This is a genomic window from Streptomyces sp. CCM_MD2014, assembly GCF_000772045.1.
GTDB lineage: Bacteria > Actinomycetota > Actinomycetes > Streptomycetales > Streptomycetaceae > Streptomyces > Streptomyces salinarius.
Map to the genome: position 1 here is coordinate 4730368 of NZ_CP009754.1, position 56826 is coordinate 4787193.

At 70.4% G+C, this 56826-nt stretch carries 50 protein-coding genes and 3 rRNA genes (1 of these 53 only partly in view); 25 read left to right on the forward strand and 28 right to left on the reverse strand.

Translation table 11 applies throughout. From position 1 onward, the window contains the following. Positions 1–103 precede the first annotated feature (103 nt). The 4 genes from NI25_RS21060 (at position 104) to rrf (ending at position 6453) form a co-directional block, all read left to right on the forward strand. Positions 104–652, forward strand: coding sequence for a MarR family winged helix-turn-helix transcriptional regulator (locus NI25_RS21060; protein WP_061443938.1), 549 nt, complete (start codon positions 104–106; stop codon positions 650–652). Positions 653–1286: 634 nt separating this feature from the next. After that, positions 1287–2813, forward strand: a 16S ribosomal RNA gene (locus NI25_RS21065). 315 nt (positions 2814–3128) lie between these two features. Then, positions 3129–6251: ribosomal RNA gene (locus tag NI25_RS21070) — 23S ribosomal RNA — on the forward strand. A gap of 85 nt (positions 6252–6336) precedes the next feature. After that, positions 6337–6453 (forward strand): 5S ribosomal RNA (gene rrf / locus NI25_RS21075). Together the 16S, 23S and 5S rRNA genes form the textbook arrangement of a ribosomal RNA operon. Before the next feature lie 78 nt (positions 6454–6531). Here the strand turns inward: rrf and NI25_RS21080 are convergent. Continuing rightward, positions 6532–7212: a response regulator gene (locus NI25_RS21080; protein WP_061443939.1), complete on the reverse strand. Its 681-nt coding sequence runs from the start codon at positions 7210–7212 to the stop codon at positions 6532–6534. Then, positions 7209–8498 carry a sensor histidine kinase gene (locus NI25_RS21085; protein ID WP_061443940.1) on the reverse strand — a complete coding sequence of 430 codons (1290 nt, stop codon included), beginning with the start codon at positions 8496–8498 and terminating at the stop codon, positions 7209–7211. The genes NI25_RS21080 and NI25_RS21085 overlap by 4 nt, the downstream gene beginning before the upstream one ends. Before the next feature lie 94 nt (positions 8499–8592). Here NI25_RS21085 and NI25_RS21090 point away from each other — a divergent pair, with 94 nt between their 5' ends. Beyond that, positions 8593–9153 (forward strand): GNAT family N-acetyltransferase, encoded by a 561-nt coding sequence (locus tag NI25_RS21090; protein WP_199560981.1) that lies wholly within the window; start codon positions 8593–8595, stop codon positions 9151–9153. Positions 9154–9170: 17 nt separating this feature from the next. Here NI25_RS21090 and NI25_RS21095 read toward each other — a convergent pair whose 3' ends face one another. From NI25_RS21095 to NI25_RS21125, 7 genes are all read right to left on the reverse strand, one after another. After that, positions 9171–10703 carry a type IV secretory system conjugative DNA transfer family protein gene (locus NI25_RS21095; RefSeq protein ID WP_061443941.1) on the reverse strand — a complete coding sequence of 511 codons (1533 nt, stop codon included), beginning with the start codon at positions 10701–10703 and terminating at the stop codon, positions 9171–9173. A 43-nt stretch (positions 10704–10746) separates the two neighbouring features. Continuing rightward, positions 10747–12162 carry an ATP-binding protein gene (locus NI25_RS21100; protein WP_061443942.1) on the reverse strand — a complete coding sequence of 472 codons (1416 nt, stop codon included), beginning with the start codon at positions 12160–12162 and terminating at the stop codon, positions 10747–10749. Positions 12163–12174: 12 nt separating this feature from the next. Next, the gene (locus NI25_RS21105; protein WP_107072082.1) at positions 12175–13716 is read right to left on the reverse strand and encodes an SCO6880 family protein; all 1542 of its coding nucleotides are present in this window, start codon (positions 13714–13716) and stop codon (positions 12175–12177) included. Positions 13717–13730: 14 nt separating this feature from the next. Further along, positions 13731–15062: a hypothetical protein gene (locus tag NI25_RS21110; protein WP_199560983.1), complete on the reverse strand. Its 1332-nt coding sequence runs from the start codon at positions 15060–15062 to the stop codon at positions 13731–13733. Next, positions 15052–15852: a hypothetical protein gene (locus NI25_RS21115; RefSeq protein WP_061443944.1), complete on the reverse strand. Its 801-nt coding sequence runs from the start codon at positions 15850–15852 to the stop codon at positions 15052–15054. The genes NI25_RS21110 and NI25_RS21115 overlap by 11 nt, the downstream gene beginning before the upstream one ends. A 166-nt stretch (positions 15853–16018) precedes the next feature. Then, the gene (locus NI25_RS21120) at positions 16019–16327 is read right to left on the reverse strand and encodes a hypothetical protein (protein WP_019526682.1); all 309 of its coding nucleotides are present in this window, start codon (positions 16325–16327) and stop codon (positions 16019–16021) included. Between the two features lie 299 nt (positions 16328–16626). Beyond that, on the reverse strand, positions 16627–17409 hold the full coding sequence (locus NI25_RS21125; protein ID WP_061443945.1) for a formylglycine-generating enzyme family protein: 783 nt from the start codon (positions 17407–17409) through the stop codon (positions 16627–16629). Between the two features lie 217 nt (positions 17410–17626). Between NI25_RS21125 and NI25_RS21130 the strand changes: the two genes are divergently transcribed. Further along, the gene (locus NI25_RS21130) at positions 17627–18646 is read left to right on the forward strand and encodes an NlpC/P60 family protein (RefSeq protein WP_107071784.1); all 1020 of its coding nucleotides are present in this window, start codon (positions 17627–17629) and stop codon (positions 18644–18646) included. A 205-nt stretch (positions 18647–18851) separates the two neighbouring features. Then, positions 18852–19568 (forward strand): phosphatase PAP2 family protein, encoded by a 717-nt coding sequence (locus tag NI25_RS21135; protein WP_061443947.1) that lies wholly within the window; start codon positions 18852–18854, stop codon positions 19566–19568. Positions 19569–19585: 17 nt separating this feature from the next. Here NI25_RS21135 and NI25_RS21140 read toward each other — a convergent pair whose 3' ends face one another. Next, entirely contained in the window at positions 19586–21175 is a 1590-nt protein-coding gene (locus NI25_RS21140; RefSeq protein WP_061443948.1) for an FAD-binding oxidoreductase, read from the reverse strand. A gap of 532 nt (positions 21176–21707) precedes the next feature. Here NI25_RS21140 and NI25_RS21145 point away from each other — a divergent pair. Next, on the forward strand, positions 21708–22607 hold the full coding sequence (locus NI25_RS21145; RefSeq protein ID WP_061443949.1) for a hypothetical protein: 900 nt from the start codon (positions 21708–21710) through the stop codon (positions 22605–22607). 77 nt (positions 22608–22684) lie between these two features. Continuing rightward, on the forward strand, positions 22685–22849 hold the full coding sequence (locus NI25_RS39740; RefSeq protein WP_164419508.1) for a hypothetical protein: 165 nt from the start codon (positions 22685–22687) through the stop codon (positions 22847–22849). On the opposite strand, the gene NI25_RS21150 is transcribed toward NI25_RS39740, so the two are convergent. Next, positions 22835–23224 carry a metal-sensitive transcriptional regulator gene (locus tag NI25_RS21150; RefSeq protein WP_061443950.1) on the reverse strand — a complete coding sequence of 130 codons (390 nt, stop codon included), beginning with the start codon at positions 23222–23224 and terminating at the stop codon, positions 22835–22837. The two genes, NI25_RS39740 and NI25_RS21150, sit on opposite strands and share 15 nt — an antisense overlap. Positions 23225–23430: 206 nt before the next feature. Here NI25_RS21150 and NI25_RS21155 point away from each other — a divergent pair, with 206 nt between their 5' ends. Together NI25_RS21155 and pitH are read left to right on the forward strand one after the other, a co-directional pair. Beyond that, complete coding sequence (locus NI25_RS21155; protein ID WP_030403626.1) at positions 23431–24051, forward strand: DUF47 domain-containing protein; 621 nt, start codon at positions 23431–23433, stop codon at positions 24049–24051. A 7-nt stretch (positions 24052–24058) separates the two neighbouring features. Next, complete coding sequence (pitH, locus tag NI25_RS21160) at positions 24059–25057, forward strand: low-affinity phosphate transporter PitH (RefSeq protein ID WP_061443951.1); 999 nt, start codon at positions 24059–24061, stop codon at positions 25055–25057. Positions 25058–25171: 114 nt separating this feature from the next. Here pitH and pstB read toward each other — a convergent pair whose 3' ends face one another. The 7 genes from pstB to NI25_RS21195 all read right to left on the reverse strand — a co-directional run bounded on the left by pstB (position 25172) and on the right by NI25_RS21195 (position 33959). Continuing rightward, positions 25172–25948: a phosphate ABC transporter ATP-binding protein PstB gene (gene pstB / locus NI25_RS21165; protein WP_007451062.1), complete on the reverse strand. Its 777-nt coding sequence runs from the start codon at positions 25946–25948 to the stop codon at positions 25172–25174. Positions 25949–26002: 54 nt separating this feature from the next. After that, a complete protein-coding gene (gene pstA, locus NI25_RS21170; protein WP_061443952.1) occupies positions 26003–27067 on the reverse strand; it encodes a phosphate ABC transporter permease PstA in 1065 nt (354 codons plus the stop codon). Further along, positions 27064–28074: a phosphate ABC transporter permease subunit PstC gene (pstC, locus tag NI25_RS21175; protein WP_061443953.1), complete on the reverse strand. Its 1011-nt coding sequence runs from the start codon at positions 28072–28074 to the stop codon at positions 27064–27066. Before pstC ends, pstA begins: the two co-directional genes overlap by 4 nt. A 152-nt stretch (positions 28075–28226) precedes the next feature. Next, positions 28227–29357: a phosphate ABC transporter substrate-binding protein PstS gene (gene pstS, locus NI25_RS21180; RefSeq protein WP_199560985.1), complete on the reverse strand. Its 1131-nt coding sequence runs from the start codon at positions 29355–29357 to the stop codon at positions 28227–28229. A 212-nt stretch (positions 29358–29569) separates the two neighbouring features. Further along, positions 29570–30010, reverse strand: coding sequence for an NUDIX hydrolase (locus NI25_RS21185; RefSeq protein ID WP_061447011.1), 441 nt, complete (start codon positions 30008–30010; stop codon positions 29570–29572). Between the two features lie 54 nt (positions 30011–30064). Continuing rightward, a complete protein-coding gene (locus NI25_RS21190) occupies positions 30065–31174 on the reverse strand; it encodes a CHAD domain-containing protein (RefSeq protein WP_061447012.1) in 1110 nt (369 codons plus the stop codon). A gap of 508 nt (positions 31175–31682) precedes the next feature. Continuing rightward, positions 31683–33959: an RNA degradosome polyphosphate kinase gene (locus NI25_RS21195; protein ID WP_061443954.1), complete on the reverse strand. Its 2277-nt coding sequence runs from the start codon at positions 33957–33959 to the stop codon at positions 31683–31685. Positions 33960–34296: 337 nt separating this feature from the next. On the opposite strand from NI25_RS21195, the gene NI25_RS21200 reads away from it, so the two are divergent. The 5 genes from NI25_RS21200 to NI25_RS21220 are packed head-to-tail and all read left to right on the forward strand — an operon-like array spanning position 34297 to position 38806. Then, positions 34297–34839, forward strand: a complete 543-nt coding sequence (locus NI25_RS21200) for an RNA polymerase sigma factor (protein WP_061443955.1) — start codon at positions 34297–34299, stop codon at positions 34837–34839. Then, positions 34836–35699: a hypothetical protein gene (locus NI25_RS21205; protein WP_061443956.1), complete on the forward strand. Its 864-nt coding sequence runs from the start codon at positions 34836–34838 to the stop codon at positions 35697–35699. The genes NI25_RS21200 and NI25_RS21205 overlap by 4 nt, the downstream gene beginning before the upstream one ends. 55 nt (positions 35700–35754) lie before the next feature. Continuing rightward, positions 35755–36615 carry an ABC transporter ATP-binding protein gene (locus tag NI25_RS21210; RefSeq protein WP_061443957.1) on the forward strand — a complete coding sequence of 287 codons (861 nt, stop codon included), beginning with the start codon at positions 35755–35757 and terminating at the stop codon, positions 36613–36615. Then, on the forward strand, positions 36612–38132 hold the full coding sequence (locus tag NI25_RS21215) for a hypothetical protein (protein WP_061443958.1): 1521 nt from the start codon (positions 36612–36614) through the stop codon (positions 38130–38132). The genes NI25_RS21210 and NI25_RS21215 overlap by 4 nt, the downstream gene beginning before the upstream one ends. Beyond that, entirely contained in the window at positions 38120–38806 is a 687-nt protein-coding gene (locus tag NI25_RS21220; protein ID WP_061443959.1) for a hypothetical protein, read from the forward strand. Before NI25_RS21215 ends, NI25_RS21220 begins: the two co-directional genes overlap by 13 nt. A gap of 116 nt (positions 38807–38922) precedes the next feature. On the opposite strand, the gene mshD is transcribed toward NI25_RS21220, so the two are convergent. Beyond that, positions 38923–39852 carry a mycothiol synthase gene (gene mshD / locus NI25_RS21225; protein ID WP_061443960.1) on the reverse strand — a complete coding sequence of 310 codons (930 nt, stop codon included), beginning with the start codon at positions 39850–39852 and terminating at the stop codon, positions 38923–38925. Positions 39853–40036: 184 nt separating this feature from the next. Here mshD and NI25_RS21230 point away from each other — a divergent pair, with 184 nt between their 5' ends. Next, on the forward strand, positions 40037–41875 hold the full coding sequence (locus NI25_RS21230) for a bifunctional metallophosphatase/5'-nucleotidase (RefSeq protein WP_061443961.1): 1839 nt from the start codon (positions 40037–40039) through the stop codon (positions 41873–41875). 183 nt (positions 41876–42058) lie between these two features. On the opposite strand, the gene NI25_RS21235 is transcribed toward NI25_RS21230, so the two are convergent. Beyond that, positions 42059–42442: a winged helix-turn-helix transcriptional regulator gene (locus tag NI25_RS21235; RefSeq protein ID WP_061443962.1), complete on the reverse strand. Its 384-nt coding sequence runs from the start codon at positions 42440–42442 to the stop codon at positions 42059–42061. A gap of 102 nt (positions 42443–42544) precedes the next feature. On the opposite strand from NI25_RS21235, the gene NI25_RS21240 reads away from it, so the two are divergent. Continuing rightward, positions 42545–42946, forward strand: a complete 402-nt coding sequence (locus NI25_RS21240) for a RidA family protein (RefSeq protein WP_061443963.1) — start codon at positions 42545–42547, stop codon at positions 42944–42946. Here NI25_RS21240 and NI25_RS21245 read toward each other — a convergent pair. From NI25_RS21245 to NI25_RS21265, 5 genes are all read right to left on the reverse strand, one after another. Continuing rightward, the gene (locus NI25_RS21245; protein WP_061443964.1) at positions 42921–44366 is read right to left on the reverse strand and encodes a sensor histidine kinase; all 1446 of its coding nucleotides are present in this window, start codon (positions 44364–44366) and stop codon (positions 42921–42923) included. The two genes, NI25_RS21240 and NI25_RS21245, sit on opposite strands and share 26 nt — an antisense overlap. After that, positions 44363–45103 carry a response regulator transcription factor gene (locus tag NI25_RS21250; protein WP_061443965.1) on the reverse strand — a complete coding sequence of 247 codons (741 nt, stop codon included), beginning with the start codon at positions 45101–45103 and terminating at the stop codon, positions 44363–44365. Before NI25_RS21250 ends, NI25_RS21245 begins: the two co-directional genes overlap by 4 nt. A gap of 73 nt (positions 45104–45176) precedes the next feature. Next, positions 45177–46214: a S1C family serine protease gene (locus NI25_RS21255; RefSeq protein ID WP_199560987.1), complete on the reverse strand. Its 1038-nt coding sequence runs from the start codon at positions 46212–46214 to the stop codon at positions 45177–45179. 122 nt (positions 46215–46336) lie between these two features. Then, a complete protein-coding gene (locus NI25_RS21260) occupies positions 46337–47359 on the reverse strand; it encodes a LacI family DNA-binding transcriptional regulator (RefSeq protein WP_107071787.1) in 1023 nt (340 codons plus the stop codon). A gap of 42 nt (positions 47360–47401) precedes the next feature. Next, positions 47402–48205, reverse strand: coding sequence for a winged helix-turn-helix transcriptional regulator (locus NI25_RS21265; RefSeq protein WP_061443968.1), 804 nt, complete (start codon positions 48203–48205; stop codon positions 47402–47404). Positions 48206–48434: 229 nt separating this feature from the next. On the opposite strand from NI25_RS21265, the gene NI25_RS21270 reads away from it, so the two are divergent. From NI25_RS21270 to NI25_RS21300, 7 genes are all read left to right on the forward strand, one after another. After that, positions 48435–49295 (forward strand): alpha/beta hydrolase, encoded by an 861-nt coding sequence (locus NI25_RS21270; RefSeq protein ID WP_199560989.1) that lies wholly within the window; start codon positions 48435–48437, stop codon positions 49293–49295. A gap of 36 nt (positions 49296–49331) precedes the next feature. Then, on the forward strand, positions 49332–49586 hold the full coding sequence (locus NI25_RS21275) for a MoaD/ThiS family protein (protein ID WP_030403605.1): 255 nt from the start codon (positions 49332–49334) through the stop codon (positions 49584–49586). 3 nt (positions 49587–49589) lie between these two features. Then, positions 49590–50810 (forward strand): hypothetical protein, encoded by a 1221-nt coding sequence (locus tag NI25_RS21280; RefSeq protein WP_061443970.1) that lies wholly within the window; start codon positions 49590–49592, stop codon positions 50808–50810. Positions 50811–50963: 153 nt separating this feature from the next. Beyond that, complete coding sequence (locus NI25_RS21285) at positions 50964–51701, forward strand: DUF2993 domain-containing protein (RefSeq protein WP_061443971.1); 738 nt, start codon at positions 50964–50966, stop codon at positions 51699–51701. A gap of 452 nt (positions 51702–52153) precedes the next feature. Beyond that, the gene (locus tag NI25_RS21290) at positions 52154–52999 is read left to right on the forward strand and encodes a sulfurtransferase (RefSeq protein ID WP_061443972.1); all 846 of its coding nucleotides are present in this window, start codon (positions 52154–52156) and stop codon (positions 52997–52999) included. Between the two features lie 55 nt (positions 53000–53054). After that, a complete protein-coding gene (locus NI25_RS21295; RefSeq protein WP_030187974.1) occupies positions 53055–53342 on the forward strand; it encodes a DUF1416 domain-containing protein in 288 nt (95 codons plus the stop codon). Between the two features lie 132 nt (positions 53343–53474). Further along, on the forward strand, positions 53475–53732 hold the full coding sequence (locus tag NI25_RS21300) for a DUF3099 domain-containing protein (protein WP_061443973.1): 258 nt from the start codon (positions 53475–53477) through the stop codon (positions 53730–53732). A 40-nt stretch (positions 53733–53772) separates the two neighbouring features. Here the strand turns inward: NI25_RS21300 and uppS are convergent, their stop codons facing one another. The 3 genes in view from uppS to NI25_RS21315 are tightly spaced (at most 14 nt apart) and all read right to left on the reverse strand, a layout consistent with a single transcriptional unit that may run on beyond the window. Then, on the reverse strand, positions 53773–55641 hold the full coding sequence (uppS, locus tag NI25_RS21305) for a polyprenyl diphosphate synthase (RefSeq protein WP_061443974.1): 1869 nt from the start codon (positions 55639–55641) through the stop codon (positions 53773–53775). A gap of 14 nt (positions 55642–55655) precedes the next feature. Beyond that, positions 55656–56522 (reverse strand): ABC transporter permease, encoded by an 867-nt coding sequence (locus NI25_RS21310; protein ID WP_061443975.1) that lies wholly within the window; start codon positions 56520–56522, stop codon positions 55656–55658. Then, positions 56519–56826 carry the 3' portion of an ATP-binding cassette domain-containing protein gene (locus NI25_RS21315; protein WP_061447013.1) on the reverse strand. It continues 298 nt past the right edge of the window, so 308 of the gene's 606 nt are visible here — the last part of the coding sequence; its start codon lies off the right edge, out of view; it ends in the stop codon at positions 56519–56521. The genes NI25_RS21310 and NI25_RS21315 overlap by 4 nt, the downstream gene beginning before the upstream one ends.

Consider the following 56826-nt stretch of genomic DNA (forward strand, 5'->3'; position numbering starts at 1 on the left):
GCCGTCAGAGCTGAAGGCTGAAGACTTAGAAGCTAAAGTTCGAAGCTAAAGAGTACATAGCGAAGGACTTCAAAGCAAAGGAGTCGCGTGCCATACTGCGGCCATGGGCGACACCTCCGGCGCCGGCGAGCCGACACTCGAAGAGCAGATCGCCGCCTACCAGCGCGAGTTCCAGGACCTCGACCCCCAGGTCGAGAAGATCGTCTCGGCGCTCTCCCGCCTCAACCGCCGTATGAACGTCGCGTACGGCCGGCAGACCGCCGAGCTGGGCATCAGCAACACGGACTGGGAGGTGCTGAAGGCCCTGGTGCTCTCCGGCGCTCCCTACCGCCTGGGACCCGGCGACCTCGCCAAGCGCCTCGGCCTGACACCCGCCGCGATGACCCACCGCATCGACCGCATGGTCGCGGAGGGACTGGTCACCCGAGAACGCGACGAGAACAACCGGGTCCGGGTGATCGTGGCGATCACCGCGGAGGGGCGCGAGAAGTGGCTGGCCGCCATGCGCCTCGCCACGGTCTTCGAGGAGGAGCTGCTCCAGGACCTCTCCGCCGACGACCGCGCCGCGCTCGGCGAGGTGCTCACCCGCCTCCTGCGCAGGGTGGAACACGCCCAGCCGGACGCAGGCGGCCGGCTCAGCGACCTCGATTAAAGATCTTGACAGCGATGCTTGACAGCCCCCTGCCGGATCCGTAAGGTTCTTCGAGTTGCCACGGCACCGTAACGGTTCTGCGGCAGCACCTCCCGCCGCAGCAGCGGCACTCAAACCACCAGCACGATCCCCAACGGGAATGACTTCGGCGCGCCCGAATTCAATTCCGACGGGTAGGCGTCGGCCCGGTCGAGCCCGATTGGGAAACGCCGAGAAGGTCCGCTAAGGTTTGAGACGTCGGAACGGCCCAACGGCCGGGACGGCAACCCCTTCTGACGGGGAATCAGAGCCCGAAAGGATCTGATAGAGTCGGACTCGCCGGAAAGGGAAACGCGAAAGCGGAAACCTGGAAAGCACCGAGGAAATCGGATCGGAAAGATCTGATAGAGTCGGAAACGCAAGACCGAAGGGAAGCGCCCGGAGGAAAGCCCGAGAGGGTGAGTACAAAGGAAGCGTCCGTTCCTTGAGAACTCAACAGCGTGCCAAAAGTCAACGCCAGATATGTTGATACCCCGACCTGATCGGTTCGATCGGGTTGAGGTTCCTTTGAGACACACAGCGAGGACGCTGTGAACGTCGGGATTATTCCTCCCGATGTTCCGCTCTCGTGGTGTCACCCGATTACGGGTAAACATTCACGGAGAGTTTGATCCTGGCTCAGGACGAACGCTGGCGGCGTGCTTAACACATGCAAGTCGAACGATGAACCACCTTCGGGTGGGGATTAGTGGCGAACGGGTGAGTAACACGTGGGCAATCTGCCCTGCACTCTGGGACAAGCCCTGGAAACGGGGTCTAATACCGGATACTGACCTGCCAAGGCATCTTGGCGGGTCGAAAGCTCCGGCGGTGCAGGATGAGCCCGCGGCCTATCAGCTTGTTGGTGAGGTAATGGCTCACCAAGGCGACGACGGGTAGCCGGCCTGAGAGGGCGACCGGCCACACTGGGACTGAGACACGGCCCAGACTCCTACGGGAGGCAGCAGTGGGGAATATTGCACAATGGGCGCAAGCCTGATGCAGCGACGCCGCGTGAGGGATGACGGCCTTCGGGTTGTAAACCTCTTTCAGCAGGGAAGAAGCGAAAGTGACGGTACCTGCAGAAGAAGCGCCGGCTAACTACGTGCCAGCAGCCGCGGTAATACGTAGGGCGCAAGCGTTGTCCGGAATTATTGGGCGTAAAGAGCTCGTAGGCGGCTTGTCGCGTCGGTTGTGAAAGCCCGGGGCTTAACCCCGGGTCTGCAGTCGATACGGGCAGGCTAGAGTTCGGTAGGGGAGATCGGAATTCCTGGTGTAGCGGTGAAATGCGCAGATATCAGGAGGAACACCGGTGGCGAAGGCGGATCTCTGGGCCGATACTGACGCTGAGGAGCGAAAGCGTGGGGAGCGAACAGGATTAGATACCCTGGTAGTCCACGCCGTAAACGGTGGGCACTAGGTGTGGGCAACATTCCACGTTGTCCGTGCCGCAGCTAACGCATTAAGTGCCCCGCCTGGGGAGTACGGCCGCAAGGCTAAAACTCAAAGGAATTGACGGGGGCCCGCACAAGCGGCGGAGCATGTGGCTTAATTCGACGCAACGCGAAGAACCTTACCAAGGCTTGACATACACCGGAAAGCATCAGAGATGGTGCCCCCCTTGTGGTCGGTGTACAGGTGGTGCATGGCTGTCGTCAGCTCGTGTCGTGAGATGTTGGGTTAAGTCCCGCAACGAGCGCAACCCTTGTCCCGTGTTGCCAGCAACTCTTCGGAGGTTGGGGACTCACGGGAGACCGCCGGGGTCAACTCGGAGGAAGGTGGGGACGACGTCAAGTCATCATGCCCCTTATGTCTTGGGCTGCACACGTGCTACAATGGCCGGTACAATGAGCTGCGATACCGCAAGGTGGAGCGAATCTCAAAAAGCCGGTCTCAGTTCGGATTGGGGTCTGCAACTCGACCCCATGAAGTCGGAGTCGCTAGTAATCGCAGATCAGCATTGCTGCGGTGAATACGTTCCCGGGCCTTGTACACACCGCCCGTCACGTCACGAAAGTCGGTAACACCCGAAGCCGGTGGCCCAACCCCTTGTGGGAGGGAGCTGTCGAAGGTGGGACTGGCGATTGGGACGAAGTCGTAACAAGGTAGCCGTACCGGAAGGTGCGGCTGGATCACCTCCTTTCTAAGGAGCACTTCTTACCGGTCTTCGGACTGGTCAGAGGCCAGCATGCGAGCGAACGTCTCGCACTGGTTGCTCATGGGTGGAACGTTGACTACTCGGTCGGGACCACGGGTCGGTGGCTGCTAGTACTGCTCTTCGGAGCGTGGAACGCACGATCACCGGACGGGTTCCGGTCGGGCACGCTGTTGGGTGTCTGAGGGCACGGCCGTGAGGCTGGGTCTTCGGTTGCCGGCCCCAGTGCACTCGGGAGTTTTTCCCGGGGTGATGGGTGGTTGGTCGTTGTTTGAGAACTGCACAGTGGACGCGAGCATCTGTGGCCAAGTTTTTAAGGGCGCACGGTGGATGCCTTGGCACCAGGAACCGATGAAGGACGTGGGAGGCCACGATAGGCCCCGGGGAGTCGTCAACCAGGCTTTGATCCGGGGGTGTCCGAATGGGGAAACCCGGCAGTCGTCATGGGCTGTCACCCGCTGCTGAACACATAGGCAGTGTGGAGGGAACGCGGGGAAGTGAAACATCTCAGTACCCGCAGGAAGAGAAAACAACCGTGATTCCGGGAGTAGTGGCGAGCGAAACCGGATGAGGCTAAACCGTTCACGTGTGAGACCCGGCAGGGGTTGCGTGTGCGGGGTTGTGGGATCTCACTTCTGTTGTCTGCCGGCAACAGGGCGAGTCAGAAACCGTTGATGTAGGCGAAGGACATGCGAAAGGTCCGGCGTAGAGGGTAAGACCCCCGTAGTCGAAATGTCAGCGGCTTGCTTGTGAGACACCCAAGTAGCACGGGGCCCGAGAAATCCCGTGTGAATCTGGCGGGACCACCCGCTAAGCCTAAATATTCCCTGGTGACCGATAGCGGATAGTACCGTGAGGGAATGGTGAAAAGTACCGCGGGAGCGGAGTGAAATAGTACCTGAAACCGTGTGCCTACAAGCCGTGGGAGCGTCGGAACAAGGCTTGCCTTGTTCTCGTGACTGCGTGCCTTTTGAAGAATGAGCCTGCGAGTTTGCGGTGTGTTGCGAGGTTAACCCGGGTGGGGAAGCCGTAGCGAAAGCGAGTCCGAATAGGGCGTTTCAGTAGCACGCTCAAGACCCGAAGCGGAGTGATCTAGCCATGGGCAGGTTGAAGCGGCTGTAAGAGGTCGTGGAGGACCGAACCCACCAGGGTTGAAAACCTGGGGGATGACCTGTGGTTAGGGGTGAAAGGCCAATCAAACTCCGTGATAGCTGGTTCTCCCCGAAATGCATTTAGGTGCAGCGTCGTGTGTTTCTTGCCGGAGGTAGAGCACTGGATAGGCGATGGGCCCTACCGGGTTACTGACCTTAGCCAAACTCCGAATGCCGGTAAGTGAGAGCGCGGCAGTGAGACTGTGGGGGATAAGCTCCATGGTCGAGAGGGAAACAGCCCAGAGCATCGACTAAGGCCCCTAAGCGTACGCTAAGTGGGAAAGGATGTGGAGTCGCACAGACAACCAGGAGGTTGGCTTAGAAGCAGCCACCCTTGAAAGAGTGCGTAATAGCTCACTGGTCTAGTGATTCCGCGCCGACAATGTAGCGGGGCTCAAGCGTACCGCCGAAGTCGTGTCATTCATACAATAGGGCCAACGCCTGTATGGATGGGTAGGGGAGCGTCGTCTGCCGGGTGAAGCAGCACCGGAAGGTAGTTGTGGACGGTTGACGAGTGAGAATGCAGGCATGAGTAGCGATACAAACGTGAGAAACGTTTGCGCCGATTGACTAAGGGTTCCTGGGTCAAGCTGATCTGCCCAGGGTAAGTCGGGACCTAAGGCGAGGCCGACAGGCGTAGTCGATGGATAACCGGTTGATATTCCGGTACCCGCTGTGAAGCGTCAAACATCGAGCATCGTGATGCTAAGGCCGTGAAACCGTCCGCTGCCGGCTTTGCCGTCAGTGGGAGTGGTGGAGCCGCCGACCCAAGCGGTTAGTAGGTGAGTGATGGGGTGACGCAGGAAGGTAGTCCATCCCGGGCGGTGGTTGTCCCGGGGTAAGGGTGTAGGCCGCAAGGTAGGTAAATCCGCCTTGCATACGGCTGAGACCTGATGCCGAGCCGATTGTGGTGAAGTGGATGATCCTATGCTGTCGAGAAAAGCCTCTAGCGAGTTTCATGGCGGCCCGTACCCTAAACCGACTCGGGTGGTCAGGTAGAGAATACCGAGGCGTTCGGGTGAACTATGGTTAAGGAACTCGGCAAAATGCCCCCGTAACTTCGGGAGAAGGGGGGCCACGCCTGGTGATGAGTCTTGCACTCTGAGCTGGGGGTGGCCGCAGAGACCAGCGAGAAGCGACTGTTTACTAAAAACACAGGTCCGTGCGAAGCCGTAAGGCGATGTATACGGACTGACGCCTGCCCGGTGCTGGAACGTTAAGGGGACCGGTTAGCTCAGATTCGTCTGGGCGAAGCTGAGAACTTAAGCGCCAGTAAACGGCGGTGGTAACTATAACCATCCTAAGGTAGCGAAATTCCTTGTCGGGTAAGTTCCGACCTGCACGAATGGCGTAACGACTTCTCGACTGTCTCAACCATAGGCCCGGTGAAATTGCACTACGAGTAAAGATGCTCGTTTCGCGCAGCAGGACGGAAAGACCCCGGGACCTTTACTACAGTTTGATATTGGTGTTCGGTTCGGCTTGTGTAGGATAGCTGGGAGACTGTGAAGCTCGCACGCCAGTGTGGGTGGAGTCGTCGTTGAAATACCAGTCTGGTCGTGCTGGATGTCTAACCTGGGTCCGTGATCCGGATCAGGGACAGTGTCTGATGGGTAGTTTAACTGGGGCGGTTGCCTCCTAAAGAGTAACGGAGGCGCCCAAAGGTTCCCTCAGCCTGGTTGGCAATCAGGTGTTGAGTGTAAGTGCACAAGGGAGCTTGACTGTGAGACCGACGGGTCGAGCAGGGACGAAAGTCGGGACTAGTGATCCGGCGGTGGCTTGTGGAAGCGCCGTCGCTCAACGGATAAAAGGTACCCCGGGGATAACAGGCTGATCTTCCCCAAGAGTCCATATCGACGGGATGGTTTGGCACCTCGATGTCGGCTCGTCGCATCCTGGGGCTGGAGTCGGTCCCAAGGGTTGGGCTGTTCGCCCATTAAAGCGGTACGCGAGCTGGGTTTAGAACGTCGTGAGACAGTTCGGTCCCTATCCGCTGTGCGCGTAGGAGTCTTGAGAAGGGCTGTCCCTAGTACGAGAGGACCGGGACGGACGAACCTCTGGTGTGCCAGTTGTTCTGCCAAGGGCATGGCTGGTTGGCTACGTTCGGGAGGGATAACCGCTGAAAGCATCTAAGCGGGAAGCCTGCTTCGAGATGAGGACTCCCACCCACTTGATGGGGTAAGGCTCCCAGTAGACGACTGGGTTGATAGGCCGGATCTGGAAGCACCGTGAGGTGTGGAGGTGACCGGTACTAATAGGCCGAGGGCTTGTCCTCAGTTGCTCGCGTCCACTGTGTTGGTTCTGAAACCACGAACAATCAGACCGTGTTGGTTACCGGTTGGTTGTCTGTTTCATAGTGTTTCGGTGGTCATAGCGTAGGGGAAACGCCCGGTTACATTCCGAACCCGGAAGCTAAGCCTTACAGCGCCGATGGTACTGCAGGGGGGACCCTGTGGGAGAGTAGGACGCCGCCGAACAATTATTGCGAGGAAGCCCTGCACCGGGAACGGTGCGGGGCTTTCTGCGTTTAGGGTCGGTTGTTCCCCTCGCGGGTTCTAGCCCACCAGCTTCGTTTCGTAGGCCAGGATGACGGCCTGGACGCGGTCTCTCGAACCCGTCTTGGCCAGGATGCGACCCACATGGGTCTTCACCGTCGACTCGGCCAGGTGGAAGCGCTCGGCTATCTCTGTGTTGGTCCAGCCCTGGCCCATGACGCGCAGGATCTCTGTCTCGCGTTCCGTGAGCGTGGTCAGGCGGGGATCGCGGGAGTCGCCGGGAGTCCTGGGGGAGTCGGCCGGGGCTGTGGCGGCCGGCAGATGGTGGACGTAGGCGTCGAGCAGGCGGCGGGTGAGGCTCGGGGCGACCACCGCGTCGCCCGTGGCCACCGCGCGGATGCCGGAGAGGAGCTCCTCCGGCTGGGCGTCCTTGACGAGGAAACCCGACGCACCGGCGCGCAGCCCGGAGTAGGCGTACTCGTCGAGGTCGAAGGTCGTGAGGATGAGGACACGGGAGCGGCCCCCGCCGGCGACGATACGTCGGGTCGCCTCGATGCCGTCCAAGCCGGGCATGCGGACGTCCATCAGGACGACGTCCGGGTGGAGTCCGGCCGTAAGCCGGGCGGCTTCGGCGCCGTCGGCCGCCTCCCCGACGACCGTCATGTCGTCCTGGCTCTCCAGGAGCATCCGGAAGCCGAAGCGCTGGAGGGGCTGGTCGTCGGCTATGAGGACGGTGGTCACTGCGGGGATTCCTCCGGTAGGTGCAGATGGACGCGCCAGCCCCGTTCGGGGGCCGGGCGTGGGCCGGCCTCAAGTGTGCCGCCGTACAGGGACGTCCGTTCGCGCATCCCGGGCAGACCGCGGCCGCCGGTGAGGGTTGGGGACGGGGGCGGGGCCGCCCGGCCCGTGTCGGTGACGGTGAGGGTGACGGCGCCGCCTGCCCCGTAGGACAGCTCGATGTCGGCGGTGGCGTCGGGGCCGGCGTGTTTGAGGGTGTTGGTGAGGGCTTCCTGGATGACGCGGTAGAGGGTGAGCTGGCGGCCCTCGGGGAGCGCGGGCTCGCCCTGAACGGTCATCCGGACGGGGAGGCCGGCCCGGCGGACGCCGTCGAGGAGCCGGTCGAGGTCGGTGAGGGCGGGCTGCGGAGCCAGTTCGGGCGCCGTGGGGGTGCCGTCCTGGGCGTCGTCGCGCAGGACGTCCAGGAGGCGGCGGAGTTCGCCGAGGGCCTGGCGGCTGGTGGTGCTGATGGCGTCGAGGGCCTGGGCGGCGCGGTCGGGGGACTTGGCGGCGGCGTAGCGGCCGCCGTCGGCCAGGCCCGTGATGACGGAGAGGTTGTGGCCGATGATGTCGTGCATCTCCCGCGCTATGCGGGCGCGTTCGGCCGCGGCGGCGAGCCGGACCTGCTGGTGGCGTTCCGTCTCCAGGCGGTGGGCGCGGTCCTCCAGGGCGTCGGTGTAGTTGCGGCGGGTGCGGACCGTGATGCCGATGAGCGCCGCCACCGCGACGGACATCAGCTGGGCCCCGATCTGCTGCTCCCAGGTGGGCTGGTCGCCGTAACGGATGCCCGAGACGGCGACCGGGGTGAGGACGAGGACGGAGGCCCAGGAGAGGGTGCGCAGGGAGAGGCGCAGGGCGATGTGGAAGACGACGAGCAGCTGGAGCATGGCGGCCTGGAGGATGGCGCCGGTCCAGGCGTTGAGGAGGGCGACCGGGGCCATGGTGAGCAGCACCGCCGCCGGGTGGGAGCGGCGCCACAGGAGAGGAAGCGTGAAGCCCAGGGTCAGAGCGAGCAGCAGCCCACTGGGAACGTCCAGGTCGTGGGCGACGTAGCGCCGGCCGCCGTTGAGGTAGGCGCTGAGGTCGATGAGGGCGGCCGTCAGCCAGAATCCGGTCAGGTGCAGGTCCCACACGAGTGGACGGCGGCGGTCGAAGCCACGGACGCGCCGGGTAAAGCGCTGGATGTACTCGGTGAGGGGTTCGGCGACTCGGTCCTCCGGTGCGGGCCGGGCGGCGTCCACGTGGTCCATCCGACCATGGTCGGGGGTATGGGGGAGGGATGCGTCGTTCCGTGGGCCGTATATGAGATGAGGGGCGTAGTACCCGGGTATTACGGTGGCCCGCATGAGTGCCTCGGTCCCCGGTGACTACGTGATCCGCTCCATACGCGCCGACGAGTGGCCCGCGGTGAAGGAGCTGCGGCTGCGCGCGCTGCGGGATCCTGTCGCGGACCTCGCGTACCTGGAGACGTACGAGGACGCGGCCGCGCAGCCGGACGCCTTCTGGCAGGAGCGGGCCGCCATGGGCGGCGAGGGGGCTGCCGGGGCGCAGCAGCTCGTCGCCGTCGGGCCAGGCGGGCTGTGGCTCGGGACGCTGACCGTGATCGTGGAGGAGGCCGGGACTACGGACTGGGCCGGGTTTCCGGTGGACCGGCGGCAGGGGCACGTCGTCGGGGTGTTCGTACGGCCCGAGTGGCGCGGGAGCGGGCTGACGAAGGCGCTGTTCGACGCCGGTCTCGAGTGGGCCTGGGCGAGTGGTCTGGAGCGGGTGCGGCTCATCGTGCACCCGGACAACGGGCGGGCGCGGGGCGCCTACCGCAAGGCCGGGTTCGTGCCGAGCGGGCGGACGGTGCCGTTGGCGGGCGGGCCCGGCGACCACGAGTTGGAGTACGTGCTGGAGCGCTGACCCGTCCCGTGCCGCGGTCAGACGGGGAGTTCGTCGTGGGGCCAGCGGGCGCGGCCCTGTTCGCGGGAGCGGAGCAGGGCCAGAGTCGGCATGCCGAGGTCCGTGCCGGTGGCGAGCAGCTCCGGGAGCCGGGGGAGCGGGGCCACGGCCGCGACGTCGTCCAGGACGAGCGTCAGTGGTGGGTCGAGGCGACCGGAGGATGACCGTTCGGCCATGCGCCGGCCGCGCTCGACCACGCTGGAGACGAGCGCCGTCAGCAGCGGCATCGCGCCCGGGCTCGTACGGGGGTCCTCGATGGATTCACCCACCACGTAAAGGGTTCCCTGTTCGTGGATGAAGGAATCCAAGGCGAGGGCATCATTTCGGTTGGGAGTGCAGGCCTCGCGGATATTGACCGTGGAGAGCGTGGCCAGGGTCCGGGCGGTCAGCTGCTGGGCCATGTCCCGGCGTTCGGGATGGGCGGTGAGGGACCCTTCGAGTTCTCCCGCGGAACCGGGGGCGGCCTTGGGGTGGGTGCGCAGGATGCGGACGGCGTCCTGCACCTGGAGACCCTGGGACCAGCGGTGAACGTGGCGGATGGTGCGGCCGTCGATGGCGGCGGCGTGCAGGTAGCTGCGCAGCAGCAGTTCGGCCGTGTCGCCGACCGCCTGGTCGAGGCGGGCGGTGGGACGGACCGGGGTGAGCAGGGCGGCGGCTCTGGCGGTGGCCGTCTCCCTGTCCTCGCAGCCCGCGGTGGGGGACCAGTGGAGGCGGGCGGGGGTGTCGCAGAGGTGGTTCGGGTCGTAGAGGTGGGTGGGGCCGAGTTTCGCGCGGGCGTCCTTGGTGTCCGACCAGAGGGCGGGGTTGGAGGTGATGACGAGGGCGGCGCCTTCTGCGTCCCGCAGGGCGTCCGTTGCGGTTCCGTGGCGGCTGTCCCGGGGGCCGTAGTGCACCGCGCCTTCGGCGCGGTTCGTTTCCCACCCACTCGCCCGTCTGCTGGTGGCCACGGAGGCCGAGGGGGCGTCCTGCCCGGCCGGGGCCTGCGGCGCGGGCGTGGTGGGCGGGGCCTGTTGCGGGGCCCTCGGGGTGGGTACCTCGTGCACCGGATCGTCCTGGACCAAAGTCTCCCGGACCGGTGTCTCCCGGACCGGCGCCTCCTGCGCCGGCGACGCCGCTGTCGGCACTGCGACCGGCTCCTCGCGCCTCCGCTGCCGTACCGCGCGCCACCGGGCCACCGTGCCCATCACGAACACCGTGAGCACCACCAGCACCATCAGTTGGCCGATGAACAGGCCCCAGAACAGCCCGTACCCGGAGAGGGCCGTGCGAGGGGCGTCCGGCCAGGCGCCGGGGATGTCATGGGGTTCGGCGATCAGGTTGCGCATGGCCTGCGGGGTGCCGGTGAAGCTGACGCCGTCGGGCCAGGAGCCGTGGGCGAACAGGGCCGACAGGCCCGTCGCCGTCCACACCAGCAGGGTCATGCCGAGGAGGAAGGCCAGTACGCCGATCAGCAGGCCGTCGGGGATGCCGCCCTGGGCCGGCCGCTGATCGCGGCGGTCGTCCGGTCTCATGCGTCCGGTGCCTCTCCGTCTCTCGTCCTACGCCACCGTCGTCCTACGCCACCGTCGATTCCGACGAGTCGCCGATGTGCTGCTCCATGAACGCCGCAGCCCGCTCCTCCGCCTCCAGTTCCGCGGCGCGCAGGGCGTCGTCGGTCAGGTGGTCGGTGGAGGACTCGGTCATCGCGCGGTCGGTGAAGACCAGGGGGCGTTCCGTCTCGGTGATCAGGTGTTTGACCACCTGGACGTTGCCGTTGACGTCCCACACCGCGATACCGGGGGTGAGGGAGGGGATGATCTCCACCGCCCACCGGGGCAGGCCGAGGACGCGCCCGGTGGCCCGTGCCTCGTCGGCCTTCTGGGCGTAGATGGTGCGGGTGGAGGCCATCTTGAGGATGGCCGCGGCCTCTCTGGCCGCCGCCCCGTCCACGACGTCGGACAGATGGTGCACCACCGCCACGAACGACAGACCCAGCCGGCGCCCGAACTTCAGCAGCCGCTGGAAAAGCTGTGCCACGAACGGGCTGTTGATGATGTGCCAGGCCTCCTCGACCAGGAAGATGCGCTTCTTCCGGTCGGGGCGGATCCAGGTGTGCTCCAGCCAGACGCCCACGATGGCCATGAGGATCGGCATGGCGATGGAGTTGCGGTCGATGTGGGAGAGGTCGAAGACGATGAGCGGGGCGTCGAGGTCGATGCCGACCGTCGTCGGGCCGTCGAACATGCCGCGCAGGTCACCGTCGACGAGACGGTCCAGGACCAGCGCCACGTCCAGGCCCCAGGCCCGCACGTCGTCTATGGCCACGTTCATCGCCTCGGCGGACTCCGGCTCGGGGTGGCGGAGCCGCTCGACGATGTCGGAGAGGACCGGCTGGCGTTCGACGATCGTCTCGTTGACGTAGGCGTGCGCGACCTTGAGCGCGAAGCCGGAGCGCTCGTCGAGGCCGTGGCCCATCGCCACCTCGATGATCGTCCGGAGCAGCGCGAGCTGGCCGGTCGTCGTGATCGCCGGGTCGAGGGGGTTGAGGCGGATGCCGTGGTCCAGGGCGGCCATCGGGTCGAGGCGGATGGGAGTTATGCCCAGCTCCTCGGCGATGAGGTTCCACTCGCCGACGCCGTCCTCGCCCTGGGCGTCCAGCACGACGACCTGCCGGTCGCGGAAACGCAGCTGGCGCAGGACGTACGTCTTCTCGAGGGCCGACTTGCCGTTGCCCGACTCCCCGAGCACCAGCCAGTGCGGGGCGGGGAGCTGCTGGCCGTAGAGCTGGAAAGGGTCGTAGATGTAGCCCTTGCCGGAGTAGACCTCACGGCCGATGATCACGCCGGAGTCGCCGAGGCCGGGCGCGGCCGTCGGCAGGTAGACGGCCTGGGCCTGGCCGGTGGACGTGCGGACGGGGAGGCGGGTCGTCTCCACCTTCCCGAAGAGGAAGGATGTGAAGGCGTCGGTGAGGACGGTCAGCGGGTCCCGCATCAGGCTCAGCCCCTACCTTCGGATGCCGGTGGCGAACGGAAGAGTGTTCACGAAGGCGCGATGGTGCTCACGGTCGCACCACTCCAGTTTCAGGTACGACTTTCCGGCCGACGCCCTTATCGTCCGCTTGTCGCGGGCCAGGGCCTCGGGGGTGCGGGAGGAGACGGTGATGTAGCCGACCAGGTTGACGCCGGCCGCGCCGCTGGCGAGGTCCTCGCCGCGCTGGTCGAGGCGGCCGTGGGCGGCGATGTCGCGCGGGTCCACGGTCCGGTTCATCTTGGCGGCGCGGGACGCCTCGGCGTCGTCGTTCGTCTTCTCGGTCAGCATGCGTTCGATGGCGACCTCGGTGGGTTCGAGGTCCATCGTGACGGCGACGGTACGGATCACGTCCGGGGTGTGGACGAGGAGCGGCGCCAGGAAGTTGACGCCCACCGGGGTCATCGGCCACTCCTTGATCCAGGCGGTGGCGTGGCACCAGGGCGCGCGGGTGGCCGACTCGCGGGTCTTGGCCTGGAGGTAGGTGGGCTCCATGGCGTCCAGCTCGGCCGGCCAGGCGTTGCGCTTGGTCATCGCCTGGATGTGGTCGATGGGGTGGTCCGGGTCGTACATGGCGTGGATCAGTGAGGCGAGCCGGCCCTGGCCGAGCGGCTGGCGCACCCGGATGTCGGCCTCCTGGAGGCGGGAGCAGATGTCGGTCAGCTCGCGCGCCATCACGACGGCGAGGCCGGCGTCCCGGTCCAGCTTGCGCCCGGTGTGCGGGCGGGCGGCGCGGGCCATGGTGTGCGCCTCGGCGGCCAGTTCGCGGTTGTAGTGCATGCAGGCGATCAGGTACGCGCGGTGCTGCTCGCTGCTGGTGGACACCATCGACTGGAGCTGGTCGTACGACTGCTGCAGCCATGCCGGTGACCTTTCGTCACCGCGCTGGGCGACGTCCTTGGCGTGCGCGTCGGGGTCGGCCGGGAGGGTGCGGGCGAGCATCTGAATGCGGGTGACGAAGCCGTCGCCGTTGGCCACGTGCTTGAGCAGGGTGCCGAAGCGGTCGACGAGGGCTTCCTGGTCCTCGGAGTCGCGCAGGCCGACGCCGGGTCCCTCGATCTCGATCGCGGCCGTCACCGTCTTGCGGTCGGCGTGCAGCAGTACGGCGATCTCGTCCGGGCCGAAGGGGGCCGCCAGCCAGGAGATGCGGCCGATACCGGGCGGCGGCCCGACCTCGACCTCCCGGCCGTCGATCCTCGTACCGGCCTCGATGGCGCCGGAACGGTACGTCGTACCCTTGCGGAGCGTCCGCTTGTAGCTGCGGTTGATCTCGAACCACCGGTAGAACGTGCGGTGGTTGTACGGCACGTAGACCGCCGCCAGCGCGAGCATCGGGAAGCCGACGAGCAGCACGATGCGCAGGGACAGGACGGGGACGAGCAGCCCGCACATCATGCCGAGGAACGCGCCCGCGATGATCAGCGCGATCTCACCGGTCTCGCGGTTGCGGCCGACGATCGCGTTCGGCCGGGCGCGGCCGATCAGATACGTACGGCGGGGCGTGACCGTATGGGACATGTGGGACTCGGTCGTCAACGCCCGTCACCTCCTGTGCTCTTGCTGTTGCGGGTGTTGCTTGCGTGCGGTGTGTTCACCGGGCTGCCGGAGCGCGGTGCGGGTGCGGCGGAGGGGACATTTCCGCCGCCGCCGTTCGAGGGGCGCGAGCTGTGCGCGGCGACTCCGCCGGAGGCGGGGTTCGAGGGGCGGGCGGCCGCGGAGGACGAGGACTGTCCGCCGCCGTCGCCGTTGTTGCGGCTGCTGTGCGTTCTGATGCCCTGGGCGACGAGGTTCGCCGGGGAGCTGATCACGGCGGCGGCCTTGCCCTCGGCGCCCTGCATGATGCGGTTGTTGCGGCCGTTGGCGATCTCGTCGCCGAAGCCGGGGACGAAGCGGTAGATCATCGCCGAGGCGAAGATCGCGAGCAGGATGATGGCGAGGCCGGACACGATGGCGGCGACGGAGTCGGGGCCCTCCTCCGTGGTCAGCGCGCCGGCGAGGCCGAGCACGATGACGATCACGGGCTTCACCATGATCACGGCGATCATGATGCCCGCCCAGCGGCGGACGTGTCCCCACAGGTTCTTGTCGACCAGGCCGGCGTAGACGACGACGCCGAGCAGGGCGCCGACGTAGAGCAGGACGGCGCGCAGGTACAGCTCCAGGTAGAGCACGCCGGCGGCGATGATCGACACGAACGACACCAGGATCAGCATGATCGGGCCGCCGCCGATGTCGTTGCCCTGCTTCAGCGCCTCGCTGAACGTGCCGAAGAACGTGTCCGTCTGGTCGCCGGTGCCCTTGGCCAGGACGTCGGTGACGGCGTCGGTGGCGGATACGACCGTGTACAGGATCAACGGCGTGAAGGCCGACGCCAGGACGGTGAGCCAGAGGAACCCGACGGCCTCGGAGAGCGCGGTGGTGAAGGGGACGCCGCGCACGGCCCGCTTGGCGACCGCGAGCAGCCAGAGGACCAGGGTGAGGATGGTCGACGCGGCGAAGACGATGCCGTACTGCTTGAGGAACGTGCCGTTCGTGAAGTCGACGTCGGCGGTGTTCTTCACGGCGTTGCTGAGCGTGTCGACGGTCCAGGCGGCGGCGTCGGCACAGCCCTTGGCGAGGGAGGAGAGGGGGTCGAGGGAGGAGGGGAGGGTGTCGGGGGCCGACCCGCCACCTCCCCCGGATCCGCCGCCTTCGCCTCGTTCGCAGTATTTCTTGGCCGGGCCCGCGATGAGCGAGCAGGGATCGTCCTTCGTCGGGGTCGGGCTGGGCTCGGCGAAGGCGCGCGTGGAGAACAGAACGGCTGCTGCCTGAGCAGCGGCCACTACAGCGGTCAGCTTGAGCGCGCGGTGCTGGCTACCGAGCATAGGTAAAGCCTCCGAACTCCTGGACCGCCTTGCTCATCTCATCGGCACCAGAAACAGGGTTGTCCCCCGGCACAGGGGTCGGCCCGTTCTTCTGGCTGGTCTCCGTGACCTTCCAGTCACTGCCGTCCCAGCTCAGGTGCATGGTCACCGTGAACCAACTGCTTGTGACCGGATTGGTCGTCTTCTCACCAGTGAGTCCGAAGAGCCCGTTGCACCACACTTCGACGATGGCAGCAGCGCTGCTGAAGGACGTCACCTTGGTGCCCGCCGGCAACGTCCGGTTGACGAAGGTGACTCCCGCAGGAGCCTTGCCGTTCTTGTCGAGACCGATCTTCTTCAGAAACGCTTCCGAGTAGTCGGCGTCGAAGCCGGACTGGAGGCGATCGACCCAACCTGGGTCGGCGAGGGACTGTACGATCTCGTGGCGTCTGGCCGGGTCGAACATCCCGTCAGAACCCAGCGCCACCGCATAGTTCGCCGCCGCGCTCTGCGCCCCCTGCTCGTCATGGGCGAAGCCCGACTGCACCGGGCGGGTCCCCGTGGGCGCCGTCGCCGACGTCTTCGGCTTGTCCCCGGTGTCACCCTCCGCGGATGCGGAATCGTCTCCTCCGCGGTTCGCGAAGGCGATCGCCGCGATGAGCAGGACGACGACGCCGACCACGGTGACCAGGCTCCGGGAGGAGGAGCGGCCGCCGCGTCGGGGGGCGCCGTCCTCCTCCGGGAGCCGGAGCCGGGTCTGGCCGGTGCCGCCGTAATCGCCGGACGACTGGTGATCGTCTCCGAGACTCATGCCGCGTACGCCCCCTCGACGTCGGGTCGGCCGTGTACGTACGACGGTAGCCGTGCTGGGTCCCGCTCGGGCGCGGTGTTATGACTCGACATCAGGGAAACGCAACCTCAGCCGGTTGGCACGACGGGCGGGTGGGATGGACGGGGAGGGACGGATGGGTGCCGGGCTATACGGCCATTCCGTACACGATGGTGAACAGCGTGCCGAGTGAGCCGATGATGAACACACCCGTCAGCCCCGCGATGATCAGGCCCTTGCCCTGCTCCGCGCTGAAGGTGTCCCGGAGCGCGGTGGCCCCGATGCGCTGCTTGGCGGCGCCCCAGATGGCGATGCCGAGGCAGAGCAGGATGGCGACGGCCATCACCACCTCGATCATCACCTTGGCCTCGTTGCCCAGGCTGCCGAAGGGGCCCCAGTCCGGAGCGATCCCCCCGATGATGGTGTTGATGTCTCCCTCGTCGGCCGCAAAGAGCATGTAAGTCACCGCCCCTGTTGGGTAGTTCCGCACCCTCTGCGGGCATGCAGAGGTCAAGCCTCATTGTCGCCGACGATGACGCCCTGGCATGTCGCCTTGGCGTCATTGTTTGGCGGGTTTTATGCGAACAGCTTGCCACCGTCCGGCGCCGGCTGGTCAGTCGGCGCCGAGACGGCTTCTGGTGGTCGTATCGTCACTCTGTGTATCACGGCGGGGCATGGCTGGCAACGATGTGTAAGCGAAACCTGGGATGCGGTTCGATCGTTAGGCCCTGATTCGATGTCAGAGGCGGGTGAGCGTCACCGGTTTCGGTGCTGCGGGGCCGGTGCCGCCAGGCGGAAGCCCACGCCGATCGCTGCGAGGTCCGGTTCGTAGGCGCCGTGGCGGCGGGCGCACCGGGCCAGGTCCCGGTCGTGGCGGAACGCGCCGCCCCGGGTGATGTGCCGGTCGAAGGCCCAGTCCTCGGTGCGCGGCACCTCCTCGGGTGCGCCGGGGTAGGGGGCGTAGAGGGTGGACGTCCATTCGTCGGCGTTGCCCGCCATGTCCAGCACCCCGAAGGGGCTGGCTCCGTCGGGGAACGAGCCGACCGGCGTCGTGGTGCCGATGCCGAGGTCCACCAGATTGGCCAGACCGGTGCGGTACTCCTCGCCCCACGGGAACTCCCGGCCGTCGTCGCCCCGGGCGGCCCGTTCCCACTCGTCCTCCGTGGGCAGCCGTACGTCCAGGCCGCCGAGCCGCTCCCCGATCCACCGGCAGTAGTCCGTCGCCGCCTCCCAGGTGACGCCGATGACCGGGTGGTCCGACGGCGACGGCCTGGGGAGCGGTCGGTCGGTCGCCGTCGCGTAGCGGGTCCACTGGCCGACCGTGACCGGCGTGCGGGCGATCCGGAAGGCGGGGACGTGGATCTCCGCGCGCGGTGTCTCCTTCAGGTACCACTCCGGCGGCACGCCGGTGTCCGCGTAGTGGTGGGCGACGGCCCGCACCTCGCTCACCGGTGTGCCCCGACGCAGTAACCCGGCCGGGACGTCGACCCAGTCCACCTGCTCCACCTGCTCCGCCTGTTCCGTCTGCTCCGCCTGCATGGCCCCTCCTCGGCTCGAGTGAACGAACCACATGATCACGCCGGTGGGTGCGGACTCGCCTCGGCCCGCGGACCCATCTCGGGAGCGACCTTGGGACCAGGGCCGCGTGCGCTCGGGCCGACGGCGCCCACGAGGCGAGTGGTCGAACTCCTCCGCGCACACGTGGACGGTGCCGCCGGGACGACATGGCCGGGAAACGACACTGAACGGCGTGCGCATGGGGGATGGTTGGACCATGCGCAAGTTCTGGGTCGGTGCCGGTGCCGCGGTTGCCCTGGGGATGGGCTTCGTGATGCTGCTCGTCGTGGGGGTCTACCTGGTCGCCGGGAATCTGGCCGGCGGGGCGGGCGGCGGGGCCAAGAAGCTCGCCAAGGGGAGTGTGCCCGCGGCCTACCAGCCGATCGTGCAGAAGTGGGGGAACCTCTGCCCCGCCATCAACCCGGCGCTGCTCGCGGCGCAGTTGTACCAGGAGAGCGGGTTCAACCCGAAGGCGCAGAGCGCGGCGGCGGCGCAGGGGATAGCGCAGTTCATCCCCGGGACGTGGGCCACCCACGGCATCGACGGGGACGGCGACGGGGACCGGGACGTGTGGGACCCGGCGGACGCGATCCCGTCGGCGGCGTCGTACGACTGCTCCCTCGCCTCGTACGTGAAGGACGTGCCCGGCGATCCGACCGAGAACATGCTGGCCTCCTACAACGCGGGGGCCTACGCGGTGATCAAGTACCAGGGCGTGCCGCCGTACAAGGAGACGCAGAACTACGTCAAGGTCATCACGACGCTCGAGAAGAGCTTCGCCGAGCCCACCGGTCGCGTCGACCCGTCCGAGCAGGCCGCCGGGGCGATCGCCTTCGCCCAGAAGAAGCTCGGGACGCCGTATCTGTGGGGCGGGAACGGGACGGCCGATCAGGGTGGGCGGTTCGACTGCTCGGGGCTGACCAAGGCCGCGTACGAGAGTGTGGGGATCGAGCTGCCGCGGGTCGCCAACGACCAGTACAACGCGGGGCCGCATCCCCGGCGGGAGGAGTTGCTCCCCGGGGACCTGGTCTTCTTCTCGGACGACCTCACCAACTCGCGGGCCATCCGGCACGTCGGCATCTACGTGGGCGGTGGATACATGATCGACGCCCCGCGGACGGGGGCCGTGATCCGGTTCGACCCGATCGACACGCCCGACTACTTCGGGGCCACCCGGGTCACCGAAGATGGCGCGAAAGCATTGCCCACCACGGTGTGAATGGGAGGGTTTGAACCCAGCGTGAAACCCTGCCCTGAGCTGCGGAGACGTGTCTCTCTTCGATAACGTCTGCGTGATCATTCAGTGGAGTGTGGAACGTATCAACGGGGACCGTGCGTTCCTGTTGACGTGAGCTGACCACGGGGGTGGCAGAAGAGGCGTGCGCTCGGTGCGTCTCAGGACATGACGAAGGGGCCGCAGCACCATGGCTGGACTCGCCGAATCCGGGTCGAACCCCGACGTCGAGCTGCTCTACGACATCAACGGCCTGGCCAAGGACGCGCCGCACTGGTTCGACCGGGTCATGGAGTTCGTCGGCGAGTACGGACTGCTGTTCGCGATCGTGCTGCTGGTGCTGTGGTGCTGGTGGGGCGTGCGCCGACGGGGCGGTGAGGACGCGGCGTCGAACGTGGCCGCTCTGGTCTGGGCACCGCTCGCGGCCGGAGTCGCCGTACTCGTCAACGTGCCGATACGGGGCTTCGTCGAGCGACCCCGGCCCTTCAAGTCCCATGACGGACTCGAGGTGTTGGTGGAGGGGAAGAACGACTTCTCCTTCGTGAGCGACCACGCCACGCTCTGCATGGCCCTGGCGGTCGGACTGTTCGTCGCCAACCGCAAGTTCGGGATCGCCGCCATCGTGCTGGCGCTCTTCGGCGGCTTCGCCCGCGTCTACATGGGCGTGCACTACCCGACGGACGTCGTGGGCGGGTTCGCCCTCGGTACGGCGGTCGCGCTGCTGCTGTCGCCGGTGGCCATGGCGCTGCTGACGCCGCTGACCCGGGCCGTCGAGCGCTCGCCCCGGGTGGGGTGGCTGGTCAGCGCGCGAGGACGGTCGGGTGCCGCCGGACGCGGTGCCGTGATTCCGGGGGCGCGCAAGGAGAGCGGCGCCGAGACGTCGGGCGAGCGGGATCTCGCCGCCTGACGCTCGCCGCCCGACGTTCACAGTGCCTGCGGGCAGGTGAAGACGCGGTCCGGGTCGTACTGGTGCTTCAGGCGTGCCAGGCGCGGGGCCGCGTCTCCGTAGTAGGCCTTCCGCCAGTCCGTCAGATCCGGGTCCGTGTAGTTCTGGTAGGCGGCGCCCGAGGCGTACGGCCGCATCGCGTCGTAGGCGGAATCCAGCCAGGACCGCGGCGCCCTTCCGCTCGTGCCCGGCCGCCACGAGACGAGGTACTGGGCCAGCATCCGGGAGCGCCGGTGCACGAACGCGGTGGACGTCGGGGAGACGCGGTTCACCGCCCCGCCGAGCGCCGTGAACGCGATGCTGCCGGCGCCGCCGCGCACCTGGGGGAGCTGCGCGAGCAGGGCCTTGATGCCGGCGGGCGGGATCGAGCGGTCGTAGAAGTCCGAACGGGCCACGTACGTCTCGCGGTCCAGTGAGCCTTCGGGCGATCGACCGGGCGCCGAGCCCGGGAGGTGGCAGCGGGCGTCGGTCGAGAAGGACGAGCAGCCCGCGTACATCTCCATCGACTCCTCGTACGTACGGCGCTTGAGGGAGACGTGGGTCGCGGACGAGCCGATGCGGTCGGCGAGGCGGTCGACGGCGTTCTGGAGTTCTCCGTAGGTGCCGAGGGAGAAGGCCGACACCGACAGGGTGGGGGTGTGGCCGGGGGCGGCGGCCAGGTGGAGGGAGGACCAGGTCTCGTCGGGCTGGCCGGGACCCCACTCCTGCCAGGCGCGGACGGCCGCCGCCGCCTTCCGCCAGGGCCAGGTCATGTACGCCGATACGGCCCTGGGAGCCGGATGGGTGCGGAAGCGGAACTCCGTGACGATGCCGAAGTTCCCGTTGCCCGCGCCGCGCAGGGCCCAGAAGAGGTCCTGGTGGTCGCCCGTCGCGTCGGCGGTGATCTCCTTGCCGTCCGCCGTGATCAGGGTGGCCCGGGTGAGGCTGTCGCAGGTCAGGCCGTACGCGCGGGAGACGACTCCGTGGCCGCCGCCGAGGGTGAGGCCGGAGATGCCTACGGTGGGGCAGGAGCCGGCCGGGACGGTCACGCCCTTCGCGGCGAGGGCGCGGTAGACGTCGATCAGCTTGGCGCCGGCGCCGACGACCGCCTCGCCCGCGGAGGCGCGGACGCGGTTCAGTTTCGAGACGTCGATGATCAGGCGGCCGTTGCCGGAGGACCAACCCGCGTAGGAATGACCGCCGTTGCGGATCGCCACGGGGATGTGGTGGGCGCGGGCGTAGGAGAGGGCGGTGCGGATGTCGTCGGGGTGGGCGGCGTAGGCGACGGCGGTGGGCTTCAGGGTGTCGAAGCGGGTGTTGTAGAGCTGGTGGGCCGATTCCCAGGCGGGGTCGCCCGGGCGGACGAGTGGGCCGTCGAGGGACTTGGCGAGGGCGGTCCAGGTGGTGGGGGAGGGGCTCTTCGCGGTGTGGGTCGTGGTGGTTGCGGTGGTGGTTCTGGCGGTGGTCGCGGTCCTGGTCGTCGTGCCTTTGGGATCCGTGCCGGTGGTGCGGGTCGTGCCTGTGCAGGCGGATGTGGTCGCCGCGAGCGTTGCGGCTGTGGTGGTGGTCAGGAATGTGCGCCGGTGCATGTCGCCTCCGCGTCCCGTGGGGGGTCTTGGGAGGAGACGGGGGTGTGGGGGGTGGGGTTCCCTGGGCGTCGGCTGTACAGGTGTACGGCGTGGGTGCCGGGCGGGCTGGGGGGGGGGCGCGGGCCGGCGCTGGCCGGGTGCCTCCCCCAGTGCCTGAACGGCCGGGGAGGTACCCCCAGGGCCCACTCGTGCCGCCCCAGCGGCACGACTGCCCGCGGCGAGGGCGGCACGGCGGCTGCCCGCAGCTAGGGCCGCATGGCGGCTGCCCGCAGCTACGCGGCTGTGTGGGATTCGGCGTCTGTGCGGGCCTGGCTTCTGGCTCTTCTGGCCGGGCCGCGCCAGCCGCAGGTGCAGCGGGCCAGGCAGAAGCGGCCTTGTTCGACCGTTGTCGTGAGGTGTTCCGGGGCGTCCCCGGGGGCTTCGAGACCGTCCTGCTGCGCCACGCCCACAACGTTACCGGGGTCGCCTGCCCCTCGTTAAGCGGGACGGCAGGGGGTCCACAACGGGCGTGAGGCTGGGACAGCAGGTGGCGATGGTCGGGCGGGAGCGGGAGCGGGAGCTGCGGAGTTGGCGGACGGGCGGCGGCCTCGCCCTCGCGGGGGGCGCGGTCTGCGTCGGTCTGGCCGCCGCCGGGTGTTCCGGCGCCACTGAGGGGGCCTCCGTCCAGGGTGCCGGCGGGGGTGATCCGGTCGCCGTGCTGCACCGGGCCGCCGACCGTCTGGTGGCCGCCGGGAGCGCGAAGGCGCGTACCGCGATGCAGATGGCCAGCGGCGGGACGCGGGTGACCATCCGCGGCGAGGGCGTGTACGACTTCGAGGAGCGGCTCGGGCAGCTGAAGGTGCGGCTGCCGCAGGACCCGGCGGGGTCGAGCGAGCACCGGCCGATCACCGAGTTGCTCGCGCCGGGGGCGTTGTTCATGAAGAACCGGGGGGCCGGTGTCCCCGACGACAAGTGGGTGCGGGTGGACACCGACTCGCTGTCCGACGGGAACCTGGTGACCGGCGGGGCGACGGACCCGTTCGCCGCCGCCGAGGTGCTGCGCGGGACGCGGACGGCCACGTACGTGGGGCGCACCGAGCTGGCCGGGACCGAGGTGCGGCACTACCGGGGGACCGCCGATCTCGCGCGGGCGGCGCGCGGTGCCTCGGAGGGCAACAAGAAGGCGCTGGCGGCGGCCGCCGAGGGGTTCGCCACCGCCGAGGTGCCGTTCGACGCCTACCTCGACGACGAGGGCCGGATCCGCAAGGTCCGGCACCGCTTCAGCTTCTCCAACGGGCGCCAGGACGGCTCCGGCACCGTGGACGTCGCCTCGACGACGCTGCTCTACGACTTCGGCGCCGCCGTCCGCGTTCGGCTGCCCGAGGACCGGGACATCTACGCCGGCAAGATCGCGGCTGGACCGGGCGACCCGGGGGCCGACGGCAAGAACTAGCCCTTCCGTGCCATGCGCGGTGTGTAGGCCGCTCCCTACTCTAGGAAGTCGGTGACGGCAGAGACGAGGTGACGGGTGTGGCTCCGGTCGGCGGTACGGCGGTTCAGGACCACGTGGCCCTCGCCGAGATCGAGCTGTGCGGCGACCTGATCATCGCGGCGTCGGCCGCCCGGGAGCGGCTCAGCCTCGAGAGCATCGACGAGGTGCTGCGCGTCGCCGAGGAGCGCTCACGTCCGCAGTAGACGGCCGATGGCCTTCGTCGCCTCTTCCACCTTGGCGTCGATCTCGTTGCCGCCCTTGAGGGCCGCGTCGGCGACGCAGTGGCGCAGGTGCTCCTCCAGCAGTTGCAGTGCGAAGGACTGCAGGGCCTTGGTGGAGGCGGAGACCTGGGTCAGTATGTCGATGCAGTAGACGTCCTCGTCGACCATCCGCTGCAGGCCGCGGATCTGGCCCTCGATGCGGCGCAGGCGTTTGAGGTGCTCGTCCTTCTGCTTGTGGTACCCGTGCACCCCGCGGTCATGGTCGGTCACGATGTCCGTGCCGTCCGTCTCGACCTGGTTCACCGTCTGGTCCGCGGCGGGGGAGGGCGCACCCGCGCCGGCCTCGGTGGTCGTCATCGCGTCCTCCAATAACGGACATATACCCCTGGTGGGTATATGGTAACGAACTTTCCCGGGTAGGGGGCCCTTGCCGGAGCGGCCGACGTCGCCCCCCTGCTCATCACTCTGCCCGATGGGCGACACTGGGGACGGCCCGTTAGCAGTGGCCGGATGATGCGCCTAGCATCAGCCTGACCGAAACCGATGCACCCCGAGGACCCCACGTGCGCTTTCGTCTGACCCCCAGGGAGACGAGCTTCTACGACATGTTCGCCGCATCCGCGGACAACATCGTCACGGGCTCCAAGCTCCTGATGGAACTGCTCGGGGCGGACGCATCCGCCCGGGCCGAGATCGCAGAGCGTATGCGGGCCGCCGAACACGCGGGTGACGACGCCACGCACGCGATCTTCCATCAGCTGAACTCCTCGTTCATCACGCCCTTCGACCGCGAGGACATCTACAACCTCGCCTCGTCCCTCGACGACATCATGGACTTCATGGAGGAGGCCGTCGACCTGGTCGTCCTCTACAACATCGAGGAACTGCCCAAGGGCGTCGAGCAGCAGATCGAGGTGCTGGCGCGGGCCGCCGAGCTGACCGCCGAGGCCATGCCGAACCTGCGCACGATGGACAACCTCACCGAGTACTGGATCGAGGTCAACCGGCTGGAGAACCAGGCCGACCAGATCCACCGCAAGCTGCTCGCCCACCTCTTCAACGGCAAGTACGAGGCCATCGAGGTGCTCAAGCTGAAGCAGATCGTGGACGTGCTGGAGGAAGCGGCCGACGCGTTCGAGCACGTGGCGAACACGGTGGAGACCATCGCCGTCAAGGAGTCCTGAGCCGTTCATGGACACCTTCGCTCTGGTCGTGACCATCGGGGTCGCGCTCTTCTTCACGTACACCAACGGCTTCCACGATTCGGCCAACGCGATCGCCACCTCCGTGTCGACGCGTGCGCTGACGCCCCGTGCGGCGCTCGCCATGGCCGCGGTCATGAACCTGGCCGGTGCGTTCATGGGATCCGGGGTCGCCAAGACCGTCAGTGAAGGGGTGATCGAGACCCCCGAGGGTTCGAAGGGGATGGGGATCCTCTTCGCGGCGCTCGTGGGCGCCATCGTGTGGAACCTGATCACCTGGTACTTCGGACTGCCGTCCTCGTCCTCGCACGCGCTGTTCGGCGGCATGGTCGGCGCGGCGCTGGCCGGGAGTACGACCGTGTACTGGCACGGGGTGGTCGACAAGATCGTCGTCCCGATGTTCGTGTCACCGGTCGTCGGTCTGATCGCCGGCTACCTGGTGATGACCGTCATCATGTGGATCTTCCGGCGGACCAACCCGCACAAGGCGAAGCGCGGCTTCCGTATCGCGCAGACCGTGTCGGCGGCGGGCATGGCGCTGGGCCACGGTCTGCAGGACGCGCAGAAGACGATGGGCATCGTGGTGATGGCGCTGGTCATCGCCGACGTCGAGGACTACGGCGACCCGATCCCGGTGTGGGTGAAGCTCGCCTGCGCGCTGATGCTGTCCGCGGGCACGTACGCCGGTGGCTGGCGGATCATGCGGACGCTGGGACGGAAGATCATCGAGCTGGACCCGCCGCAGGGCTTCGCCGCGGAGACGACGGGCGCGTCGATCATGTTCGGGTCGGCGTTCATCTTCCACGCGCCGATCTCCACGACGCATGTGATCACCTCCGCGATCATGGGTGTCGGGGCCACGAAGCGGGTCAACGCCGTGCGGTGGGGGGTCGCGAAGAACATCATCATGGGGTGGTTCATCACGATGCCGGCGGCGGCGGTGGTGGCGGCCGTTTCGTTCTGGGTCGTGAACCTGGCGTTCCTCTAGCGAGGCGCCCCACGGCAGGTGAGAGGGCCCGCCCCCCGGTTTCGGGGGGGCGGGCCCTTGTGCTCCTCGCGGTGGCACCGCCATGCAGCACCGCGAGGGGATGGGGAGGGCGGATCAGCCGAAGCGGCCGGAGATGTAGTCCTCCGTGGCCTGGACCGACGGGTTGGAGAAGATGCGCTCCGTCTCGTCGATCTCGATCAGCTTGCCGGGCTGGCCGACCGCCGCCAGGTTGAAGAACGCCGTACGGTCCGAGACGCGCGCCGCCTGCTGCATGTTGTGCGTCACGATGACGATCGTGAAGCGCTCCTTCAGCTCGCCGATCAGGTCCTCGATCGCCAGGGTGGAGATCGGGTCCAGGGCGGAGCAGGGCTCGTCCATGAGCAGGACGTTCGGCTCGACCGCGATGGCCCGGGCGATGCACAGGCGCTGCTGCTGGCCGCCGGAGAGGCCGGAGCCCGGCTTGTTCAGGCGGTCCTTGACCTCGTTCCAGAGGTTGGCGCCGCGCAGGGACTTCTCGACGATCCCGTCCATCTCGGACTTCTTGTACTTGCCGTTCAGGCGCAGGCCCGCCGCCACGTTGTCGTAGACCGACATCGTCGGGAACGGGTTCGGGCGCTGGAAGACCATGCCGACCTCGCGGCGCACGGCCACCGGGTCGATGCCGGCGCCGTAGAGGTTCTCGTCGTCCAGCATGACCTTGCCGTCGACGCGGCCGCCCGGGGTGACCTCGTGCATGCGGTTGAGCGTGCGCAGGAAGGTGGACTTGCCGCAGCCGGAGGGGCCGATGAAGGCCGTCACGGAGCGGGGCTCGACGGTCATCGAGATGTCCTCGATGGCCAGGAAGGAGCCGTAGTAGGCGTTGAGGCCGCTGACATCTATGCGCTTGGCCATGGGTATCACTGCTTCTTTCGGTCCGAGTCGCTGACTGTTCGTGCGTCGGTCGCGTCAGCGACCCGTCTTCGGGGCCTTCCAGCGGGCGATGCCGCGGGCCGCGAGGTTGAGGATCATGATGAAGGCGATGAGCGTCAGGGCCGCCGCCCAGGCACGGTCGTAGGCCGAGTCGGAGCCCGCGCCGTACTGCAGGTAGATGTACATCGGCAGCGACTCCTGCGGGTCCTGGAAGGGGTTCGCGTTGATGAAGTCGGTGCCCCAGACCAGCAGCAGCACGGGGGCCGTCTCGCCGGTGATGCGGGCGACGGCCAGCATGACGCCGGTGACGATGCCGCCGACGGAGGTCGGCAGGACCACCTTGAGGATCGTGCGCCACTTCGGCACGCCCAGGGCGAGGGAGGCCTCGCGCAGCTCGTTCGGGACGAGCTTGAGCATCTCCTCGGTGGAGCGGACGACGACCGGGATCATCAGGATGCACAGGGCGAAGGAGCCGGCGACGCCGGACGGGCCCATGTCCAGGATCAGCACCCACAGGCTGAGCACGAACAGGCCCGCGACGATCGACGGGATGCCCGTCATGACGTCCACGAAGAAGGTGACGGCCTTGGCGAGCCGGCCGCGGCCGTACTCCACCAGGTAGATCGCCGTGAGCACGCCGATCGGCACGGAGAACAGGGTGGCGAGGCCGACCTGCTCCAGGGTGCCGAGGATGGCGTGGTAGATGCCGCCGCCGGGCTCGCTGTCGGCGACCACGCCCATCGAGTGGGTGAGGAAGTAGCCGTCGAGGACCTTCACGCCCTGCTTCACGGTCTCCCAGATCAGGGAGAGCAGCGGGATCAGCGCCATCAGGAAGGCGACCCACACCATGCTGGTCGCGACCCGGTCCTTGGCCTGCCGGCCGCCCTCGACGCGCGCCGAGATGCCGTACGAGCCGGCGACGAAGAGGACCGCGGCGATCAGGGCCCACTGGATGCTGCTGTTCAGCCCGGCGGCGGTGCTGATGCCGAGGCCGGCGACGACCGAGCCGGCCGCGACCGCCCAGGGGAACCACTTGGGCAGGGTGGCGGCGCGCAGGGAGCTGCGGTTCTCGGGGGCGGGGGTCAGGGTTGCGTGGCTCATGCGTTGGCCCCCGAGTACTCCTTGCGGCGGGCGATGATCATGCGGGCGCCGCCGTTGACCAGCAGGGTGATGACGAAGAGGACCAGACCGGAGGCGATCAGGGCGTCGCGGCCCATCTGGGTGGCCTCGTTGAACTTGCTCGCGATGTTCTGGGCGAAGGTGCCGCCGCCCGGGTCGAGCAGGCTCGGGGTGATGTCGAAGGTCGGGGAGAGCACCATCGCCACGGCCATCGTCTCGCCGAGCGCGCGCCCGAGGCCGAGCATCGAGGCGGAGATGACGCCGGAGCGGCCGAAGGGCAGCACCGACATGCGGATGACCTCCCAGCGCGTGGCGCCGAGGGCCAGGGCGGCCTCCTCGTGCATGCGCGGGACCTGCCGGAAGACCTCACGGCTGACGTTGGTGATGATCGGCAGGATCATGATCGCGAGCAGGATGCCCACGGTGAACAGCGAGCGCCCCGCGCCGCCGTTCCACTCGAAGATCCCGGTCCAGCCGAGGTACTGGTCCAGCCAGCCGTAGAGGCCGTCCAGGTTCGGCACCAGGACGAGGGCGCCCCACAGGCCGTAGACGATCGAGGGCACGGCGGCGAGCAGGTCGATCACGTAGCCGATCAGGCCGCCCAGCTTGCGCGGGGCGTAGTGCGTGATGAACAGCGCGATGCCGACCGAGACCGGGACGGCGATGGCCATGGCGATGATCGACGACACGATGGTGCCGTAGGCCAGGACCGCGATGCCGAACTCCGGCGGGGAGCCGGTCGGGTTCCATTCGAAGCTGGTGAAGAAGTTGGCCTCGTCCTCGCTGATGGCGAGCCAGGCGCGGTAGGAGAGGAAGGCCGCGATGGCGGCCATGATGACCAGCACGAGGATGCCGGACCCGCGGGAGAGCCCGACGAAGATCCGGTCGCCGGGGCGGGTGACGCCCCGGGCGGCGCCGCTGTCCGCGGGCGCGGTCGGCTGGGGCGTTGGGGAAGGGGCTGGCTTCTGGGTGTCCGTTGTCATGTCCATCGGGTTCTCCGGTCTGCGGAGCCGTCGTGGTCGGCGGCTCGGGCGGAGCCCCGGTCGACCGGGGGCTCCTGGCGGCGGTGCACCGGACGGTGCGGTCCGGTCCCCGGGCGGGGACGCTGTCGGTCCCGCGCGGGGACCGGACCGCACTCGGGTCAGCTCAGGCCCGAGATGGTCTCGCGGACCTTGGTGATGATCTCGGTGGGCATCGGGGCGTAGCCGGCGTCCGCCAGCAGGCCCTGGCCGTCCTCCGAGGCCATGTAGTTCAGGAAGGACTTGGTGGCGGGCAGGGTGTCCGCCTTGTTGCCCTTGTCGCAGGCGATCTCGTACGTCACCAGGACCAGCGGGTAGGCGCCGGCGGCGTCCGGCGTGTAGTCCAGCTCCAGGGCGAGGTCCTTGCCGGTGCCGACGATCTTGGCGGCGCCGATGGCGGCGGTCGCGTTCTCGACGGTGGCCTTGACCGGCTCGGCGGCCGCGGTCTTGACGTCGACGGTCTTGATGCCGTCCTTGGCGTAGGACAGCTCGAAGTACGAGATGGCGCCGGCCGTCTGCTTCACCTGGCCGGCCAGGCCGGAGGAGCCCTGCGCGGACTGGCCGCCCTTGGCCTGCCAGGACTTGCCGCCCTCGTAGGTCCAGTCGTCGGGCGCGGCGGCCTTCAGGTACTTGGTGAAGTTGTCCGTGGTGCCGGACTCGTCCGAGCGGTGGAAGGCCTGGATCTTCAGGTCGGGCAGCTTGGCGTCGGGGTTGAGCTTCTTGATCGCCTCGTCGTTCCAGTTGGTGATCTTGCTGTCGAAGATCTTCGCCATCGTCGGGGCGTCCAGCACGAGGTTCTCGACGCCCGGGACGTTGTAGCCGACCGCGATCGGGCCGCCGACCATCGGCAGGTCGATGGCCTGGCCGTCCGTGCAGACCTTCTTCGAAGCCTCGATCTCCTCGGGCTTCAGCGCCGAGTCCGAACCGGCGAACGCCGTCTGGCCCTGCGTGAAGGCGGTGATGCCCGCGCCGGAACCGGTCGGGTTGTAGTTGATCTGCACGCCCTTGCAGGCGGCGACGTACTGCTTCACCCAGGCGTCGATCGCGTTCTTCTGGGCGGAGGAGCCGGAGGCCTGGAGCTGGCCCTTGGCGTCGTCGCACTTGATGTTGCTGTTGGAGGCGGCCTGGCTGGCGTCGCCGCCGTTGCCGTTGCCGCCGGTGTCGTCGGAGCCGCACGCCGTGAGGGCCAGGGCGCCGGAGACGGCGAGAGCACCGAGAGCGAGGGCCCGCCGGTTCATGCGCTGAAGCTTCACTTGAGGGAGTTCCTTCCAGGAGCCGCCGTCCTGAATTCGGCGGCGTGCGAGGAGTGGTAAGGCCGAAATTAGGCAGATGAGATGAAGGCGCCGAAGGGCGTAAATGAACGCCGGGTGAACCCCTGAGGACGGTGCGGTGAGGTCACGGAACGCTTACGTCAAGGACACGGGCCGGTTCCGGGGCCGGTCCGGGGATTGGTTCACGGGGTGGTTCAGTGGCCGGTTCCGGGCGGGCGCGTCGCGAGGAGGGCGTCGACGAGGGTCCGGTCCCTGGGCTGGGTGAGGCGGGCGCGGGCGGCTTCCGGGGGCAGCCACAGGATGCGGTCGACCTCGTCGGACGGGACGAAGGCGCCGGTGCCGGCCGCCGCGGCCCAGTAGCGGACCTCTTTGGGGCGGCCGTTCGCGAAGTAGCGCACGGTGGGCAGCTCGACGCCCGGTACGGCGGCGTACCCCGTCTCCTCCGCGACCTCGCGCAGGGCGCCCGCGAGCGGGTCCTCACCCGGCTTCAGCTTGCCCTTCGGGTGCGACCAGTCGTCGTACTTCGGGCGGTGCACGAGGCACAGCTCCGGGCCGCAGGGGGCGGTCGGCGGCGCGGGGCGCCACAGGACGCAGCCCGCCGCGCGGACGGTGGTGTCGTCGGCTGCGGGGCTCACGGCGCGCTCACACCTCCCGTCGTGCGCTTCGTACGGCACTTCGTACGGCGGGTTCTACGGCAGCCTGATCGGTTCCTTGCGCCAGCTGTGCTGGAACGCGTACCTCGCTGCCTCCACCTCATGCCGCTGGTCGGCGTGGAGCACGCCGAGTGCGTACGCCGTCGCCGGGGCGATGCGCGGGGTGCGGGCGGCCTGGGCGGCGGCCGCGGCGGCCTCGGAGGCGTCGCGGTGGCGGTCCAGGGCCTCACCGGCCGCGAGGAGGCGTACGTCGACCACGTCCCCCGGGTCCCCGGCGTCCGCGGCATCCGCGCCGGCCAGGGCCTCCAGGGCGTAGCGGTGCAGGCGCAGCAGCAGGCGGACCTGGTGCCACGGGGCGTCCTGGGGGTGCGGGGCGGGGTCCGGCGAGAGTCCGTGGACCAGTGCCTGGGCGTTGTAGGGACTGCCCGCGGCCACCAGGGGCAGGGCGGTCACGGCGTCGGCGAGGCGCTCCTCGGCGGCGGCGGCCAGCGGGCGCAGGTCACAGGGCGTGGTCTCGGGGGCGGTCGCGCCGCGGTTCGGGCGGGCGGTGACGCGCAGCGGGACCTCGCTGGCCAGTAAGGCGACCTTGTCCGCCACGGCGTGGAAGCGGCTGCTGCCCAGCGCCTGGAGAGCGGTGGAGTGCGCCCGGGTACGGGCCAGGGTCAGCTGCCGGTCGAGCAGCGCGCCCGCCTTGGCCGCGCCCACGGTGAGGCTGCCGCGGTCCGGGGAGGCGGGACGGGCGGGGGCGGGTACGCCGGTCGGCACGGTGGCGGTGGTGGCGGTGGCAGTCCGGCCCACCGGGCGCGGGGCCGGGAACGCCGACGAGCCGGAGAGTCGGTGCAGGGCTTGGAGCAGCCGTTCCAGACGGGACGCGTACGCGTGCTCCAGGGCCAGCGTGCCGGACAGCCAGGCCAGCTCGGGGCGCATCTCCTCGGCCCAGCTCGCGTCCAGGAGCGGCTGGAAGGTGTGCAGGGTGCCGCTGATGCGGCGGGCCGCACGGCGCAGGGCACGGACCGCGTCCACGTCGTCGGCCGGCGGAGCCGTACGGCCCGGGCCGCCCGTGCCCGGGCCCGACGCTCCCGCTCCCGCCCCGGACTCGCGATGCCGGCGCAGGGCGCGCAGGAACTCCGTGGCCTGGGCGCGCAGGTAGTCCGCGAGGGCGTTGGCGTCCGCGCCCGTACCGGCTCCGGTGCGGGCGCCGCCCGAGGTCGTACCGGTTCCGGCGTGCGGGTTGCCCGAGGTCGTGTCGGTCCCGGCGTGGGCGCCTGCGTCGCCCGTACGGGCCCCGGCATGTGTGCTGCCTGTGCCGGCTCCGGCGTGTGGGTTGCCCGAGGTCGTGGACGCCCCGGTGTGGGCGCCTGCGCCGCCCGTACCCGCCCCGACACGTGTGCTGCCTGTACCGGCTCCGGCGTGCGCGCTGCCCGGCGTCGTGTCCGCCCCCGCGTGTGCGCTGACTGAGCCCGTACGGGTCCCGGTCTGCGTGCTGTCCGAGCCCGTCTCCGGCACGGCGGGTGAGTCGTCCGGGTCCAGACCGGCCCGGGCGTCCGGGGCCGCGTCCCGGTCGGGGCCCGTTTCCCTGTGTGTGCCCGCCGTACGGGGCGGTCCGGCGGTCGCCGTGGGGTTCGTCGGGTGATCCGTCGGGTGATCCGTCGGGTCAAGGTGTCGCTGTGCCACGCCGGCGCCTCCGGGCGTCTATGAGCATCTCCTGGATGTTGCGCAGGGGCTGGCCGTCCGCGTCGGTCGAATGCCGGGTCCACTCGCCTTCCGGGCCGAGGTGCCAGGAGGCGGTGGTGTCGGACATGCCGTTCTCGAGGAGCCGGTTCAGGGCCGCCCGGTGGGCCGGGTCGGTGACCCGGACCAGGGCCTCTATCCGGCGGTCGAGGTTGCGGTGCATCATGTCGGCGCTGCCGAGCCACACCTCGGGCTCGCCGCCGTTGCCGAAGGCGAAGACCCGCGAGTGCTCCAGGAAGCGGCCGAGGACCGAGCGGACCCGGATGTTCTCCGAGAGGCCCGGCACCCCGGGGCGCAGCGCGCAGATGCCGCGCACCCACACGTCGACCGGCACACCGGCCTGGGACGCGCGGTAGCAGGCGTCGACCACGGCCTCGTCGACCATCGAGTTGACCTTGATGCGGACGTAGGCGGGACGCCCCGCGCGGTGGTGCTGGATCTCCTTGTGGATGCGGGAGACCAGGCCGTCGCGCAGCGATTTGGGCGCGACGAGCAGGCGGCGGTAGGTCTCGCGCCGGGAGTAGCCGGAGAGGCGGTTGAACAGGTCGGAGAGGTCCGCGCCGACCTGCGGGTCCGAGGTGAGCAGGCCCAGGTCCTCGTAGAGGCGGGCCGTCTTCGGGTGGTAGTTGCCGGTGCCGACGTGGCTGTACCGGCGCAGCGTCTCGCCCTCCTGCCGTACCACCAGGGAGAGCTTGCAGTGGGTCTTCAGGCCCACCAGGCCGTAGACGACGTGGCAGCCGGACTCCTCCAGCTTGCGGGCCCACTTGATGTTGGCGGACTCGTCGAAGCGGGCCTTGATCTCCACCAGGACGAGGACCTGCTTGCCGGACTCGGCCGCCTCGATGAGCGCGTCGACTATGGGGGAGTCGCCGGAGGTCCGGTACAGCGTCTGCTTGATCGCGAGGACGTCCGGGTCGGTGGCGGCCTGCTCCAGGAAGGCCTGCACGGAGGTGGAGAAGGAGTCGTACGGGTGGTGGAGCAGGACGTCCTTGGTGCGCAGGGCGGCGAAGATGTCCGGCGCGGACGCGGACTCGACCTCGGCGAGGTCGCGGTGGGTGCCGGCGACGAACTTCGGGTACTTCAGCTCGGGCCGGTCCAGGCTGTGGATGCGGAAGAGGCCGGTGAGGTCCAGCGGGCCGGGCAGCGGATAGACCTCCGCCTCGCCGATCTTCAGCTCGCGGACGAGGAGGTCGAGCACCTCGCGGTCGACCGACTCCTCGACCTCCAGGCGGACGGGCGGGCCCAGGCGCCGCCGCATCAGCTCCTTCTCCAGGGCCTGGAGCAGGTTCTCCGCGTCGTCCTCCTCCACCTCCAGGTCCTCGTTGCGGGTGAGGCGGAAGGTGTGGTGCTCCAGCACCTCCATGCCCGGGAACAGCTCCTCCAGGTGGGCCGCGATCACGTCCTCGACGGGGACGTAGCGGCCCGGGGAGGCCTCCAGGAAGCGGGAGAGCAGCGGCGGGACCTTGACGCGGGCGAAGTGGCGGTGGCCCGTGACGGGGTTGCGGACGACGACCGCGAGGTTGAGGGAGAGGCCCGAGATGTACGGGAAGGGGTGCGCCGGGTCCACCGCGAGGGGGGTGAGGACCGGGAAGATGCGGTGCCGGAAGAGGGTGAACAGGCGGGCCTGCTCCTTCTCGGCCAGCTCGTTCCAGCGGACCAGGTGGATGCCCTCGTCGGCGAGGGCCGGGGCGACGTCCTCGTGGAAGCAGGCGGCGTGCCGGGCCATCAGCTCGCGCGAGCGGGCCCAGATCATGTCGAGGACCTCGCGGGGCTGGAGGCCGGAGGCGGAGCGGGTGGCGACGCCGGTCGCGATGCGGCGCTTGAGGCCGGCGACGCGGACCATGAAGAACTCGTCCAGGTTGCTGGCGAAGATCGCGAGGAAGTTGGCCCGCTCCAGCAGCGGCGTGCTCGGGTCCTCGGCCAGTTCGAGCACACGTTCGTTGAACGCGAGCCAGCTGCGCTCGCGGTCCAGGAAACGGCCCTGCGGGAGCCGGGCGCCGCCGTCCTGGGACTCCTCCGACTCCTCGTACGCGTCGAGGTCGGCGTCGATGTCCGGCTCCAGGCCGGAGACCGTGGCGGCCACGGTGTCCGGGCGGTGCGCCGCGATGGAGCCCACGGACGGCTGCGGGTGCTGCGCCTGCTGCGGGTGCGGCGTGTGCTGCGTGGGCTGGACCTCTGCCTGGGTGTTCGGCTGCCTCATGAACCCATTCTTCCGCGCCGCGCGCCGGTCAGGCGCGTCGGAAGGCACGGAAGGCCCGGAGGACCTGAAGGGCCCGGAAGGCTGCGGCTCGGTCGGCTTCATTCGGTGAGCCTCGCAAGGCTGTCTGAATCAATGGTTACGGGGACATGACGTGCGGGATAGCTACGGGCCTCCGGTACCCGCCCCGATACTCGCTTCGACACGCGGCTCGACACCTGCCTCGACAGCCGCCTCGACACGGGCTCCGATACGCGCCTCCGATCGGGCCTCCGCGGCATCCGGCGAACTCCCCTGAGATCGTGTGAACCGATCGGGCGGGCCCGTGCGATGAGGAGATGTGAGCGAAACGAGAAGCGACGGGGAGCTGCTGCGGGCCGTCGCGGCGGATGCCGACCGGCGCGCCTTCGAGGAGCTGTACCGCCGGTACGCGCCCTGGCTGACCGCCCGGATGCGCGGCCGCTGCGCCGACCCCGCCGTGGTCGACGACGTGGTGCAGGAGACCTTCCTCGCGGTGTGGCGCGGCAGCGCCCGCTATCGGGAGGACGGGGACGTGGCCGGGTGGCTGTGGCGGATCGGTTCGCGGCGGCTGATCGACGTGCTGCGCGGCGACGGCGCGCGCGGGCGGCTGCGGCAGGCGCTGGCCCGCCTGCGGCACCGGGACGAGGTCTCGGCGGAGGAGCGCGTCCTCGCCGGGGTCGAGCACGGGGACCTCGCCGGCGCGCTCATAAGGCTCTCGCCGGAGCTGCGCGCGGTGCTCCAGGCCACCGTCGTCGACGGGCTGACCACCCGTGAGGCGGCCGTCCTGCTCGGCATCCCGCCGGGCACGGTCAAGACGCGGGCGATGCGGGCCCGCCGGCAGCTGCGGGAGGCGCTGGCATGACGATCGAGGACAGCCGACGCGGAGACGCCTGGCATGTGGACGAGGACGACCTGCGGGCCTATGCCCGGGGTGAGTTGGCGGCGCCCGCGCTCTGGTCCGCCGACGCCCACCTGACCGCCTGCGCCACCTGCCGGGGCACCCTCGCCGCGGTGAGCGACACCGCGGCGCTGGACGCCGGCTGGGAACGGCTTGACGCCGAGCTGGACGCCCCCCGGCCGGGCCGGTTCGAGCGACTGCTCGTGCGGTGCGGCGTGGGCGACGGCACGGCGCGGCTGCTCGCGGCCACCCCCGTCCTGCGCCGGTCCTGGTTCGGCGCGCTCGCCGCCGTGCTGCTCGTGACCTTCCTCGTGGCCGTCGCGGCCGGCGCCGCCGACCGGCCCACACTGTTCCTGGCCTGCGCCCCGCTGCTGCCGCTGGTCTCGGTGGCGCTCGCCTACGGGCCCGCGCTCGACCCGACGCACGAGATGGCCGTCGTCTCGCCGATGCACGGCTTCCGGCTGCTGATGATCCGCGCGGTCGCCGTGCTCGTCGTGGCGCTCGGGGTGGGCGGCCTGGCCAGCCTCGCGCTGCCCGGGTTCGGGCCGGCCGCCCTGGCCTGGCTGCTGCCCGGGCTCGCCCTCGCCACGACCGGGCTCGCGCTGGCCCCCCGGCTGGGGCCGGTGACCGCGCCCTCCGTGCTCGTGGTCGCCTGGGCCCTCGTGCTGCTGGCCGCCGACGCGGCGCGCGGGGGCGGGGAGGGCACGCTCGCGCCGTTCACCGCGGCCGGGCAGGGCGTCTCCGGGCTCGTGGCGGCGCTGGGCGCCGGGCTGCTCTTCCTGTTCCGCGACCGGTTCGACGTCTTCGCGCGCGGCCCCGCGTGAGCTTCGCCGACCCCTCCTTCTTCTTCCTGATTCCCTTCACGTACGGGAGTGCCGTATGACCCCCACCGTCTCCGCCTCCGGGCTGAGCCTGCACTACGGGCGCACCCGCGCCCTCGACGACGTGTCGCTGCGGCTCACCCCGGGCGTCACCGGTCTGCTCGGGCCCAATGGCGCGGGGAAGACCACGCTGCTGCGCGTGCTCGCCACTGCCGTCCCCGCCGACCGGGGTGCCTTCACCGTGCTCGGGCACGACCCCGGGACCTCGCGCGGCCGCCAGGAGGTGCGGCGGCGGCTCGGGTATCTGCCGCAGACGCCCGGTTTCCACCCGGACTTCACCGCCTTCGAGTTCGTCGACTACGTGGCGATCCTCAAGGAACTGGCGGACCGTCGGGAACGGCACCGCGAGGTCCGGCGGGTCCTGGAGGAGGTCGACCTCGGGGACGTGCGCGGACGCCGGATCAAGAAGCTGTCCGGCGGCATGCGGCAGCGGGTCGCGCTGGCCGCCGCGCTGGTGGGCGACCCGGGGTTCCTGGTGCTCGACGAGCCGACCGTCGGTCTCGACCCCGAGCAGCGGATGCGGTTCAGGGAGCTGATCGCCGAGGCGGGGGAGGGGCGGACCGTGCTCCTGTCCACCCACCAGACCGAGGACGTGGCGATGCTCTGCCACCGGGTGATCGTCATGGCGGCCGGCGCGGTGCGCTTCGACGGGACCCCGGCCGAGCTGACCGCGCGGGCCGCCGGAAGGGTGTGGAGCAGCACGGAGAAGGACCCCGGCGCCAAGGCCGGGTGGCGCACCGGCACCGGCTCCTTCCGGAACGTGGGCGACCCGCCCCCGGGAGCCGAGCCCGCCGCCCCCACCCTGGAGGACGGCTACCTGCTCGTCCTGGACGACGCCGGCACGGAGGTGGCCGCGTGAGCGCCGTAGCGGTGGAGGAGTCCGCGCCCGTGCAGACACCGCTCCACGACCGCGGAGCGCGGGCCGTGCTCGCCCTCGCCCGGTTCGAGGCCCGCAGGCTGCTGCTGAGCATCCCCGTCGTCATCGCCTTCGTGGCCTACGTCGCCTGGATCGTCTGGCGTACGCGGGACTCCTGGGACGGCAACCCCGTCCTCCAGGACGCCGACCGCGCCACCCAGTCCATGCCGATGCTCGTCGGCCTCGCCGTTCTGCTGTGCGCCGCCCGCGCGGTGGTGCGCTCCGAACGGCACGGCACCGAGCCCCACTTCGCGACGCTGGTCCTGCAGCCCTGGCGCCGTACGGCCGCCCACGCGCTGTCCGTCGTACCGGCCGCCCTGCTCACCGCCGTCTGCGTGGCGGGGCAGTTCGGCTGGGAGGCGCTCAAGCCGGGTGCGGTCGGACACGGTTCGCCGGCCGAGCTGGCCGTGGGGCCGCTGACGGTGCTGGCGTTCGGGACGCTCGGGGTGCTGCTCGGCCGCCTGACGATGTCGGCCTTCGCCGCACCCCTGCTGGTGGTCGTGCTGCTGTTCGTGTTCGTCCTCGGGACCGGGCCGAGCGAGGCGAGCGGGCTGTCCTGGCTGGCACCGGCCGTACCCGTGATCGGCCCCGACTCCCTGCCCTCCGACCTGCTGGGACGCCCCGCCGCCTGGCACGCCCTGTACCTGGCGGGCGCGGCCCTGTGCATCGCCTTCCTCGCCATGGCCGTCGCCGGCGGGCGCGGCGCGTTCGTCCGGGCCGGCCTCGCCCTGAGCCTCGCCGCCGCGGTGACCGGCGGGGTGCTCCAGGCCCGGGGTGTGACGCCGTCGCCGGAGCTGACCGCGGCCCGCGAGCACGCCTCGACGGACCCCGACCTCACCTGCGCCGAGCACGGCGGTTCGACGTACTGCGCCCTCCCCGAGTGGGCGCCCCGCACCGGCGCCTGGGCCGAGGTCGTGGACCGGGTCCAGGCCGTGGCCGGCGGCTCCGCGCACGACCGGCCACTCGTCGTACGGCAGCGGATCGACGCCCGCTACGGGCCGGGCACCGACGCCTCGATCCCCGCGTCGACCGAACCGCACCGGGTCACCGTGGGCACCGCCTGGGGCGGCAACCGGGTCCCCGAGTTCTCCAGCGCGGTCGCCGCCGTCCTCGTCGCGGGCACGGAGGCGGCCGGCAGCGAGCTGTGCGACGGGCGGATGGTCACCGTCATGTGGCTCTCCCTGAGCTGGCAGGACGACCCGATGGACGCCCTGCGCCGGGTCCGCCTCGACGACAGCGTGACGGGCTCCGCGATCGTCCTGTCGCCCACCGACCCGCTGTCCATGACCGAGGGCCAGACGGACGTCGTACGCCGTCTGCTGGAGAACCCGCCCGCCGGGACCGGGGCCCGGGTCAAGAAGCACTGGGCCGAACTGACCGCACCGGGTGTCACGACCGCCCGCGTCGCCGAACTCCTCGGCGTGCCCGGCCCGAAGAAGGCGGACTCGTGCGAGGACTGACGGCGTCCCGGGGATCGCTGACGGTGGACCTGGTCGGCCCACTGTGGCGCACGCTCCCCTGGCGGGCCCTGGCCGCGGCGGGCGCCCTCGGCCTGCTGGTCGCCGCCACCCCGGCCGCGACCGGCGCCGAACCGGCCCCCTGGCAGACGTTGTTACTGCTGCGGGGCGCCGCCCTGACCGGCGCGCTTGGCCTGGCCTTCCTGCTGGACGACCCGGCCCGCCACCTCACCGCGCCCGTGCCGACGCCGAGGCTCGTCCGGCAGGCGCTGCGGGTGGCCCTGGTCGCGCCGCTCGCCGCGCTGTGGTGGACGGCCGTACTGCTCCTGACCCCCTCGGCGTCCCGGCCCCCGGCCGGCGGGGTCACCCTGGAGGCGGTGACGGTGGGCGCCTTCGCCCTCGCCGCCGCGGCCCTGGCCGTACGGCTGACGGACGAGGCCCGTCCGGGTCCGTTCGTCGCGGCTGCCCTGCTGCTCATAGCCGTCATCGCGCCGCTGCTCGCTCCGGAGGACTGGGCGCTGTTCGTCCAGGCCGAGGACCCGCGCTGGTCGGCCGGGCACGAGCGGTGGGCGGTGCTGGCGGCGGCGGTGGGCGCAGTGGGGGCGGGGTGCGGGACGGAGCCGTTGCGACGCAGACGCGGTCGGCGACAGCCCCTCGTACGGCCCGACGGTCGGTGACCGCTCCCCATACGGCCGGACGGCCGGTGACCGCTCCCCATACGGCCGGACGGCCGGTGACCGCTTCCGGTACGGCCGGACGGTCGGTGACCGCTTCCCGTCGGCCCGCCGGTGGCTCACGTCTCCGTGCGGTACATCAGGTCCGTCTCGTGAGTCGTGAAACCGAGGCGCTCGTAGACCGACACCGCGGCCTTGTTGTCGGCGTCGACGTACAGCATCGCGGTGGGCAGGCCCTGCCCCTCCAGGTGCCGCAGGCCGATCGTGGTGAGGGCCTTGCCCAGGCCGCCGCCCTGGGTGTCGGGGCGGATGCCGAGGACGTACACCTCGCCGAGCCCCTCCTCCGCGTGCACCTTGGTCCAGTGGAAGCCGATCAGCTCGCCGTCCCGCTCGGCGAGGAAGAAGCCGGCCGGGTCGAACCACGGCTCGGCCTTCCGGTCGTCGAGGTCCCGCTGGGTGAGCGAGCCCTGTTCGGGGTGGTGGGCGAAGGCGGCGGCGTTCACGGCGAGCCAGGCCGCGTCGTCCCGCCCGGGCACGAAGGTGCGCACGCTCACGCCCTCGGGCAGGCGCGGCTCCGGCAGCTCCAGACCGGCCAACGGGCGCCGCATCTGCCGCAGCTCGCGGAAGAGGGAGAGCCCGAGCACCTGCGCGAGATGCCGGGCGGCGGAGTGACCGCCGTGCGCCCAGATGCGCAACCGCTTGCCGGAGGCGGCGAGCAGGGCGGAGCCCAGGGCCCGCCCGTGGCCCTGCCCCCGGTGCGAGGGGTGGACGACCAGTTCGGCGGCCGGCGGCTCGACCGGGTCGGTGCCCTCCAGCTGGGCGTAGCCGACGAGTTCACCGTCGCCGACGGTGAGCAGGAGGTGCGCGACGCCCTCCCGCGCGGGCCCGCGCAGCTGCAGCCGGCCCTGCTCGGACACGGCGTGCTGTCCGTCGTTCCGGGCCGCCTCGGTGAGCAGGGCGAGGACGGCGTCGGTCTGCTCCGGCGTGAGTTCGGCGAGGGTCTCGATCGAGCGGGGGCGGCCGGGCCGCACAGTGTCGTCGCTGGTCATGCATACGAGAGTAAGGGGCGGGCGGGGCGGAGGGGCGGCAGTGGGCGAGGAGGAGGAAGGGGGTGAAGTTAAACCAGGTCGTAACCCGGAAGCCCCTGTCGCGCTACGCGCGTTGACTCTAGGCTGCTGCGCCGACGAGCCGTCTCCTCAGCGGCTCGCGCCACGCACACCCACAGGGGGGCGCATGCCAGCCACAGCACAGTCGCACCAGCCGCGTCGCAGACGCCGTACGAGCCGGCTCCTCGTCGCAGCAGCCACCGTCGTCACCGCCGGGGCGCTCGCCGCGGCGGCCCTGCCGGCCTCGGCGAGCACGGGCGGAGGCGCCCGGGACCACGGCGGCCATGGCAAGGGCCACGGTCATGGCCACGGCCGCTATCAGGACGTCCAGCTCCTCTCCTTCAACGACCTGCACGGCAACCTGGAGCCGCCCGCCGGTTCCTCCGGCCGGGTCACGGAGCACCAGCCGGACGGCACGACGAAGACGATCGACGCGGGCGGCATCGAGTACCTCGCCACCCACCTGCGCGAGGCCCGCAAGGGCAACCGCTACTCCATCACCGCCGCGGGCGGCGACATGGTCGGCGCGTCCCCCCTCCTGTCCGGCCTCTTCCACGACGAGCCGACGATCGAGGCGCTGAACAAGCTCGACCTGGACGTGACGAGCGTCGGCAACCACGAGTTCGACGAGGGCGCCAAGGAACTGGCCCGCCTCCAGAACGGCGGCTGCCACCCCACCGAGGGCTGCTACACGGACAAGGAGTTCAAGGGCGCCGACTTCCCGTACCTGGCGGCGAACGTCCTGGACGAGAAGACGGGGAAGCCCATCCTCAAGCCCTACTGGGTGTGGAAGCAGCGGGGCGTCAAGGTCGGCTTCATCGGCGTCACCCTGGAGGGCACTCCGGACATCGTCTCGGCCGAGGGCGTGAAGGGCCTGAAGTTCAAGGACGAGGTCGAGACGATCAACAAGTACGCCAAGGAGCTGCAGCGCCAGGGCGTGAAGTCGATCGTCGCGCTCATCCACGAGGGCGGCTTCCCGGCCTCGTCCTCCTACAACTACGACTGCGACTCCCCGGGCGCGGGCGACGGCATCTCGGGTCCGATCGTCGACATCGCCAAGAACATCACCCCGCAGGTCGACGCGCTGGTCACCGGCCACACCCACAACGCGTACGTCTGCACGATCCCCGACCCGGCGGGCAACCCGCGCATGGTCACGTCGGCCTCGTCCTTCGGCCGCCTGTACACGGACACCACGCTGACGTACGACCGCGCGACGGGTGACATCGCCCGTACGTCGGTGAAGTCGGCGAACCACGTGGTGACGCGCGACGTTCCCAAGGCGCCGGACATGACCCGCCTGATCGACAAGTGGAGCACCCTCGCCGCCCCGATCGGCAACCGCCCCATCGGCTACGTCTCCGCCGACATCGACCGGAACGGCACCGAGTCCCCGCTGGGCGACCTGATCGCCGACGCGCAGTTCGCGTACGGCAAGACGCAGGACCCGGAGACCGACCTGGCCCTGATGAACCCGGGCGGCATCCGTGCCCCGCTGACCTACGCGGCCTCGGGCGCCGAGGGCGACGGTGTCGTCACGTACGCAGAGGGCTTCACGGTCCAGCCCTTCGCCAACACGGTGAACCTCAAGGACTACACGGGTGCCCAACTGATCCAGGTCCTCAAGGAGCAGGTCAGCGGCCCGAACGAGGCGTCCCCGAAGATCCTCCAGATCTCGTCCGGCCTCACCTACACCCTGGACCTGACCAAGTCGGGCGCGGACCGCGTCGTCACGGACTCCATCCGCCTGAACGGCGCCCCGATCGACCCGGCCGCCACCTACCGCGTCGCGTCCAACAGCTTCCTCGCGGGCGGCGGCGACGGCTTCACCACGCTGGGCGAGGGCACGAACGAACTCGTCGGCGCGGACGACCTGGCGGCCTTCGAGCAGTACCTCACGGCCAACTCCTCGGCCACCGACCCGATCGCACCGCCGGCGGCGGACCGGATCACGGTCGTGCAGTAGGCGTCTGCCCGCCGCATCCGAGACGGGGCCCGGTGTCCGCATGGTGCGTACACGGGGCCCCTCTTCAGCTTCGTCCGTCCCACCAGGTCGATCGTCCTGACGGGCGAGGAGGACCTCTACCCGCCGGGCTTCCCCACCGTCGACATCGATGCCCCCGGCAAGCCGGGCTGCCACCGACGCCGCTCAGCCGTCGAAACGCTCCCGCGCCCCCTCGATGTGACCGAGGTTCCGCTGGGTCCACTCGCAGATCGCGTCGACCGTGGCGCGCAGGGCGCGGCCCGGCTCGGTGAGGGTGTACTCGACCTTCGGCGGCACCGTCGGGTGCACCGTGCGGTCGACCAGGCCGTTGCGCTCCAGCATGCGCAGGTTCTGGGTGAGCATCTTGTGGCTGATGCCCTCGACCTCCCCGCGCACCTCGCTGAAGCGCAGGGTGCGCTCACCGAGGGCCTCGATGATCAGGAGCGCCCACTTGTTGGCGACGTCCGAGAAGATCTCCCGTGCCAGGGAGTCCGCGCGTCGCAGGTCCGCGTCCTCGGGCAGGCCGTTGAGCTGCTGTTTGGTCACCATCAGGTTCCTCAGTCACCGAAAAGTGCGTTCTTCCAGGTCAGTCGCCACTCTCCTACAGTTCCCGAGTAACCACAAGAGAGTGGATCGGAAAGGGCGAGCACCATGACCACCCACGATGTCTTCCGCTACGACGTGCCGGCCGAGGACGACTTCGGCTACTCCCAGGCGATCAGGTCGGGCGAGCTGGTCCATGTCTCCGGGCAGCTCGCGTTCGACGAAGCGGGTGAGTTCCGCGACGAGCACGACTTCGAGGCCCAGCTCCGGCGCACCCACGCCAACATGGACCGGGTCCTGGACCACTACGGAGCCACCCGCAACCAGATCGTGTCGCAGACCCTGTACGTCGTGGACCTGCGCCACCACGCCGCCGCTGCGGCGCGGGGCAACCTGGCGTACTTCGGCGGGCACCGCCCGGCGAGCACGGTCCTCGGCGTGACGGAGCTGACCCTGCCCGGTCAGATGGTCGAGATCGCCTTCGTCATCGATGCGAGGCTGCCTGCCTGACGTCCCCGTCCGGCGGCGGCACCGGTGCCCCGGGCAGCCGGACGGTGGCGGTCGTACCGTCGCCGTCGGCCGGTTCCAGGGTCACCTGGCCGCCCGCCTGCTGCACCGTCCGCGCCACGATCGACAGGCCCAGACCCGAGCCGGGCAGCGCGCGGGCGCTCGGGGAGCGCCAGAAGCGGTCGAAGACGTGGGGGAGTTCGTCGGCGGGGATGCCGGGGCCGTGATCGCGGACGGTGAGGACGCCGTCGGCGAGGCGTACGTCGATCGTGCCGCCGTCCGGGCTGAACTTCACCGCGTTGTCCAGGATGTTCACCACCGCGCGTTCCAGCGCGGCCGGTTCCGCCCGTACGTACCAGGGGTGTACGTCCGCGTTGATCGTCAGCTCCGGGCCGCGCAGCCGGGCCCGGCGCAGGGCCGACTCGACGACGTCCTGCCAGGCGAGGATGCGGGTGCGGCCCTCGTGCTGGCCGGTGTCGGGGCGGGAGAGTTCCTGGAGGTCGCCGATGAGTGCCGCCAGCTCCGTCATCTGGGCCTTGACCGAGGCGAGGAGCGCCTTGCGGTCGGCCTCCGGGATCGGGCGGCCGGTCTCCTCACTGCGGGTGAGCAGCTCGATGTTGGTGCGCAGGGAGGTGAGGGGGGTGCGCAGTTCGTGGCCGGCGTCGGCGATCAGCTGCTGTTGCAGGTCGCGGGAGCTGGCCAGGGACGAGGTCATGCTGTTGAAGGACCGGGAGAGGCGGGCGATCTCGTCGTCGCTGTCGTCCTCGACCGGGATGCGGACGGTGAGGTCCTCGGTGCGGGCGACGTGTTCGACGGCCCGGGTGAGTTCGTCGACGGGACGCAGGCCGGTGCGCGCGACCCACAGCCCGGCGACGCCGGCGCCGAGGACACCCACACCGGCGACGACCACGAGGACGAGAGCGAGGTTGCTCAGGGAGCTGTTCACCTCGTTCAGCGGGCGGGCGGCGGAGACGGCCACGCCGCTCAGATCGGGCACGGTGTAGGTGAAGACGCGGTACTGGGCGCCGTCGGACCCGGTGGCGTCGTGCAGCGCGTCGGAGGACGTGCCCTCGGCCACGGCGTGGTCGGCGTCGGTGAGCGGGACCTCCTCCGTGCCGATGATGAGGCAGCTTCCGCCCTGCCGGTCCACGAGCTGCACGGACGAGCCGAAGGGGTTCTGTTCGTGTGTGACGGGGTCGTGGGCACACAGGCCGGTGCGCAGGTTGAGGTACTGGCTCACCTGGTTCCGGTCCATGCGATTCGCCTTGAGCGCCTCGTCCAGCGAGCTGACCAGCACGCTCTTGACCACGAACCAGCACGCGACCGCCGCCGCCGCCACCGCGAACGCCACCGCCGCCGCCACCAGCAGCGACAGCCGCGCCCGGATGGGCAGGGCGCGGACCCGGCGGGCGAGGGAGGTCACTCGGCGCCGCCCTGCCGCAGGACGTAGCCGACGCCGCGGACGGTGTGCACGAGGCGCGGCTCGCCGCCCGCCTCGGTCTTGCGGCGCAGGTACATGACGTACACGTCGAGGGAGTTCGAGGACGGTTCGAAGTCGAAGCCCCAGACGGCCTTCAGGATCTGCTCCCGGGTGAGGACCTGGCGCGGGTGCGCCATGAACATCTCCAGCAGGGTGAACTCGGTGCGGGTCAGCTCGACCGGGCGCCCGGCCCGCGTGACCTCGCGTGTGGCCAGGTCCATGGTCAGGTCGGCGAAGGCGAGGGTGTCCTCGTCGTCGGCGGTGGCCTCCACCGCCGCCGCGTAGGAGCTGCGGCGCAGCAGCGCGCGGATGCGGGCGAAGAGTTCGTCCAGCTCGAAGGGCTTGACCAGGTAGTCGTCGGCCCCCGCGTCCAGGCCGGTCACCCGGTCCCCGACCGTGTCGCGGGCCGTCAGCATCAGGATCGGGGTGAGGTCGCCCGCGCCGCGGATGCGGCGGGCGGCGGTCAGGCCGTCCATGCGGGGCATCTGGATGTCCAGGACGACGAGGTCGGGACGGTACGCGGCGGCCTTCTCCAGCGCGTCGGCGCCGTCGACGGCGACCTCGGTGCCGTAGCCCTCGAAGGCGAGGCTGCGCTGGAGGGCCTCGCGGACCGCCGGCTCGTCGTCGACGATCAGGATGCGCTGGGTCTCACGGTCACGGTCGCCGTCTGCGGGGCTCATGGTCTCGGGATCCTCGGATGCGGTGGGTACGGGAGCTGCCAACGCCTTCAGCGTCGCACGTTCTCGCCCCCGGTCAGTTGCTCGCACCCGCCCGCAGCTCGGGCAGGTCCGCCTTCACCGTGTTGATCGGGATGGCGAAGCCCAGGCCCACGCTGCCCGCGCTCGCGGAGGACTCGGCCGCCGAGTACATCGCGGAGTTGATGCCGATGATGTTGCCGTTCATGTCGATCAGGGCGCCGCCGGAGTTGCCCGGGTTGAGGGACGCGTCGGTCTGGATCGCCTTGTACGTCGTCGTGGACGAGCCGGTGTCGCCGTTGAACTGCTGCCCGCCGAACTCGAACGGCCACTGGCCGCCCTGCCGCTGCTGCTGTTGCTGCTGGCCCTCGTCCGTCGAGACGGTCACGTCGCGGTCGAGCGCGGAGACGATGCCGCTGGTCACGGTGCCGGTCAGGCCCTCCGGGGAGCCGATCGCCACGACCTGCTGGCCGACCGCGAGGGAGTCGGAGTCGCCGAGGGTGGCGGCCTTGAGGCCGGAGGCGTTCTCCAGCTTGATCAGCGCGAGGTCCTTCTTGCTGTCGGTGCCGACGACCTCGGCGGTGTACTGCTTGCCGTCGTTCGTCGTCACCTTGACGGACGAGGCGCCGGCGACGACGTGGTTGTTGGTGACGATCTCGCCGTCGTCGGTGATGATCACGCCGGAGCCGGTGGAGGAGCCGGCGTTCGAGGTGGCGTTGATCTCGACGATGCTCGGGCTGACCGCCTTCGCGACGCCGGAGACCGTGCCCTTCTGGCTGGAGGGCACCACGTTGGTGCTGGTGGAACTGGAGGCGACGGTGTCGCTGCCGGTCAGCTCCTGGATACCGAACGCGGTGCCGCCGCCGACCGCGGCCGCGACGATCGCCACGGCGACGAGCAGGGCGGCGGGGCCGCGCCGCCTGGCCGGGCGCTTGCCGTGCGGCGGCTCGGGCAGGGGCTGCGCGGGGTGGTTCCCGGGCGGCTGCGCCGGCGGGGGCGGCCACTCCGGGCTGACGGGAGAGGAGGCGTGCTGGTGGGTTCCCTGGTACGGGTTCGCGTGCTCGTACTCGCCGCTCGGGCGGAGGCTCTCGGTCATGTTCATGAGCTTCCCGCCCCCGGATGAGAGCGGCCTGAGCGCTGTCTGAGAAGCCCGGCAGAACCTCGTATGCCCGATATAAAGGCGCCCGCCGCGGGGGGTGTGGGGGGCGTGGAGGGAGGCTAAGCGCAGCCGCAGGACTGGCGGACCACCAGCTGCGACGGGAACACCTTCAGCCGCTCGCGCCGGGAGCCCGCCACCCGCAGACCGTCGTCGAGGACCAGGTCCACCGCGGCCCGCGCCATCGCCGAGCGGTCCGAGGCGACCGTGGTCAGGGGCGGGTCGGCGAGATCCGCCTCCTTGATGTCGTCGAAACCGGCCACCGCCAGCTCGCCGGGGACGTCGATGCGCAGCTCGCGGGCCGCGCGCAGCAGGCCGATCGCCTGGTCGTCGGTGGAGCAGAAGATCGCGGGCGGGCGCTGCGGTCCGGAGAGCAGTTCGAGTCCCACGCGGTAGGCGTCGTAGCGGTTGTACGGCGCCTCGAAGAGCCGGCCCTCGGTGGAGAGCCCGGCCTCCTTCATCGCGCGCTTCCAGCCCTCGACGTGGTCGGAGACCGGGTCGCCGACGGACGGGGTCTCGGCGGTGCCGCCCATACAGGCGACGTACGCGTACCCGTGCTCCAGCAGGTGGCGTACGGCGAGCTGGGCACCGCCCAGGTCGTCGGTGACGACGGCGACGTCGTCGATGGCCTCGGGGCGCTCGTGCAGCAGGACCACCCGGGCGTCCCAGGCGTCGATCTCGGCGGCGGCCAGGTCGTTGAGGGCGTGGCTGACCAGGATCAGCCCGGAGACGCGCATGCCGAGGAAGGCGCGCAGGTAGTGGACCTCGCGTTCGCCGACGTAGTCGCTGTTGCCGACGAGGACCATTTTCCCGCGCTCGGAGGCGGCCCACTCGACCGCGTGCGCCATCTCCGCGAAGAACGGCTGGCGCGCGTCCGGCACGATCAGCCCTATGAGGTCCGTGCGCCGCGACGCCATCGCCTGGGCGACCCGGTCCGGGCGGTACCCCAGTTCCTTGATCGCGGCGAGGACACGCTCGCGCGTGGCCGGGGCGACCGGCCGGGGTCCGTTGTTGATGACGTAGCTGACGACGGCGGTGGAAGTCCCCGCCAGCCGCGCCACATCGTCCCGAGTCACCTTGGCCACGCGCGGAGTCTACGCGGATGGATCCGCTCCGGGCAGGGCGTATCACACCTTGGATGACCTTGCGTCCGCCGCCTCGGTCTGCTCGGCGGCCGCCTTCTCGGGCTTCCCGGCCTGCTCGCTCTTCCCGCTGCTCCCGCTGCTCCCGCTCTTCTCGCCCTTCTCGGGTTTGTCGGTCTTCTCCGGCGTCACGAAGCGGTAGCCGACGTTGCGGACGGTGCCGATCAGCGACTCGTGCTCGGGGCCGAGCTTGGCGCGCAGCCGCCGTACGTGCACGTCGACCGTGCGGGTGCCGCCGAAGTAGTCGTAGCCCCACACCTCCTGGAGCAGCTGGGCGCGGGTGAACACGCGGCCCGGGTGCTGGGCGAGGTACTTCAGCAGCTCGAACTCCTTGAAGGTCAGGTCCAGGACCCGGCCCTTGAGCTTCGCGGAGTACGTCGCCTCGTCCACCGACAGGTCGCCGTTGCGGATCTCCATGGGGGAGTCGTCGCCGCCGAGCTGCTGGCGGCCGGTGGCCAGCCGCAGCCGCGCCTCGACCTCGGCGGGGCCGGCGGTGTCGAGGAGTACGTCGTCGATGCCCCAGTCGGCGGTGACGGCGGCGAGACCGCCCTCGGTGACGATGAGGACGAGGGGGCAGCTGAGGCCCGTGGAGCGCAGCAGCTGGCACAGGCTGCGGATCTGGGGGAGGTCGCGGCGGCCGTCGACGAGGATGACGTCGGCGCCGGGGGTGTCGACGAGCGCGGGGCCCTCGGCGGGGGCGACGCGTACGTTGTGCAGCAGCAGGCCGAGGGCGGGGAGCACCTCCGTCGACGGCTGGAGGGCGTTGGTCAGGAGCAGCAGAGAACTCATCGAGCCCCACCTGCCTGGGACGGTTTGCGGTCGTGCCCGGTTCGCTCGCCCATAACGTCTGGTTCCTCCTGGGTCCCTGCGAGGACGTGGCGGCACTGCTTCTTACTCGGGTGCGTCCGGGAGGTGAATGCCCGGCGACCGCCCGACGACCGCCCGGCATCGCTCCCGAAAGCACAAAAGGACCCGGGGGCTACGTTGCCCGAGTCCTCTGCCCAGCAGAATAGCCGACATGAGCAACCGACCGGCGGGTCATGTGGCGCGTTCCACCCGTCGTCCAGACAATCGTCCGCATCCCGAGACGCCCCGGGGAGCGCCGCGCCGCACACCCGCGCGCACCTTCCTCCGTACGGCCGACGGCGTTGCCGTCGATGCCGTGTACGAGCCGGGACCGACCGGACGCGACCCCTCTGACCTGGTGTTCGTCGTCGCGCACGGGTTCACGGGGGACGCCGACCGGCCGCACGTACGGCGGATCGCGGCGGCGTTCGCGCGGCACGGTGCCGTCGTCACGTTCTCCTTCCGGGGACACGGAGCCTCCGGCGGACGGTCCACGGTCGGGGACCGCGAGGTGCTCGACCTGGCCGCGGCGGTCGCGTGGGCGCGCGGCTTCGGGCACGCACGCGTGGTGACCGTCGGCTTCTCCATGGGCGGCTCGGTGGTCCTGCGGCACGCCGCGCTGTACGCCGGCGACGAGGAGGCCGGCACGGACGCCGTGGTGTCGGTCAGCTCCCCCGCCCGCTGGTACTACCGGGGCACGGCACCCATGCGCCGGCTGCACTGGCTGGTGATGCGCCCCGCCGGGCGCCTGGTGGGCCGCTACGGACTGCGCACCCGTATCCACCACCGCGACTGGGACCCGGTGCCGCTGTCGCCGGTGGAGGCGGCCGGACGGATCGCGCCGACGCCGCTGCTCGTCGTGCACGGCGACCGGGACGGCTACTTCCCCCTCGACCACCCCCGGATGCTGGCCGAGGCGGCCGGTGACCACGGCGAACTCTGGCTGGAACCCGGCATGGGCCACGCCGAGAACGCCTCGGACGCGGCGCTGCTGCACCGCATCGGCGACTGGGCGGTGGCGGCGGCGGGCTAGCCTGAGCTTGTTCATCGCCGACGACTAAGGAACGAGATGGCAAAGGTCACGGTGCGCTACTGGGCCGCCGCGAAGGCCGCGGCGGGGGTGGCCGAGGAGCCGTACGACGCGGCGACGCTCGCCGACGCGCTCGACGCGGTGCGCGAGCGCCACCCCGGCGAACTGACGCGCGTGCTGCTGCGCTGCTCGTTCCTGGTCGACGGCGACCCCGTGGGCACCCGCGGGCATGAGACGGTACGGCTGGCCGAGGGCGGCACGGTCGAGGTGCTCCCGCCGTTCGCAGGAGGGTGAGCGATGACCGACCAGCCGCATCAGCCGTACGGACAGCAACCGTACGAGGGATACGACGCGCAGGCGTGGCCCGGGCAGCAGCCGTACCAGCCGTACCAGGGCTACGGCGAGCAGCAGCCGGACCCGAACGCCGGCCAGTACACGCAGCAGTGGCAGGGGCAGACCTGGGAGACGCAGGTGCAGCCGCCGGTCTCCGTGGAGGAGACGGCGTACCTGCCGCCGTACGCCCAGCCACAGCCTGAGCCGTACCCGCCGCAGGGGTACGCCCAGCCGCAGCCGCAGCCGTATCAGTCCGCGGCCCAGCCGTACGCGCAGCAGCCGCAGCCGCAGCCGCAGCCGCAGCAGTACGAGCCCCCCGCGCCCGTGTCCGCACCTTCCCCGGCCTCCGCTTCTCCCTCCCCCTCCCCCTCCGCCCCCGCCTCCGCCTCCGACGAGCCGGGTTACGGCCCGGCGACCGTCGCCGGGAACACCCGGATCACCGACGCGCAGCGGGCCCGGGCCGAGGGGCGTTCGCCGATCATCGACCCGGGCATGCAGCCGGCCGGTCTCACCGCGCTGCTCGGGCTGCTGCTGTCCGGCGCGGCGGCGCTCGGCACGTACGCCCTCCTCGTCCCGCTCGTCGTCCTGCAGGCGGTCACCGCGGCGGGCTGGTTCCGGCTGAACGGCATGTGGCCCGCCCGGCAGGGCATCGCGCTGGGCTTCCTGGGAGCGCTCGCCGCCGACGTGGCGCTGCTGGTGTCGGACCGCTCCCCGGCGGCGATCCTCGGCACGCTCGGGGTGTGGGTGCTGCTCTCCCTCGTCCTCCAGCTCCGCTCGCACGCCGACCCCGACGAGCGGATGTACGGCCTGATGGCGACGATCGCCGCGGCGGCCCTGGCCGTCGTCGCGGGCGGATACCTGGCCGCCGACGCGGACGCGGTGGCGGTCGGCGGGATCGCAGTGGCCGTCGCCGCCGTGGCCCGTGCGCTGCCGTTGCCGACCCCGGCGTCCGTGGTCGTCGCGCTGCTCGCGGCGGCCGGTGCGGGGATCGCGGTCGGTCCGATGACGGACTTCGGGGCGTCGGGTGCGCTGCTCGGCGCGGGCGCGGCGGTCTGCGCGCTGATCGGCCTGCGGGTCGCGGCGTACGACTACCCCTCCCGCTTCGTCCACTTCACGGCGGGCGTGGCCCTGCCCCTCGCGGCGGCGGCACCGGCCGTGTACGTCCTGGGCCGGGCCCTGGCCTGAGCCCCGGCGGCGCACCGTCACAGGTGTCGGCGCCCCCTGTCACAGGTGTTCGACAAAGCCCGGCGGTGCCCGCGGCCCGCGCTACGCTCGCGCTGGACGGCCGCCGGTCGTCGGGTCCGCCGCCGTCGAGCACCCAGGGTTGGGAAACACCGCATGCGCGCACTGCGAATACTGTTGATCGTCGTCGTGATCCTGGGCGGCCTCTTCGTGATCGCCGACCGTGTCGCCGTCAACTTCGCCGAGGACGAGGCGGCGGACAAGCTCCGCAGCACCGAGAACCTGCCCTCGACGCCGGACGTCTCCATCAACGGCTTCCCCTTCCTCACCCAGCTCGCCGGCGGTTCGCTGGACGACGTGGAGGTCGGCATCGACGACTACCAGGCGTCCACGGGCAACGGCGACGAGAAGATCCGCATCGCCGAGCTGCGCGCACACATGAAGGGCGTCGAGTTCTCCGGCGACTACAGCTCCGCGACGGCGGCCAGCGCCACCGGCACCGCGACCGTCGGCTACGACGAGCTGATGAAGGCCGCCAAGTCCGAGCCCACGGAGATCGCGCCCGGCATCTCGGCCAAGGTCGTCGGCCTCTCCGACGGCGGCAACGGGAAGATCAAGGTCTCGCTCCAGGCCACGATCCTCGGTGTCGAGGTGCCCGAGCCGATCGAGGTGCTCAGCTCCGTCAAGGTCAGGGACGACGACGTCGAGGTGGTCGCCGACGGGCTGCCGACGATAGGGGGCAGGCAGTTCGCCGAGTCCCGCATCCGGGCCATAACCGACTTCCAGCAGACCATCGACGAGCTGCCGGGCGGCATCACCCTGGACAAGGTCGAGGCGGCGGCAGACGGCGTCGAGATCACGGTGAAGGGTTCGGACGTCAAGCTGGCCGGGTAGGGCCAAGGGGGCGCCCCGGCGGCCGGTGGCACGGACCGCTGACCCTGCGTCCGACTGGCGAGACGACGCCGTCCGTACCGCAGATGCGGCACCGCCACCCCCGCCTCCTCGGCCGTCCGGGGTGAGGGGCCGGGGCCTTTGCGTCCCACTGTCCGGACGATCCCGTCTCATGATGCGACACATCGGTGACACGGCCCGCCCCCAATCCTTACGATCGGGACCTATGAAGCAACAGGCGGATCTCACGAAGCGGCGGGCAGTGGACCTGTGCCGCGTTGCCGCCATGCTCTGTCGCACCTTCTGAGGCGGACGGCGACGTCGCCGTCCGTGTCCCCCTCATCCCCCGCCCGCCCGGCCTGCCCCGGGCATCCGCGCGCCGCGCCGCCGTCCGGTCCGGGCGCGCACACCCTCGCACCGCACGCCCCGCCGCCAACTGCCCCGGAGGAGAAAACATGAGCCGCAGCGACGTCCTGGTCGACGCCGACTGGCTGCAGGACCACCTGGACGACCCGACCATCGCGATCGTCGAGGTGGACGAGGACACGTCCGCCTACGAGAAGAACCACATCAAGAACGCGATCCGGATCGACTGGACCCAGGACCTCCAGGACCCGGTCCGCCGCGACTTCGTCGACCAGGAGGGCTTCGAGAAGCTCCTGTCGGAGAAGGGCATCTCCAACGACCACACCGTGGTCCTCTACGGCGGCAACAACAACTGGTTCGCGTCCTACGCCTACTGGTACTTCAAGCTGTACGGTCACGACGCCGTCAAGCTCCTCGACGGCGGCCGCAAGAAGTGGGAGCTGGACGCCCGCGAGCTCGTCGCCGGCGACGACGTGCCCCAGCGCGCCACCACCGACTACAAGGCCAAGCCGCAGAACACCGCGATCCGCGCCTTCCGTGACGACGTGGTTCAGGCGATCGGCACCCAGAACCTGGTCGACGTCCGCTCGCCCGACGAGTTCTCCGGCAAGCTGCTCGCCCCGGCCCACCTCCCGCAGGAGCAGTCGCAGCGTCCGGGCCACGTCCCGTCCGCCCGCAACATCCCGTGGTCGAAGAACGCCAACGACGACGGCACCTTCAAGTCGGACGAGGAGCTGAAGCAGCTCTACACCGACGAGCAGGTCGACCTGGCGAAGGACACCATCGCCTACTGCCGCATCGGCGAGCGCTCGGCCCTGACCTGGTTCGTCCTGCACGAGCTGCTGGGTGTGGAGAACGTCAAGAACTATGACGGCTCCTGGACCGAGTACGGCTCCCTCGTCGGCGTGCCGATCGAGCTCGGCGCCGCGAAGTAAGCGACACGGGTACGGCACCCGCCGACCTTTCCCAACACACCTCAGGAGTAACGACATGTGCGGAGCGAAGGCCGGCGGCCCCGACGCCTCGACGATCAAGCCCGGTGAGACCACGATCCAGGGTCAGGTGACCCGCGACGGCGAGCCGGTGACGGGCTACGTCCGTCTGCTGGACGCCACCGGCGAGTTCACCGCGGAGGTCCCGACCTCCGCGACGGGCCAGTTCCGCTTCTACGCGGCCGAGGGCACGTGGACCGTACGCGCGCTCGTCCCGGGCGGCACCGCCGACCGCACGGTCGTCGCCCAGCAGGGCGGCCTCGCGGAGGTCGCGATCGCCGTCTGACGGCAGGCACGGCGCGCATGGCACGTACGGCGCGCAACGGCGGAGGGGCCGCACCCACCGGGTTGGACGCCTGGGGTGCGGCCCCTCCGGCATGCCGGGGCGTACCGGGGACGCCGGGCCTACGCTGGAGGTATGTACGCACGGCGGCGGCACGTCTACTTCGCCATGATGGGCACCTGCATCGTGCTCTTCGTCCTGGCCTGGGGAGTCGTGCGCATCTGGTCCGTCCCGGCGGCCGTGGGCCTGTGCGTGTTCGCGATGCTCATCCCCCCGGTGGCCGCGGTGGTCGCCAACCGGCGCGGCCCGGACGACCGCTGGTGGGACGACCCGTCCGGTGACGCCCAGTCGGACGAGTGGTGGGACGAGCTGGACGGCAAGAAGCGCCACTAGGGGTGCCGTTCGGATCCTCCCGGGCCCGGCCCCCGGCGCGTCAGTGGCGGGGGCCGGGGGAGCCCGGGGACGGCCGGACGTTCTCGGGGGAGGCGAGGGGGGCGGGGACGGCGCCGTGGCGGCGTTGGCGCCGGCCGTACTCGGTGATGGCTTCCCACAGGTCGCGCCGGTCCACGTCGGGCCAGTAGCCGGGGGTGAAGTACAGCTCCGCGTAGGCGGCGTGCCAGGGCAGGAAGTTGGAGGTGCGCTGTTCGCCGCCGGTGCGCCACAGCAGGTCCACGTCCGGCATGCCGGGGTGGGGCAGGTGGCGGACGAAGTCGTCCTCGCCGAGCTGGTGGGGGTCCAGGTCGCCGTCGCGGGCCGCCCGCGCGATCGCCGCGGCGGTGCGCACGACCTCGTCCCGGCCGCCGTAGTTGATGCAGACGGTGAGCGTCAGCCCGGTGCGGTCGCGGGTGCGGTGCTCGTCGAGCCTCAGCGAGTGGACGAGGTCCTCGGGCAGCCGGTCGGGGCTGCCGGCCCAGCGCTGGTGCACGTCCAGGTCGCGGACGGAGTTCTCGGCCAGCTCCCCGCGGAGGGTGGCGATCAGCTCCGAGATCTCCTCCCTCCCGCGTTTCCAGTTCTCGGTGGAGAGCGTGTAGAGCGTGAGGTGGCGCAGGCCGATCTCCAGGGCGCCGTAGACCACCTCGTGCGCGGCGGCGGTGCCGGCGCGGTGCCCTTCGGAGCGGGGCAGGCCGCGCTGCTCGGCCCAGCGGCCGTTGCCGTCCATGATGACCGCCACGTGGGCGGGCATCCGGTCGGCGGCGATCCGCGGGGGCTTGGCGCCGCCGGGGTGCGGGGGCGGCGGTCGCAGCCCGGTGTCCGCCGCCGGGCGGGGGAGGCCGGCCGTGCCGGACGGGCGTCGGGGACCCGGCGCGGTGGGCGCGTTCAGGGGGGTCAGGCTCCAGGCCAGGGCGGATCGGACGCGGGCGGGCACCAGGACCCGGGCGCGGGCCGCGACCGACGGGCGCGGAACCCGCTTCAGCACGGCGGCTCCCGCCGCCTCGACGGCGTCGAGCTGGGTCCGCAACAACGCCGCGGCCGTGTCGAGGACGACGGCCGGCCCGGGGTGCATGCCCCGGGTCAGCGGCCGACTGACCACCCGCCGCCGGGCCAGTGCCGTCAGGTCCGCGACCAGCGCCGCCACGGCCGGGCTCCACCGCCCCGCGAGCAGGTCCTCCTCGGCGCCGGGGAAGCGGTCCATGGCCTCCCGCGGGATCGGGAGGCGGTCGTGGGCGAGGTCGGTGCTCAGGTCGGTGAGGGTGTCGGTGAGCTGGGCGCCGTCGACGAAGCGCTGGTAGTCGGCCTGCCGGTCCAGCCGGAACGTCACCGGCACGCCGGCCCGGTCGAACAGGTGGAGGACCTGGTCGACCCAGGGCACCAGGGCCCGGTTGCACCAGGCCCGCCAGGCGGCCCAGTCGTCGAGGCGCAGCCCGTGCACGTCCTCCCGTGTGCGGACCATGGCGTCGCGCAGGCCGCCCAGGTCCAGGCGCCACCGGTCCGCCGCGTCCACCAGGGCGCGCCGGACCGGGTCCGAGCCTGCGCCCACCGCCTGGTCGTGCCGCAGCGCCTGCGTCCACGCCTCGACCCGGGCCGCGCGCTCGGCCGCCGGCACGTCCGGTACGTCCGCCAGGTCGTCGAGGACACTGGCGGCCGCCCACAACGCCCAGCACGCCGGGCGCAGTTCGGCAGGCATCAACTGGACGAGCGCGTGGATGCCGGGGTCCTCCCGGCGCGTGGTGCGGCGGCACACCCGGTACGCCGCCCGCAGGGCCGGGGCCTCGGCGGTCAGCGCCCGGGCGGGCGCCGGGCGGGGCCGCGTCGGCCCGGAGGCGTCGTGGGGGGCGGGGGTGGAGCGCGGGGTCGTGGACATCTCGGGAAGGGACCTCAGGGTGTTTCCGTGTCGGCCGTGGCCGTCGGCGCGGCGGCGCGGCGTGGCGCGGGAAGAGCGGCGGCGGGGCTGTCCGGCCCGGGACCGGGCGACTGCGGGCCGGCGGGCAGCGTGCTGCGCGTGCGGCGGCAGAACCCCAGCAGCGCGACCAGGGCGGCGGCCGCGAACCAGGCGAACTCGATGGCCAGATGGCGTGGCACCGCGGAGGTGGAGAACCCCGCCGCCGTGCTGGCCTGCATGGCGCCGTAGGAGGGGAGGAAGCGCATCACCGGACTGTCGGCCCCGGAACTGGAGATCGGGTTCTGCAGCGCGAGGTCGATGACGCTGGTCATGACGATGGCGAACATGCCCTCGACCTCCCGGCGCAGCACCGAGCCGAAGCCCACGCCGAGTGCGCCGTAGGTGAGACCGGCGCTGAACAGCGCGGCGGCCAGCAGCAGCGGCTGGCGGGGGGACCACGCCAGGCAGGTGACCGCGGTGGCGTAGGCGGCGACCACCGCGGAGATGAGACCGAGCGCGGTGACCTTGGCCAGGACGAGGTGGACGCGGGGGTAGCCGGCCATGGCCAGCCGTCGGTCGAAGCGGTTGCCGGAGAACGTGGCGGAGAACATCATGAACCCGGTGATCAGGGTGATCGCGTTGAGGGCGCCGCTGATCTCGGTCAGCTCGTTGCCACGCGGGGTAAGCCTCTCGCCCGTGGCGTGCAGTTGCAGGGCGGCCGGGGTGTCGGGCATCGCCAGGTAGGCGAGCGTCGTCCACAGGGGGACGAAGAGGATCACCAGCACCATGGCGAACCGGTTGCGGCCGTGCTCGGCCAGCGCGAAGCCGGTGGCCAGAGTGAACCGTGACAGGTGGAACCTCATGCGGCCACCGCCCCGTCCCGGCCGAGGAGCCCGCCGTCCAGGCGCCACAACTTGTCCAGGCGGCCGGTGTCGTACGCCAGGTGGGAGACGACCAGGACCGAGCGCCCCGCGTCACGCAGGCGTGCGGCCAGGTCCCAGAACCGCTGGTAGGTGTCCCAGTCGAACCCCTGGTACGGCTCGTCCAGCAGCAGCACCTGCGGATCGTGCATCAGCGCCAGCGTCACGTTCAGCTTCTGCCGCGTCCCGCCGCTGAGCACGCCGGCCTGCTCACCGGCGTAACCGGTGAACCCCAGCATGTCCATGA

Bases quoted from the DNA above. Each gene is read 5' to 3' on its own strand.
- NI25_RS21060 (WP_061443938.1), top strand. From the start codon at position 104: ATGGGCGACACCTCCGGCGCCGGCGAGCCGACACTCGAAGAGCAGATC.
- NI25_RS21120 (WP_019526682.1), bottom strand. From the start codon at position 16,327: ATGCTCTTTGCGGCCGACGAGGGAGACATCAACACCATCATCGGGGGG.
- pstB (WP_007451062.1), bottom strand. From the start codon at position 25,948: ATGGCCAAGCGCATAGATGTCAGCGGCCTCAACGCCTACTACGGCTCC.
- NI25_RS21265 (WP_061443968.1), bottom strand. From the start codon at position 48,205: ATGAGTTCTCTGCTGCTCCTGACCAACGCCCTCCAGCCGTCGACGGAG.
- NI25_RS21285 (WP_061443971.1), top strand. From the start codon at position 50,964: ATGCGCGCACTGCGAATACTGTTGATCGTCGTCGTGATCCTGGGCGGC.
- NI25_RS21100 (WP_061443942.1), bottom strand. From the start codon at position 12,162: ATGCGGGACCCGCTGACCGTCCTCACCGACGCCTTCACATCCTTCCTC.
- NI25_RS21195 (WP_061443954.1), bottom strand. From the start codon at position 33,959: ATGAGGCAGCCGAACACCCAGGCAGAGGTCCAGCCCACGCAGCACACG.
- NI25_RS21105 (WP_107072082.1), bottom strand. From the start codon at position 13,716: ATGTCCCATACGGTCACGCCCCGCCGTACGTATCTGATCGGCCGCGCC.
- mshD (WP_061443960.1), bottom strand. From the start codon at position 39,852: ATGACCAGCGACGACACTGTGCGGCCCGGCCGCCCCCGCTCGATCGAG.
- NI25_RS21145 (WP_061443949.1), top strand. From the start codon at position 21,708: ATGGTCGGGCGGGAGCGGGAGCGGGAGCTGCGGAGTTGGCGGACGGGC.
- NI25_RS21290 (WP_061443972.1), top strand. From the start codon at position 52,154: ATGAGCCGCAGCGACGTCCTGGTCGACGCCGACTGGCTGCAGGACCAC.
- NI25_RS21250 (WP_061443965.1), bottom strand. From the start codon at position 45,103: ATGAGCCCCGCAGACGGCGACCGTGACCGTGAGACCCAGCGCATCCTG.
- NI25_RS21135 (WP_061443947.1), top strand. From the start codon at position 18,852: ATGGCTGGACTCGCCGAATCCGGGTCGAACCCCGACGTCGAGCTGCTC.
- NI25_RS21205 (WP_061443956.1), top strand. From the start codon at position 34,836: ATGACGATCGAGGACAGCCGACGCGGAGACGCCTGGCATGTGGACGAG.
- pstC (WP_061443953.1), bottom strand. From the start codon at position 28,074: ATGGACATGACAACGGACACCCAGAAGCCAGCCCCTTCCCCAACGCCC.
- NI25_RS21270 (WP_199560989.1), top strand. From the start codon at position 48,435: ATGAGCAACCGACCGGCGGGTCATGTGGCGCGTTCCACCCGTCGTCCA.
- NI25_RS21210 (WP_061443957.1), top strand. From the start codon at position 35,755: ATGACCCCCACCGTCTCCGCCTCCGGGCTGAGCCTGCACTACGGGCGC.
- NI25_RS21235 (WP_061443962.1), bottom strand. From the start codon at position 42,442: ATGGTGACCAAACAGCAGCTCAACGGCCTGCCCGAGGACGCGGACCTG.
- NI25_RS21130 (WP_107071784.1), top strand. From the start codon at position 17,627: ATGGGGGATGGTTGGACCATGCGCAAGTTCTGGGTCGGTGCCGGTGCC.
- NI25_RS21300 (WP_061443973.1), top strand. From the start codon at position 53,475: ATGTACGCACGGCGGCGGCACGTCTACTTCGCCATGATGGGCACCTGC.
- NI25_RS21275 (WP_030403605.1), top strand. From the start codon at position 49,332: ATGGCAAAGGTCACGGTGCGCTACTGGGCCGCCGCGAAGGCCGCGGCG.
- NI25_RS21110 (WP_199560983.1), bottom strand. From the start codon at position 15,062: ATGCTCGGTAGCCAGCACCGCGCGCTCAAGCTGACCGCTGTAGTGGCC.
- NI25_RS21255 (WP_199560987.1), bottom strand. From the start codon at position 46,214: ATGACCGAGAGCCTCCGCCCGAGCGGCGAGTACGAGCACGCGAACCCG.
- NI25_RS21090 (WP_199560981.1), top strand. From the start codon at position 8,593: ATGAGTGCCTCGGTCCCCGGTGACTACGTGATCCGCTCCATACGCGCC.
- uppS (WP_061443974.1), bottom strand. From the start codon at position 55,641: ATGTCCACGACCCCGCGCTCCACCCCCGCCCCCCACGACGCCTCCGGG.
- NI25_RS21115 (WP_061443944.1), bottom strand. From the start codon at position 15,852: ATGAGTCTCGGAGACGATCACCAGTCGTCCGGCGATTACGGCGGCACC.
- NI25_RS21095 (WP_061443941.1), bottom strand. From the start codon at position 10,703: ATGAGACCGGACGACCGCCGCGATCAGCGGCCGGCCCAGGGCGGCATC.
- NI25_RS21240 (WP_061443963.1), top strand. From the start codon at position 42,545: ATGACCACCCACGATGTCTTCCGCTACGACGTGCCGGCCGAGGACGAC.
- NI25_RS21140 (WP_061443948.1), bottom strand. From the start codon at position 21,175: ATGCACCGGCGCACATTCCTGACCACCACCACAGCCGCAACGCTCGCG.
- NI25_RS21125 (WP_061443945.1), bottom strand. From the start codon at position 17,409: ATGCAGGCGGAGCAGACGGAACAGGCGGAGCAGGTGGAGCAGGTGGAC.
- NI25_RS21295 (WP_030187974.1), top strand. From the start codon at position 53,055: ATGTGCGGAGCGAAGGCCGGCGGCCCCGACGCCTCGACGATCAAGCCC.
- NI25_RS21310 (WP_061443975.1), bottom strand. From the start codon at position 56,522: ATGAGGTTCCACCTGTCACGGTTCACTCTGGCCACCGGCTTCGCGCTG.
- NI25_RS21230 (WP_061443961.1), top strand. From the start codon at position 40,037: ATGCCAGCCACAGCACAGTCGCACCAGCCGCGTCGCAGACGCCGTACG.
- NI25_RS21280 (WP_061443970.1), top strand. From the start codon at position 49,590: ATGACCGACCAGCCGCATCAGCCGTACGGACAGCAACCGTACGAGGGA.
- pstA (WP_061443952.1), bottom strand. From the start codon at position 27,067: ATGAGCCACGCAACCCTGACCCCCGCCCCCGAGAACCGCAGCTCCCTG.
- pitH (WP_061443951.1), top strand. From the start codon at position 24,059: ATGGACACCTTCGCTCTGGTCGTGACCATCGGGGTCGCGCTCTTCTTC.
- NI25_RS21085 (WP_061443940.1), bottom strand. From the start codon at position 8,498: ATGGACCACGTGGACGCCGCCCGGCCCGCACCGGAGGACCGAGTCGCC.
- NI25_RS21150 (WP_061443950.1), bottom strand. From the start codon at position 23,224: ATGACGACCACCGAGGCCGGCGCGGGTGCGCCCTCCCCCGCCGCGGAC.